This window comes from Thermophilibacter sp. ZX-H3, from assembly GCF_052599055.1.
Map to the genome: position 1 here is coordinate 1 of NZ_JBQXES010000015.1, position 51,844 is coordinate 51,844.

General features: G+C 69.6%; 39 protein-coding genes, 1 tRNA gene and 1 pseudogene. 35 read left to right on the plus strand and 6 right to left on the minus strand.

Annotation, left to right across the window (positions count from 1 at the left end; genetic code table 11):
* Positions 1-56: 56 nt before the first annotated feature.
* Complete coding sequence (locus ACULPM_RS07365) at positions 57-1,586, minus strand: L,D-transpeptidase family protein (protein ID WP_445331023.1); 1,530 nt, start codon at positions 1,584-1,586, stop codon at positions 57-59.
* Positions 1,587-1,709: 123 nt separating this feature from the next.
* Between ACULPM_RS07365 and ACULPM_RS07370 the strand changes: the two genes are divergently transcribed.
* Complete coding sequence (locus tag ACULPM_RS07370) at positions 1,710-2,525, plus strand: TrmH family RNA methyltransferase (protein ID WP_167929275.1); 816 nt, start codon at positions 1,710-1,712, stop codon at positions 2,523-2,525.
* A gap of 329 nt (positions 2,526-2,854) precedes the next feature.
* On the opposite strand, the gene ACULPM_RS07375 is transcribed toward ACULPM_RS07370, so the two are convergent.
* The 3 genes from ACULPM_RS07375 to ACULPM_RS07385 all read right to left on the minus strand — a co-directional run bounded on the left by ACULPM_RS07375 (position 2,855) and on the right by ACULPM_RS07385 (position 8,731).
* Positions 2,855-3,778, minus strand: a complete 924-nt coding sequence (locus tag ACULPM_RS07375; RefSeq protein WP_445331022.1) for a hypothetical protein — start codon at positions 3,776-3,778, stop codon at positions 2,855-2,857.
* Positions 3,779-4,742: 964 nt separating this feature from the next.
* Positions 4,743-6,644 carry an ATP-dependent zinc metalloprotease FtsH gene (gene ftsH, locus ACULPM_RS07380; RefSeq protein ID WP_445331021.1) on the minus strand — a complete coding sequence of 634 codons (1,902 nt, stop codon included), beginning with the start codon at positions 6,642-6,644 and terminating at the stop codon, positions 4,743-4,745.
* A gap of 194 nt (positions 6,645-6,838) precedes the next feature.
* Complete coding sequence (locus ACULPM_RS07385; protein ID WP_445331020.1) at positions 6,839-8,731, minus strand: fructose-1,6-bisphosphatase; 1,893 nt, start codon at positions 8,729-8,731, stop codon at positions 6,839-6,841.
* A gap of 509 nt (positions 8,732-9,240) precedes the next feature.
* On the opposite strand from ACULPM_RS07385, the gene ileS reads away from it, so the two are divergent.
* The 7 genes and pseudogenes from ileS to ACULPM_RS07420 all read left to right on the plus strand — a co-directional run bounded on the left by ileS (position 9,241) and on the right by ACULPM_RS07420 (position 18,510).
* On the plus strand, positions 9,241-12,018 hold the full coding sequence (gene ileS / locus ACULPM_RS07390; protein WP_445331027.1) for an isoleucine--tRNA ligase: 2,778 nt from the start codon (positions 9,241-9,243) through the stop codon (positions 12,016-12,018).
* A gap of 3 nt (positions 12,019-12,021) precedes the next feature.
* Positions 12,022-12,537, plus strand: coding sequence for a signal peptidase II (gene lspA / locus ACULPM_RS07395; RefSeq protein ID WP_445331019.1), 516 nt, complete (start codon positions 12,022-12,024; stop codon positions 12,535-12,537).
* Between the two features lie 72 nt (positions 12,538-12,609).
* The gene (locus ACULPM_RS07400; protein WP_445331018.1) at positions 12,610-13,638 is read left to right on the plus strand and encodes an RluA family pseudouridine synthase; all 1,029 of its coding nucleotides are present in this window, start codon (positions 12,610-12,612) and stop codon (positions 13,636-13,638) included.
* A 51-nt stretch (positions 13,639-13,689) separates the two neighbouring features.
* Positions 13,690-14,982 carry a glycosyltransferase family 2 protein gene (locus ACULPM_RS07405; RefSeq protein ID WP_445331026.1) on the plus strand — a complete coding sequence of 431 codons (1,293 nt, stop codon included), beginning with the start codon at positions 13,690-13,692 and terminating at the stop codon, positions 14,980-14,982.
* Positions 14,983-15,233: 251 nt separating this feature from the next.
* Entirely contained in the window at positions 15,234-16,865 is a 1,632-nt protein-coding gene (locus ACULPM_RS07410; RefSeq protein WP_445331017.1) for an ABC transporter transmembrane domain-containing protein, read from the plus strand.
* 54 nt (positions 16,866-16,919) lie between these two features.
* A pseudogene (locus tag ACULPM_RS07415) lies at positions 16,920-17,762 on the plus strand (ABC transporter transmembrane domain-containing protein); the annotation flags it as partial.
* A gap of 451 nt (positions 17,763-18,213) precedes the next feature.
* Positions 18,214-18,510 (plus strand): ATP-binding cassette domain-containing protein, encoded by a 297-nt coding sequence (locus ACULPM_RS07420; RefSeq protein ID WP_445332330.1) that lies wholly within the window; start codon positions 18,214-18,216, stop codon positions 18,508-18,510.
* A 321-nt stretch (positions 18,511-18,831) separates the two neighbouring features.
* Here the strand turns inward: ACULPM_RS07420 and ACULPM_RS07425 are convergent, their stop codons facing one another.
* Positions 18,832-19,659 carry a helix-turn-helix domain-containing protein gene (locus ACULPM_RS07425; RefSeq protein ID WP_445331016.1) on the minus strand — a complete coding sequence of 276 codons (828 nt, stop codon included), beginning with the start codon at positions 19,657-19,659 and terminating at the stop codon, positions 18,832-18,834.
* A gap of 177 nt (positions 19,660-19,836) precedes the next feature.
* On the opposite strand from ACULPM_RS07425, the gene ACULPM_RS07430 reads away from it, so the two are divergent.
* The 10 genes from ACULPM_RS07430 (at position 19,837) to rpoD (ending at position 35,989) form a co-directional block, all read left to right on the plus strand.
* Entirely contained in the window at positions 19,837-21,348 is a 1,512-nt protein-coding gene (locus ACULPM_RS07430) for an IMP dehydrogenase (RefSeq protein WP_445331015.1), read from the plus strand.
* A gap of 233 nt (positions 21,349-21,581) precedes the next feature.
* Positions 21,582-24,143 (plus strand): leucine--tRNA ligase, encoded by a 2,562-nt coding sequence (gene leuS / locus ACULPM_RS07435; protein WP_445331014.1) that lies wholly within the window; start codon positions 21,582-21,584, stop codon positions 24,141-24,143.
* Between the two features lie 354 nt (positions 24,144-24,497).
* Positions 24,498-25,004 (plus strand): ribosome maturation factor RimP, encoded by a 507-nt coding sequence (gene rimP, locus ACULPM_RS07440; protein ID WP_167929285.1) that lies wholly within the window; start codon positions 24,498-24,500, stop codon positions 25,002-25,004.
* Positions 25,005-25,014: 10 nt separating this feature from the next.
* Positions 25,015-26,259, plus strand: coding sequence for a transcription termination factor NusA (gene nusA, locus ACULPM_RS07445; protein WP_167929286.1), 1,245 nt, complete (start codon positions 25,015-25,017; stop codon positions 26,257-26,259).
* Between the two features lie 58 nt (positions 26,260-26,317).
* Positions 26,318-28,948 (plus strand): translation initiation factor IF-2, encoded by a 2,631-nt coding sequence (infB, locus tag ACULPM_RS07450; RefSeq protein WP_445332328.1) that lies wholly within the window; start codon positions 26,318-26,320, stop codon positions 28,946-28,948.
* A 51-nt stretch (positions 28,949-28,999) separates the two neighbouring features.
* On the plus strand, positions 29,000-29,431 hold the full coding sequence (gene rbfA, locus ACULPM_RS07455) for a 30S ribosome-binding factor RbfA (protein WP_445331012.1): 432 nt from the start codon (positions 29,000-29,002) through the stop codon (positions 29,429-29,431).
* 9 nt (positions 29,432-29,440) lie between these two features.
* Positions 29,441-30,487 carry a DHH family phosphoesterase gene (locus ACULPM_RS07460; RefSeq protein ID WP_445331011.1) on the plus strand — a complete coding sequence of 349 codons (1,047 nt, stop codon included), beginning with the start codon at positions 29,441-29,443 and terminating at the stop codon, positions 30,485-30,487.
* 2 nt (positions 30,488-30,489) lie between these two features.
* Entirely contained in the window at positions 30,490-32,631 is a 2,142-nt protein-coding gene (truB, locus tag ACULPM_RS07465) for a tRNA pseudouridine(55) synthase TruB (RefSeq protein WP_445331010.1), read from the plus strand.
* The gene (dnaG, locus tag ACULPM_RS07470) at positions 32,628-34,589 is read left to right on the plus strand and encodes a DNA primase (protein ID WP_445332329.1); all 1,962 of its coding nucleotides are present in this window, start codon (positions 32,628-32,630) and stop codon (positions 34,587-34,589) included. The genes truB and dnaG overlap by 4 nt, the downstream gene beginning before the upstream one ends.
* A 44-nt stretch (positions 34,590-34,633) precedes the next feature.
* Positions 34,634-35,989 carry an RNA polymerase sigma factor RpoD gene (rpoD, locus tag ACULPM_RS07475; RefSeq protein ID WP_167929291.1) on the plus strand — a complete coding sequence of 452 codons (1,356 nt, stop codon included), beginning with the start codon at positions 34,634-34,636 and terminating at the stop codon, positions 35,987-35,989.
* A gap of 480 nt (positions 35,990-36,469) precedes the next feature.
* Here the strand turns inward: rpoD and ACULPM_RS07480 are convergent.
* Positions 36,470-36,544: transfer RNA gene (locus tag ACULPM_RS07480), tRNA-Asn, on the minus strand.
* Positions 36,545-36,987: 443 nt separating this feature from the next.
* Between ACULPM_RS07480 and ACULPM_RS07485 the strand changes: the two genes are divergently transcribed.
* The 17 genes from ACULPM_RS07485 (at position 36,988) to holA (ending at position 51,449) form a co-directional block, all read left to right on the plus strand.
* Positions 36,988-37,812, plus strand: a complete 825-nt coding sequence (locus ACULPM_RS07485; protein ID WP_445331009.1) for an ABC transporter permease — start codon at positions 36,988-36,990, stop codon at positions 37,810-37,812.
* Positions 37,813-37,824: 12 nt separating this feature from the next.
* On the plus strand, positions 37,825-38,580 hold the full coding sequence (locus tag ACULPM_RS07490; RefSeq protein ID WP_445331008.1) for an ABC transporter ATP-binding protein: 756 nt from the start codon (positions 37,825-37,827) through the stop codon (positions 38,578-38,580).
* Between the two features lie 173 nt (positions 38,581-38,753).
* On the plus strand, positions 38,754-39,305 hold the full coding sequence (pyrR, locus tag ACULPM_RS07495) for a bifunctional pyr operon transcriptional regulator/uracil phosphoribosyltransferase PyrR (protein WP_445331007.1): 552 nt from the start codon (positions 38,754-38,756) through the stop codon (positions 39,303-39,305).
* A 19-nt stretch (positions 39,306-39,324) separates the two neighbouring features.
* Positions 39,325-40,260 (plus strand): aspartate carbamoyltransferase catalytic subunit, encoded by a 936-nt coding sequence (locus tag ACULPM_RS07500; protein WP_167929295.1) that lies wholly within the window; start codon positions 39,325-39,327, stop codon positions 40,258-40,260.
* Positions 40,244-41,557 (plus strand): dihydroorotase, encoded by a 1,314-nt coding sequence (locus tag ACULPM_RS07505; protein WP_445331006.1) that lies wholly within the window; start codon positions 40,244-40,246, stop codon positions 41,555-41,557. Before ACULPM_RS07500 ends, ACULPM_RS07505 begins: the two co-directional genes overlap by 17 nt.
* Positions 41,554-42,342: a dihydroorotate dehydrogenase electron transfer subunit gene (locus ACULPM_RS07510; protein WP_445331005.1), complete on the plus strand. Its 789-nt coding sequence runs from the start codon at positions 41,554-41,556 to the stop codon at positions 42,340-42,342. The genes ACULPM_RS07505 and ACULPM_RS07510 overlap by 4 nt, the downstream gene beginning before the upstream one ends.
* Positions 42,342-43,286, plus strand: coding sequence for a dihydroorotate dehydrogenase (locus ACULPM_RS07515; protein ID WP_445331004.1), 945 nt, complete (start codon positions 42,342-42,344; stop codon positions 43,284-43,286). The genes ACULPM_RS07510 and ACULPM_RS07515 overlap by 1 nt, the downstream gene beginning before the upstream one ends.
* On the plus strand, positions 43,280-44,002 hold the full coding sequence (gene pyrF / locus ACULPM_RS07520; RefSeq protein ID WP_445331003.1) for an orotidine-5'-phosphate decarboxylase: 723 nt from the start codon (positions 43,280-43,282) through the stop codon (positions 44,000-44,002). Before ACULPM_RS07515 ends, pyrF begins: the two co-directional genes overlap by 7 nt.
* Before the next feature lie 197 nt (positions 44,003-44,199).
* The gene (gene mihF / locus ACULPM_RS07525) at positions 44,200-44,508 is read left to right on the plus strand and encodes an integration host factor, actinobacterial type (RefSeq protein WP_075280074.1); all 309 of its coding nucleotides are present in this window, start codon (positions 44,200-44,202) and stop codon (positions 44,506-44,508) included.
* Positions 44,509-45,114 (plus strand): guanylate kinase, encoded by a 606-nt coding sequence (gene gmk / locus ACULPM_RS07530; protein ID WP_075280075.1) that lies wholly within the window; start codon positions 44,509-44,511, stop codon positions 45,112-45,114.
* Complete coding sequence (locus ACULPM_RS07535) at positions 45,089-45,373, plus strand: DNA-directed RNA polymerase subunit omega (RefSeq protein ID WP_075280076.1); 285 nt, start codon at positions 45,089-45,091, stop codon at positions 45,371-45,373. The genes gmk and ACULPM_RS07535 overlap by 26 nt, the downstream gene beginning before the upstream one ends.
* 7 nt (positions 45,374-45,380) lie before the next feature.
* Entirely contained in the window at positions 45,381-46,628 is a 1,248-nt protein-coding gene (thiI, locus tag ACULPM_RS07540) for a tRNA uracil 4-sulfurtransferase ThiI (protein ID WP_445331002.1), read from the plus strand.
* 197 nt (positions 46,629-46,825) lie between these two features.
* Positions 46,826-47,524, plus strand: coding sequence for a ComEA family DNA-binding protein (locus ACULPM_RS07545; protein WP_445331001.1), 699 nt, complete (start codon positions 46,826-46,828; stop codon positions 47,522-47,524).
* Positions 47,517-49,853, plus strand: coding sequence for a ComEC/Rec2 family competence protein (locus tag ACULPM_RS07550; protein ID WP_445331000.1), 2,337 nt, complete (start codon positions 47,517-47,519; stop codon positions 49,851-49,853). The genes ACULPM_RS07545 and ACULPM_RS07550 overlap by 8 nt, the downstream gene beginning before the upstream one ends.
* A gap of 44 nt (positions 49,854-49,897) precedes the next feature.
* Entirely contained in the window at positions 49,898-50,167 is a 270-nt protein-coding gene (locus tag ACULPM_RS07555) for a type II toxin-antitoxin system Phd/YefM family antitoxin (protein ID WP_167929301.1), read from the plus strand.
* Positions 50,157-50,468, plus strand: coding sequence for a type II toxin-antitoxin system RelE/ParE family toxin (locus tag ACULPM_RS07560; protein WP_445330999.1), 312 nt, complete (start codon positions 50,157-50,159; stop codon positions 50,466-50,468). Before ACULPM_RS07555 ends, ACULPM_RS07560 begins: the two co-directional genes overlap by 11 nt.
* Positions 50,469-50,486: 18 nt before the next feature.
* Positions 50,487-51,449 carry a DNA polymerase III subunit delta gene (gene holA, locus ACULPM_RS07565; RefSeq protein WP_445330998.1) on the plus strand — a complete coding sequence of 321 codons (963 nt, stop codon included), beginning with the start codon at positions 50,487-50,489 and terminating at the stop codon, positions 51,447-51,449.
* Positions 51,450-51,844 lie beyond the last annotated feature (395 nt).

Below are 51,844 nucleotides of genomic sequence, written 5' to 3' on the forward strand. Positions count from 1 at the left end.
GTCAGGTTCGCTTGGCATGCCAAACGAACCTGACGCCAGCGGCACGGTGACACTCTCTAGTAGTGGACCACCACGACGTCGCCGACTTTGGTGAGGTCGTAGAGCTCGGCCGCCTTGCCGAGGGGCAGGTTCACGCAGCCGTGGCTGCCGTTGCCCTGGTAGATGGTCCCGCCGAAGTTGCTGCGCCAGTCGGCGTCGTGGAGCGCCACGAGGTTGCCCACGAAGGGGATCCAGTAGTTGACGTGGCTCTCGTAGTCGGGCTCGCCGTCCTCGTCGTAGTCAAGCCCCTTGAGCGTCTGGTCGAGCGCCTTGTAGGAGTTGATGGGGTTGACGCCCGTGGGCGTGTCGTAGCCCTGGGTGGGGTCGCCCGTGACGCAGGCGGACTCAAAGATGAGCGAGCCGTCATCGCCGTACATGCGCACGTACTGCTCGGAGATGTCGATGTCGATGTAGCGGTTGCCCCAGTCGCGCCCTCCCTGGTCGGGGGCGAAGCCCGTGCTCTGCTTGAGGGGAATCTCGATGGCCTGGGGCGAGCCGCCCTTGATCGCGGAGATGAGGGCCGTCGTGGTCTCCGCCTCGTTGGTGACGATGCCCCACGACCCGCCGGAGACGCTCACCTGCTTGCCGTCGGGGCGGGTGTAGGTGCGGGTCTTGCCCACGGTGTCGAGCGCGCCGACGTTCTCGTGCACCCACTCGCCGATGGCCTCCTCGTTGAGCGAGACCGAGAGGTCCTCGCCGATCGCCACCCAGCTGGAGACGAGGTCGGGGCTCACGTCGAGCACGAGCTGGCCGCTGATGAGCAGGGTCGTTCCCGCGGAGGCGAGGTAGGTGTTCGCGGCGTCCGCGGCGGCCTGGAGCGCGCTCGCGTCGGAGAGGCACTCGTCGCCGATCTCGACGGTGGGGGAGAGCTCGGAGACGGCCTGCTTCACGCGCTCGCACACGGCCGTCGCGTCGAGCAGGCTCGCTGCGGCGTGCTCGTCGACGACGTAGGCGCCCGCCTCGGCGCTGTAGGAGACCCCAAGCCCGGTGGTCTCCTCGGCGGCGCGGACCCGCTCCTCGACGGCAGGCGTCACGATCTGCGCGAGCTTGTCGGCATCGAAGACGGGGTCGGCCTCGAGCGTGAGGTCGCGCGTGCCGGCGACCTCGAGGGGCCAGGCCCAGGGGTTCACCTGCTCGAGCGCGGCCTGCGCGTACGCGGTCCCGTCGTAGGAGAGGCCGATCTCGGGGGCGGAGACGGTGAGGTCGAGCCCCTGCCCCGTGATGTGGAGGGCATATCCGTCGAGCGACGCGGTCTTCTCGGCCGCGACCTCCTCGACGGAGCGCAGGGAGACGTCGGCCCCGTCGAGCGTGGTTCCCGGCATGAAGTTCGACTGAAAGTAGACGCCCCCCGCCACGTAGGCGCCGGCGAGAAGGACGACGATGACGGCGGGTATGGCCCACAGGAGCCGGCGGCGCGGGCGCTGGGGCGTCGGGCCGTCGGAGACGGGGCTAACGAAGGCGCTCTCGGGGCCGGGGATAAAGCTCGCGCCGGGGGCGGCCCCCTCGGCAGGGCGCGAGTCGGTCTGCTTCTTCATATGGCTAGGCATGCGATGATCCACCCTAGGTAGCTCGTGTGCGGTTCCTGGCGGCCGGCGGCCGTCTCGGCTATCGTACCCTACAGGCGCGACAGATTCCGCTCAGATCGCGTCCCGTCATCAAAAGGGGGAGGAATGGCACACACCGTCCGGCTCGAGGGGCTCGAGGACCCGAGGCTCGACGTCTTCGCCCGGCTCACCGACCATCAGCTCCGCGCGGGGGTCGAGGCGGGGCGCGGGCTCCTCGTCGCAGAGTCGCCGCTCGTCGTCGAGGTGGCGCTGGAAGAGGGGGTGGAGCCGGTCTCGTTCCTCGTCGACGAGCGGCATCTCTCGACCTGCTCGGCACTGCTCGAGCGCGCGGGGGACGTGCCGGCCTTCGTGCTGCCCGGCGAGCAGATGGAGCGGCTCTGCGGGTACCGCGTGACGCGCGGCTTCCTCTGCGCGATGCGCCGCCCGCGCCCACTTTCGGTTGAGGCCGCCCTCGAGGGGGCCCGCAGGGTCGTCGTGCTCGAGGACCTCGTGGACGTGACCAACGTGGGAGCGCTCTTCCGCTCCGCCGCCGCGCTCGGGGCGGACGCCGCGATCCTCTCGCCGCGCTGCGCCGACCCCTACGTGCGCCGGGCCGTCCGCGTCTCGATGGGGTGCGTCTTCAAGCTTCCGTGGGCGCGCGCCGACGAGGCCTCCTGGCCCGAGGCCACGCTCGAGGGGCTGCGCGGGCGGGGCTTCTCGGTTCTGGCGCTCGCGCTGGAGGAGGGCGCGCTGCCCCTCGACGACCCGGCGCTTCTCGCGGGCGACCGGCGCGCCCTGCTCTTCGGCAGCGAGGGCTACGGGCTCTCACGCCGGGCGCTTGCCGCCTGCGACCGATCGGTCATCATCCCCATGTCGCACGGCGTCGACTCACTGAACGTGGCCGCGAGCTCAGCCGTCGCCTTCTGGCAGCTCTTCCGGTAGGGTGTCGGCGCCGCGTCCTTCTCGCCGCGGTACCGCGGGCACTCACTTTCGGAACTGCGTACGACCCCGTACTCACTTCCGCATCTGAGTCCGTCCGGCCTCCCCGGCCTGTACTCATTTCCGGATCTGCGTATCCGCCCGGAGTCCCGCGGGCACTCAGTTCCGGAACTGCGCACGACCCCGTACTCACTTCCGCATCTGAGTCCGCTGGGGGCCTTGGTCGGCGCTCAGTTCCGGATTTGCGTATCCACCTGCGGCCCGGATGACGCTCACTTCCGCATCTGAGTGCCAGGCCGTACGCAGATGTGGAACTGAGCATCCGAGAACCGTCAGGATTCCGTTCCCCGCGCGAGCGCCCTTGAGCCCTCCATGAGAAGCGGCTCCGCGCGCCCGGTCCACGTGAGCCCGTCCGCGCGGTCGAGCTCGAGGCGAAGTCGCTCCCGCCGCGCCCTTCTCGCCTCGCGGGCCAGCTCGCCGAGGGACGGCTCCTCGATTCCAAGGTCGCGACGTATGCGCGAGACGAGCCAGTCGAGGTAGCCGGGGTCGTCATAGTGGTCCTTCTCGATCTCGTACGGCTTGATGCCGCAGGCGAGAAGCTCGTTTCGGCGGTTGGTGTCCTTCTCCTTCTGCGCCTCGTCGCGATGGTACTCGCCCTGGTAGTCGAGGGCGCACCCGCGAAAGGGGATTGAGCCGAGGGGCGCGTCGGCAGGTGCGAGCAGCATGATGTCCGGCTTCCTGATGCGCTCCTGGGCCTCCCCGAGCGCCGCGCCGGCCCGCTCCACGAGGACGGGATCGTTGAGCCCCACGACCTCGAGACCGTAGCCCCCGAGCCGCGGGCTGAACTCGAGGCGATGGACGGTCTTGCTCTCGCGCGGGGATCCGGATCGCTCCCGCGCCCGCGCGAGCGCCCGTCGAAGCTTCGAGCCTCCGCGGCAGGGACCCATGAGGTCGAGGTACGCGATGATTCCATCCACACTCGTGATCGGGTCGCGGCGTCTGACGAGCCCCTTTGCCGCGCGGGGTTGGATGCCGTAGTGCCCGCAGAGCTCGTCGACGAGCAGGAGTAGCTCCAGGTCGCTGGCGTACTCCGCCATCTGGAGCGCGACGAGCTCCGGGGTCGCACAGAGGACGTCGGGCGCGAGCGAGAAGAACGAGCCCGGTGGATATCTGCGACGTGCTTGGTGCGCAACGAGCAGCTCCGAGCGGTGGCGGGCCGTCTCCCCGGAGACGATCACGTGGTGGGGAGTGCTCACCGCAGAGAGGGGCTCCAGGCGTGCCAGGGTAGCCGCGGCCCACGAGGGGTCCGGCATGCGCTCCGGGGCGGGGAGGCTCTCGCGGCGTCGGCCCCGTTCCAGGAGCCTTGGCGCGTTCCAGCAGCGGAGCACCTCGAGTGCGGTGGTATGTGAGAGGCAGATAGTCATCATGGGACGAGCGTAGCGCGAGACCGGATGGCAACCGGCGCGATTGCGAGATTTCTCGCCGGTTTGCTGCCGCGAAGCGGACGCCCCGCTGACCATCTGACGCTTCCGCGCAGGTCAACGTGGTTGACATAAGTTTCGGCCGATGAAAAATCGTCGCTGATGACGACCGCTCGAGGTCCCGTTCGCGACCGTCCGCCGCGACCGGCGGCCACTGCACTTTGGGGGCCTCAGGATTCGTCGCGGATCGCGGCGCTTCGCGCTTCCACCCGCGGTGCTCAGATGCGGAACTGAGCATCAGGGGGTGCTCACTTCCGCATCTGAGTAGGGAACGGCACTCAAATCCGGATTTGAGCGCGGGATTGCGGCCCGGATGGTACTCACTTCCGCATCTGAGTCCCGGGCTGTACGCAGATGCGGAACTGAGCACGGCGCCGTGCGCACATCAGGAACTGCGTACGAGCCCGTACTCACTTCCACATCTGAGTCCGCCCGGACCTCCGGATGGCACTCACTTCCGGATTTGCGCATCCGCCCGCGGCCCGGATGGCACTCACTTCCGCATCTGAGTCCCGGGCCGTACGCAGATGCAGAAGTGAGTACGGGCTTGTACGCAGATGCGGAACTGAGCACGGCGCCGTGCGCACATCAGGAACTGAGTGCGGGCTTGGTGCGCACATCCTGAAGTGAGCGCCGCCGTGCCCGGCTTAGCGCCGAAACAGAGACCGACCCTCACGCGACTTCTGCGAAGCAGTGAGCGGTGAGGGTCGGTCTCTCCGTTTTGGCGGCTTGCGGCGAGCTACTCGGCCGGCTTCGGCATCTTGGGGGCGAAGCCGTCGTCGCGGGTGAGGATGTTCATGAACTCCTCGCCCGTGATGGTCTCCTTCTTCTGGAGGTAGTGGGCGATCTCGTGGAGCTTGAAGCGGTTCTCGCGCAGCGTGCGCAGCGCGGTCTGGTGCCCCTCCTCGACGAGGCGCTGCACCTCGGCGTCGATCTCCTGCGCGGTGCCCTCGGAGCAGGTGAGCTGAGAGCCCCCGCCGAGGTAGCGGCTCGCGGGCTGGCCGAGCTGCACCATGCCGAACTTCTCGGACATGCCGTACTGCGTGACCATGGCGCGCGCGAGCTGCGTGGCCTTCTCGATGTCGTTGGAGGCGCCGGTGGTCATCTCGTTGAAGATGAGCTCCTCGGCGGCGCGCCCGCCGCAGAGCACGGCAATCTTGTCCTTGGCCTCCTGGCGCGTGGTGAGGAAGTGCTCGTCCTCCTCGACCTGCATGGTGAAGCCGAGCGCGCCCGAGGTGCGCGGCACGATCGTGATCTTGGAGACGGGCGCCGAGCCCTTCTGCATCGCCGCCACGATGGCGTGTCCGGTCTCGTGGTAGGAGACGACCTCCTTCTCGTGCTGAGAGAGCACCGTGGACTTCTTCTTCTCGCCGGCGATGACCACGTCGACGGACTCGAGCAGGTCCTCCTGCGTGACGCGGTTCCGGCCGAAGCGCACGGCGCGCAGCGCGGCCTCGTTGATGATGTTGGCGAGGTCGGCGCCGGACGCGCCGGGCGTGGAGCGGGCGACGACGCCGAGGTCGATCCCGCGCTCCATCTTCACGTCGTCGGCGTGGATCTTGAGGATCGCCTCGCGGCCGGCGAGGTCGGGCAGCTCCACCGGGATGCGGCGGTCGAAGCGGCCCGGGCGCAGCAGTGCCTGGTCGAGCGTCTCTGGCCGGTTGGTGGCGGCCAAGACGACGATGCCCTTGTGGTTGTCGAAGCCGTCCATCTCGGAGAGGAGCTGGTTCAGGGTCTGCTCGCGCTCGTCGTTGGAGCTGAGGGAGGAGTCGCGCCGCTTGCCCACGGCGTCGATCTCGTCGATGAAGACGATGCAGGGCGCCTTCTCGCTCGCCTGCTTGAAGAGGTCGCGCACCTTGGCGGCGCCGCGGCCGACGAACATCTCGACGAAGGCCGAGCCCGCGATCTGGAAGAACGTGACGCCGGCCTCGCCGGCGACGGCCTTGGCCAGGAGCGTCTTGCCCGTGCCCGGAGGGCCCACGAGCAGCGCGCCGCGGGGGCAGCGCGCGCCGATCTCGTTGTACTTCTCGGGGTTCTTGAGGAAGCTCACGATCTCCTGGAGGGACTCCTTGGCCTCGTCCTGGCCTGCCACGTCCTTGAACGTGACCCCGGTCTCCTCGCCCTTGATCTCCTTGGCGTTGGACTTGCCGAGGCCGCCGCCCATGCCGAAGCCGCCCCCGCCGAAGTTCATCGAGGGGCCGTCGTCGCCCATGGCCTTCTTCATGCGGCGGTTGAGCCACCAGCCGATGCCGAGGAAGATGAGGATCGGCAGGCCGTAGGAGATGAGCAGCATGAGCCACATGTCCCCGGAGGTGTCCGGGATGTTGGCGTCGGCGTCGACGTTGTGCTCGTCGAGCCGCTCGATGAGCGTGCTGTCGCCCGGCCACATCGTGGTCTCGTAGATCTTCTCGCTCTCGCCCTCGCCGGTCGTGAAGGTGAGGGTGTTGTCGCCGGTGTTGAGGTCGACCTTCTTGACCTGGTCCTGGTCGACCATCGTGAGGAACTCGGTGTAGCTCACGTCCTGCACCTGACGCGCGGTGAGGTTGGTCCCGAGCGTCTGGCTGATCGCGAGGTACGCGATGAGCGCGATCAGGATGTAGAGCAGCATCGAGCGCCGACGCTTGTTCTCGTTCATGTCCATGAGTTGCGGTTACCCTTCATGCGTGTCCATACCTGGGTTCTTTGATACCCAGATTACCAGCCCTTAGTTTCGGAACAGACAATCTCCCGGTTTGCGTCATGTCGCGCCAGCGGCGTCAGGTTCGTTTGGCACGCCGCGCCAGCGTGCCAAACGAACCTGACGCCGCTGGCGCGGGTCGCCCATCGACGGCGTGCTCAGGCCCGCGCGCCGGCGTGCTCGGGCAGCTCTCCCGTGCGGTACCCGTCGAGAAGGGCGCGCAGATCGGAGATCTGCTCGCGGATGTCGGCGCCCGTGTCGGTGTCGTTGATCGTGAGCGGGCGCGGGTTCACCTCGAAGCGATCGTCGTCGCTCATGATGTCCGTGTTGAGGTCGAGGACGTCGGCGATCGAGCCGAAGGGGCGGTGCGCCTTGATGCGCATGCCGTGCGGGTCGGAGATGAGCGTGTAGCCCGCGATGCCCGTCGTCTTGTGGTAGGCCTGGCAGAAGCCGCCGTCGATGACGATGAGGTGGCCGCCGGCCCGCACGGCCTTCTCGCCCTCCGAGGCGTGGACCGGCGTGTGGCCGTTGATGATGTGGCCGCGGTCGGGGTTGACGCCGAACTCCTCGAGGATGCGCCGGCAGACCCCGGGGTTGTCCGTGAGGGCGTAGTAGGGGTCGCGCGGCTCGGCCCAGGTGGAGCGGTCCTTGAAGTAGGTCCGCTCGAAGGTCTTGACCACGCGGCCCGACAGCGGCGAGTAGCGCCCGCACCACAGGTACCACATCCAGTCGAGCGATATCTCGTCGTGCTCGTGCCAGGCGCGCCGGGCGAGGCGGTCGGCGTAGTCGTAGTAGGCCTTGCCGGCGAGGAGCTGCCCCTGGTGGTTCACGGGGTGGAAGGTCCCGTCCTCGTTCATGGGGACGCACGCGTGGAAGAGCACGTCGTCGTTGTGGACGAGGTAGGCGCTGCCGCGCTCGTAGAGGAAGTTCACGTGCGCCTGCAGCTTGTACGAGGTGCGCACTGCCTCGAGGAGGTTGTCCATGACGCGGATCTCGTCCTCGGAGAGCGCGTAGGGGTCGCTCGGGTCGAGGGTGGGGAAGTCGCTCGAGACGAGCTCGTACTCGCGGCCGCCCACCGCGCACACGCCGCGCGCGGGGTCCACGTGGCCCAGCAGCAGGCGGTCCTCCATGTGCCAGTTGGGGTGGCGCGCGATGGTCTGCCCCTCGAGCTTGAAGAGAATGACCGAGATGGCCTTCTCGAGCGGCGTCATGGCGTCGTCGGCCGCGTAGGTGGCCTCGGCGAACAGGGCGAGCTCGCGCAGCGAGACGCCGTAGGCGCTCTCGAGGATCTTGAGCGAGTCGTAGCGGATGTTGTTGCGGATCACGGCCGCGAGGCACGTGGCCGAGCCCGCCGCGGCGCCCATCCACACGATGTCGTGGTTGCCCCACTGCAGGTCGACGGAGTGGTACTCCATCAGGCGGTCGAGGATCTTGTCGGCGTGCGCGCCGCGGTCGAAGACGTCGCCCACGAGGTGGAGGTGGTCCACGGCGAGCCGCTTGATGAGCGAGGCGAGGCTCACGATGAAGTCGTCCGCCGAGCCCGTGTCCACGATCGTGTCGATGATGCGCTGGTGGTAGCGCTGGCGCTGCTCGCCCTCGCCGGGGGCGGCGTGGAGGAGCTCGTCGATGATGTAGGCGTACTCCACCGGCATGGCCTTTCGGACCTTCGAGCGCGTGTAGGAGTCGGAGAGGTAGCGCGCCAGGCGCACGAGCCGCATGAGCGTGATGGCGTACCACTCCGCGCTCACGACGCCCGAGGCCTTGAGGCGGCGGAGCTTCCGGTGCGGGTAGTAGATGAGCGTGCAGAGGTCTGCCTGCTCGTCGTGGGTGAGCTCGAAGCGGAACGTGGCCTGCACGCGCTCGCGGATGACGCCCGAGCAGTTGTTGAGGATGTGCTTGAAGGCGTCGTACTCGCCGTGGACGTCGGACACGAAGTGCTCGGTGCCCTTGGGCAGGTTGAGGATGGCCTCGAGGTTGATGATCTCCGTGTAGGCCGACTGCGCGGTGGGGAACTTCTCGGAGAGCAGCTCGAGGTACTTGCGGTCTGGCATGCGGGGTCCCTTCTCGTCGCGTATCCGTTCCATGGTGTGCCGTCGGTATCGATTCCGCACCCCACAATTCGGCGAGTAGAACAAGCTTGTAACGCGTGCGCGCCAAACGTGCTACCATGCTGCAACAGGCGTTGACGGGGAGAGTACCCGGGGGCGCGCGGCCAAGAGAGAGCGGGGACGGTGGGAGCCCGCGGCCGCGTCCCGGCGAAGATCACCCCCGAGCCGCGGCCCCAAAGCCTGGCGAGAAGAGCGTTCTTCTCGCCGCGCGAGTAGGCGTCGCCGGAGTGGCCGCCGACACAGGCCAGCCGAGTACGGCGGATATCCGCTCGCTGGGTGGTTCACAAGCGAAGTCGCGTGCGCGCTTCGTCCCAGCAGGAGGGGCGGGCGCGTTTTTTTCGTGTCCGGGAAGAGCGTGCAAAAGTGCCTGTCACTTTTGCACACAGAAGGAGGAGAGCGTGGCGAAGAACGAGTACAAGAAGACCACCAACCTGCCGAGCACGGGCTTTCCCATGCGCGCCGGCCTGGCTCAGAACGAGCCCAAGCGCCTGGCCATGTGGGAGGAGAACCACGTCTACGAGCAGATGATCGCCAAGAACGAGGGGCATGAGAAGTTCGTCCTGCACGACGGCCCCCCGTACGCCAACGGCCCCATCCACCTCGGCCACGCGCAGAACAAGATCTCCAAGGACATCATCAACCGCTACTGGTCCATGCGCGGCTACCAGACGCCGTACGTCCCCGGCTGGGACTGCCACGGCCAGCCCATCGAGCACAAGGTCGAGACCATGCTCGGCACGGAGAAGTTCAACCAGCTCCCCACCGAGAAGATCCGCGAGCTCTGCCGCAAGATGGCCGTCGAGCAGGTCGACACCCAGCGCCAGGGCTTCAAGCGCCTGGGCGTCCTCGGCGAGTGGGACAACCCCTACCTCACCTACGTGAACGACTACGACGCCACGGACGTGGAGATCTTCAAGGCCATCTTCGACGCCGGCGCCATCACGCAGGGCTCCAAGCCCGTGCACTGGTGCTCGCACTGCCACACGGCCCTCGCCGAGGCGGAGATCGAGTACGGCGACGAGGTCAGCCCCGCCATCTTCGTCCGCTTTGAGATGACCACGGTGCCGGAGGGCCTGGAGGCCTGGGCCGGCAGGCTCTTCGTGGACATCTGGACCACCACGCCCTGGACGCTTCCCGCCGACGACGCCGTGATCTGCCACCCCGAGGCCACCTACGTGGCGCTCGTGCACGACGGCCGCGCCGAGATCGTGGCCGAGGCGCTGGCCGAGCGCTGCGCCGAGAAGTTCGGCTACGGCGAGGTCGAGCTCGTGCGCGGCGAGGACGGGCAGGTCTGGCGCGCCACGGGCGAGCAGCTCGCGCACAACCGCTACAAGCAGCCGATCTTTGGCGACCAGGGCGAGACGGGCGAGTTCATCTACGCCGACTACGTCACCCTGGACGACGGCACGGGCATCGTCCACTGCGCGCCCGGCCACGGCGTGGACGACTACCTCGCCGGCCAGAAGTTCGGCATCCCCACGGTCATGCCGGTCGACGACGACGGCCGCTTCTTCGTGGGCGACGGCATGGGCACGGGCGGCCCGTGGTCCGGCATGGAGGTCAACGAGGCCAACCCCAAGATCATCGAGTGGCTGCGCGAGCGCGGCACGCTGATCCTTCACGAGGACATCAACCACAGCTACCCGCACTGCTGGCGCTGCAAGGAGCCCGTCATCTTCCGTGCCACGAGCCAGTGGTTTGTCTCGATGGACAAGCCCCTGCGCGGCGGCAAGAGCCTTCGCGAGCAGGCGCTCGAGGAGCTCTCCCACGTGCAGTTCTACCCCGGCCACGCCATCAAGCGCATCGGCTCGATGGTCGAGGGCCGCCCGGACTGGTGCATCAGCCGCCAGCGCAACTGGGGCGTTCCCATCCCGGCCTTCACCTGCCAGGACTGCGGCGAGACCGTCATGAACGACGACACGCTCGACGCCGTGATCAAGCTCTTCCGGAGCAAGGGCTCCGACGCCTGGTTCACCGACGACCCCGCGAGCTACCTTGGGCAGTCGTGCGTCTGCACCAAGTGCGGCGGGCACCATCTCAAGGCCAACAGGGACATCCTCGACGTGTGGTGGGACTCCGGCGTCTCCCACACCGCCGTCTGCCGCCACCGCGACAACCTCACGTTCCCGGCCGACATGTACCTCGAGGGCTCCGACCAGCACCGCGGCTGGTTCATGAGCTCGCTCATGACCTCCGTGGGCGCCTACGGCGTGGCGCCGTACAAGTCCGTGGTCTCCCAGGGCTTCACGCTCGACGGCCAGGGCCGCAAGATGTCCAAGTCGCTCGGCAACGTCATTGACCCCAACGCCGAGTGCGACACCCGCGGCGCCGACATCCTGCGCCTGTGGGTCACCTCCGTCGACACCTCCAACGACATCCCCTGCGACGGCACGATCCTCGACCACGTGGGCGAGGCCTACCGCCGCTTCCGCAACACCCTGCGCTTCCTGCTTGGTGAGATCGAGGGCCAGTTCGACCCGGCGGCAGACGCCGTGCCCTACGACGAGCTCCTCCCGTACGACAAGCTCACGCTCGCGCGCCTCTGCCAGGTCCACGACCAGGTGAGCGCCGCCTACGAGTCCTATCGCTTCAACGTGGTCTACCGCACGCTCTACGACTACGTGATCACGGAGCTCTCCAACGGCTACCTCAACGCCACCAAGGACCGCGTCTACTGCGGCGAGAAGAACGGCTTCGAGCGCCGCTCCGCGCTCACCGTCTGGGCGCAGATCCTCTCGATGCTTGTCCACGACCTGCAGCCCATCCTCGTCTACACCACCGACGAGGCCATGAGCTACCTCCCGGAGTCGCTGCGCGACGGCCAGGAGTACGCCGCCCTTCTCGACTGGTACCAGGCGCCCTGGTCCGCCGAGGAGTACGAGCCCTACCTCGCCGCCTACGACGCCGTCGTGGAGGCCCGCGCCGCCTTCACCAAGGCCTACGAGACCGCCATCGCCGACGGCACGCTCACCGAGAAGACCACGCAGGCCGCCCGCGCCACGCTGACGGCGCCCGCGGAGCTGCACGCGCTTCTGGCCGGCGAGCTTGGCTGCGACCTCGCCGAGCCGTTCGTCTGCTCCGAGGTCCTTCTCGCCCAGGGCGACGAGCTCGCCTGCTCCGTGGAGCCGGCGCGCGGCGAGAAGTGCCCGCGCTGCTGGAACTTCCGCGAGCTCGGCGAGGACGGCCTCTGCCCGCGCTGCCACGACGCCGTGGCAGCGCTCGGGGAGTAGGGCTTGGCCGGCGCGTACGCCACGAATCCCGCCCGCGCGCGGCGGCTGGCTCTCTTCGCGCTGGTCGCCGTCGCGGTCGTCGCGCTCGACCAGGCGAGCAAGGCTGCCGCGCGCGCCGCGCTCGTCCCGGGCGAGCCCGTGACGCTCATCCCGGGCGTGATGGACCTGAGCCTCGTCTACAACACGGGGGCCGCCTTCTCGCTCGGCGAGGGCGGCGGCCCCGTCTTCGTCCTGCTGGCCGCCGCGATCCTCGTCGCGGGGGTCGTGGTCGCGTGGCGGCGCGTCGACGTGCCGCTGCCGCTCGTGCTCACCGCCGCCGCCGTCGCGGGGGGCGGCGTGGGCAACGCGATCGACCGCGTGGCGCTCGGCGCCGTCACGGACTTCTTCAAGACGACGTTCGTCGACTTCGCCGTCTTCAACGTCGCCGACGTCTTCGTCACCTGCGGCGTGTTTCTCGCCGTCGTGCTCTGGTGGCGCTGGGACCTCGCCCGCGAGCGCGCCGCGGCGGCGGGGGAGTAGCGCCCGCCCGCGCCTCCGCCCGTGATACGATAGCCAGCCGAGAGGAGCCGCCCGCCGACGAGAGGAGCCCGCATGGCGCAGCGCATCGTGAACCTGCTCGTGGACCCCGCGGCCGACGGCATGCGGCTCGACGCGTTTCTCGCCACGGGCGACGGCATGCCCTCGCGCTCGGCGTGCGCCCGCCTCGTGGAGGAGGGCGCCGTCACGATCAACGAGACGCCCGCCACCTCAAAGTCCGAGAGGGTCCTTCTCGGCGACCGCGTCCGCGCGACCCTCGACGAGCCCGAGCCCGAGCTCGCGGGCGGCCTGCTCGCCCCCAACCCCTACATCCCGCTCGACATCCGCTTCGAGGACGAGTACCTCATCGTGCTCTCCAAGCAGGCGGGGCTCGTCTGCCACCCGAGCCCCGGACACGTCGACGACACGCTCGCCAACGCGCTCGTGGCGCACTGCGGCTACGCGCACCTCGGCATGCTCCAGGGCGAGGAGCGGCCCGGCATCGTCCATCGCCTTGACATGGACACCTCGGGCCTCATGGTCGCCGCCAAGGACGACGCCACGCAGAGGGCCCTTCAGGACCTCATCCGCCTGCGCGTGCTCGACCGCCGCTACGTCACGCTCACGCACGGGTACGTGGCGCATGACGAGGGGACCGTCGTCACCGGCATCGCCCGCTCCACGCGCGACCGCATCCGCATGGCCGTCTCCGACGCCCCCGGCGCGCGCGAGGCCATCACCACCTTCCGCGTGCTCGAGCGCTTCGAGGCGGGGCGGCGCGACGAGGGCTACACGCTTATGGAGTGCCACCTCTACACCGGGCGCACGCACCAGATCCGCGTGCACATGCGCCACGTGGGCCACGCCCTCGTGGGCGACCCGCTCTACGGCCGCGGTGACGCCCGGCTGAACCTCGGGCTCTCGCGGCAGTTCCTCCACTCGTGGCGCATCGCCTTCGACCACCCGGCGACGGGGGAGCGCATCACGATCGCCGACCGCCTGCCGGACGACCTTCTCGCTATACTAGAGGGACTGAGAGAGCGCTCGATGGGCCGGACCGCGGCGGGCGAGGAGATCTGCCCCGCGCTTGGCGCCGGGGCGTAAGGAAGCGAGAAGGACCGCGAGCAGACCGCGAGGGGTGTCGCCATGCCCATGATGGAGTTCAACAGACTCGGCCTCACGCCGATCGTCATCTTCAACCTGATCATCTGGCTCTTCTTCACGCTCGCGTACTTCTATCAGATCGTCTACGTGGTCCGCGTCATGTTCCGCGGGACGGTGACGCTGCCCAAGGCCAAGAAGCAGCACCGCTACGCGTTCTTCATCTCGGCGCACAATGAGGAGCTCGTCATCGGCAACCTCGTGCGCTCCATCCTCGCTCAGGACTACCCGCGCGAGCTCATGGACGTCTTCGTGGTCTGCGACGCCTGCACGGACAACACGCACGAGGAGGCCGAGAAGGCCGGCGCCATCGTCTGGGACAGAAACGACCTCGCGCGGCGCGGCAAGAGCTGGGCGCTCGACTACGGCTTCGACCGGATCCTCAACGAGTACGGCGACAAGTACGAGGCCTTCGTGGTCCTGGACGCGGACAACCTCGTGTCCAAGGACTTCATCTCGGTGATGAACCAGGCCTTCGACGCCGGCTACCTCGTCTGCACCGGGTACCGCAACTCCAAGAACTTCGACTCCTCCTGGGTGAGCGCCGCCTATGCGCTCTGGTTCATGCGCGAGGCCAAGTTCCTCAACAACGCCCGCATGATGGTCGGCACGAGCTGCGCCATCTCCGGCTCCGGCTGGATGGTCTCCGAGCGCATCGTGCGCGGCATGCACGGCTGGGACTTCCACACGCTCACCGAGGACATCCAGTTCTCCACCTTCTGCTGCGCCAACAACGTGCAGATCGGCTACGCGCCGGCCGAGTTCTTCGACGAGCAGCCCGTCACCTTCAAGGCCTCCTGGACGCAGCGCATGCGCTGGACCAAGGGCTTCTACCAGGTGTTCTTCTCGTACGCGCGCGACCTCGTGAAGGGCATCTCCAAGGGCCGCTTCGCAAGCTACGACATGCTCATGACGGTGGCGCCGGGCATGATTCTGACGCTGCTCTCGTTCTTCGTGAACGCCACGTACCTCATCGTGGGCTCGCTCTCCCACGGCTTCATCGCCACCCAGGGGGAGCTCAACATGTGCGTGGGCTCGCTCATCATGACCTTCGCGTCCATGTACGTCGTGTTCTTCATCCTTGCGATCATCACCACGGTCTCCGAGCGCAAGAAGATCCACGCCAAGAAGAAGTGGCGCGTGGTGGCCAACCTCTTCACGTTCCCGCTCTTCATGATGACCTACATCCCCATCACGGTGGCCGCGCTCTTCAAGAAGGTCGAGTGGGTGCCCACCAAGCACGACATCGCCGTCAACGTGGACGACATCGTGAGCGGCAACGCGTAGGCAAAAGGGGACGTGTTTTTTCGCGCGGGGCTTCTGGGACAGGCCTGCCCACGCTTGGCGGGCAGGCCTGTCCCAGAAGCCCCGCGCGAAAAAACACGTCCCATTTTGCCCCGAAGATCCGGCGCGCTCTCTTGGCGGGGTGCGCCGGATCTTCGGGTTGTGGGTGATGCCCCTTCGGCCGTGGTGCGTTTCTGACCTGCGGCGTCCTTCTCGTTCCTACGATGGTCCCAGCATCGAGGAAGGAGAGGGACATGGAGAGAAGAACCTCGGGTGGGAAGGCGTACCCGCTCTTCAGGCCGAGCGCGCGCAACCTCGCGCTGGCGCTCGGCGTGGCGTCCGGGACCGTGCTCTCGGCGGCAGCGGCGTACCTGCTGGGAGCGATCGTGGACGCCCTGGCGTCCGGCGCGCTCACGCTCGGTGAGATTGCGGCGCGGCTTGCGGCGTTTCTCGGCGTGTCGCTCGCGGCCGCGCTTGCGAAGTTCGCCCTCGATGACTGGCTTCCGCTCAGGGCCAACCTCCGCGCGGAGGTGGACGCCTCGGACGAGGCGATCGACCAGCTGCTCGCCATGCCGCAGCGCGCCTTCGAGCGCCACGACGCCGGCCACTTCCTGAACGTGGTGAACGGCGCGGCGTTTGGCTACGGCGCCATGGCGGTCTACCTGAACGTGAACGCTGTGGAGTACGCGATCGCGGTCGCGGCGCTGCTGGGGTGCGCCGCGGCGATCGACCTCGTGCTCGTGCCGGTCTTTCTCTGCGGGCTGGTCGCGTACTTTGCGGTCAACTGGGTTCCCATGCACTCCGCAGGGCGCCTGCTCATGGAGATGATGCCCGCGCGCGAGGCCTGGCAGGAGGAGGCCCGTCGCCTCGTGGAGGAGAAGCGCGCGGCCAACGCCTGCGGCGCCGAGGGGTTCTACGAGCGGCGCTTCGAGGGCTGCACGAACGAGTACCGCGCGTTCCTCCGCCGGCACCGCCTCGCCGACACCGCGCAGACGACGCTTCCCGCCGCCGTCTCGCCGGCGCTCCAGGTCGTGGTGCTCGCCGTGTGCGTGGCGCTCTGGGTGGCGGGGCAGGTGAGCCTCGGGGCGGTCGTCGCGGCGTGGCAGCTCTTCTCGCTGCTGCAGACCCCCATGGCGGGCATCTGCTCGTTCGTGAGCTTCTACGTTGCAAACCGAGCGAACCTCGCGCTGCTGCGCGAGCACGCCGGTGAGGCCGGGGAGCCCTCCGGCTTCGAGGCGCTCGCGACGGATGAGAGGGGCCTGGCGGCGCACGTGGAGGGCGCCCTCTGGGCGACGCCCGCGCGCGGCGAGGACGGCAAGTGCCTCTTTGCGGGCGAGGTCGAAGTCGGCCGCGGCGAGCTCGTTGTGATCAAGGGCGCCAACGGCACGGGCAAGTCGCGCCTGCTGGACTTCCTGCGCGGGCTCTCCGACCCGGCCGACCTCGACGGGCGGGCCGAGCTTTCGCCGGAGGTGCTCCGTGCGGCCTACCTCACCTACCCGGTGCCCGTCTTTGCGGGGGACCTCGCCTACAACCTCCTCGGCGGCGCGGCGGACCCGGAGGTCGCGCGCGTGCTCGACCTGGGCGACCTGCCGGGGCGCGCCATCACGGACCAGCCGCTCAACCTCTCGCTCGGCGAGCGCCAGAAGCTGGGGCTCCTGCGCGCCCTCTCGCGCCCCGAGCCGGCGGTCCTTCTCGACGAGCCGCTCGCCAACCTCGACGCCGCCACGAGCGCGCGGCTCTGCAACTACCTCGCCCACCTGCGCGGCCGCCGCACCGTCGTGGCAATCATGCACTCGGGCGAGCTCGACGTGGCGGCGGACCGCATCTACGAGATCCGCGACGGCCGCCTGGACCGCGTCTGTCAATTGGGGACAGTCCCCAATTGACAGGTCACGGCTGGAGTCATCCCTAGGGCGCGAGCGCGCCAGATTGGTGGAATCATGATTAAGAAGAGCACATACCCGATTGTGGACACAAGCATTCGCAATGTCGCTCGCTCCGTGGGCGTCGCGGCGTCCACGCTGCTCGCCGCGGCGACGAGCGTCGTCGTTGGCCGTGTCGTCGACGGGCTCGCGAACGGGGCATCGGGCGTCGGGGCGCTGCTCGCCCTCGCCCTCGTCCTCGCAGTGGCGTCCGCTGCCGCGACGGTCCTCCTCGGCGAGTGGGTGCCCACGTGGCTGGGGGTGCGTCGCTTCCTCGATAGCGCCGTGGCCTGCGCCAGGGACATCCTCGCCGCCCCGCAGCGCGCCTTCGCACGGCATGAGAAGGGTCACTTCGTGAACGTCCTCATGAACTCGACTGACACCTACGGCACGCTCTACGCCGCGGCCAGCGTGCGCGTCCCGGGAGCGGTGCTGGCGCTGGTGGGGACCGTGGCCATCGCGGCGCTGATCGACCCGCTGATGGCGGTGCTGGTCGTCGTCTACGCGCCCGTCCTCTGGCTCGCGCTGCGGCTCCCCGCGCGCTCGCTCGCAGAGCTCCAGCGCGACGTCCTCCCCGTGCAGGACGCCTGGCTCGGCGAGTCCAAGCGCATCGCCGAGAACAAGCGCGCCGTCAATGCGGCCGGCGCCGAGGGGTACTTCTCTGCGCGCTACCGCGAGCGCTCCGAGGCTTTCCTGCGCACCGTGACGCGCTACCGCTTCCTCGAGCTGCTCATCTCCAGCCTCCCCGCGCTGCTCTCCTGCGCGCTTGCGGCGGCGATGATGGGGGCCGCGGCGTGGCGCTGCGCGTCAGGCGCGGCGGGCGTGGGCCAGGTGCTCGTGGCGTACTCGCTCGCACAGCTCGTGCAGGCGCCGATTACTGCCATCGTGCAGCGCGTGGCGCAGGTGCGTGGCAACATGCCGCACGTCGAGCGCCTGCGCGAGGTGGCTGCGTCTGCGTCGGAGCCCTCCGGCTTCGAGGCGCTCGCGACGGGCGAGAAGGACCTGGCGGCACACGTGGACGGCACCCTCTGGGCCACGCCCGCGCGCGGCGAGGACGGCAAGTGCCTCTTTGCGGGCGAGGTCGAAGTCGGCCGCGGCGAGCTCGTCGTAATCAAGGGCGCCAACGGCACGGGAAAGTCCCGCCTGCTCGACTTCCTGCGCGGGCTCTCCGACCCTGCCGACCTCGACGGGCGGGCCGAGCTTTCGCCGGAGGTGCTCCGTGCGGCCTACCTCACCTACCCGGTGCCCGTCTTTGCGGGGGGACCTCGCCTACAACCTCCTCGGCGGCGCGGCGGACCCGGAGGTCGCGCGCGTGCTCGACCTGGGCGACCTGCCGGGGCGCGCCATCACCGACCAGCCGCTCAACCTCTCGCTCGGCGAGCGCCAGAAGCTGGGGCTCCTGCGCGCCCTCTCGCGCCCCGAGCCGGCGGTCCTTCTCGACGAGCCGCTCGCCAACCTCGACGCCGCCACGAGCGCGCGGCTCTGCGACTACCTCGCCCACCTGCGCGGCCGCCGCACCGTCGTGGCAATCATGCACTCGGGCGAGCTCGACGCGGCGGCGGACCGCATCTACGAGATCTGCGACGGGCGGCTCACGCGCGTCAAGTAGGCGCGTCACGCCGATTCTTATCGACCCAGCACCGCACTCCCCGCCGACACTCATGAGTGCCGGCAGGGAGTGCCGGCGTTCTCGAATGGTGGAAGAGGGGAGTGTCGGCACCCATTTGGCGTCTGTCGAGAAGTGCCGGCTTCGCGCTCCCGAGGAGCCGGCACTCATGGGTGTCGGCCCAGGGGCCGGAGCCCTCGCGTGCCGGAGCCCTCGCGCGTCTCCGTCCGCCTCTCGGGAGACCGTCCAAAATTAATCCGCCCTGTGGCGCTGAGAAAATGAAAAAGCCCAGTTGGGCGTTAGCTGACGGACCGTCAGGGCGGATTAATTTCGCGCCGCCTCGCGCCACTCCGCGGGACCGCACCCAAACTGAGCCCGGAACGCGCGGTAGAAGTTGCTCGTCCCGGCGTAGCCCACCTGCCGGGCCACCTCGCGCACCGGAAGGCTCGTCGCGCGCAGCAGCATCACCGCGCGCTCCATGCGTTGCTCGGCCACGAGCTCCGTGAACGTCTTCCCGCAGCGCTCGTGGATGAGCTCGGAGAGGTACGTGGTGCTGTAGGAATAGCGCCGTGCCAGCCCAGAGAGGCTCACGGACTCCGGGTGCGCGGAGATCTCCTGCAAGATCACGGCGAGCGCCTCGTCCGCCCCCTTCGGCCCCTCCTCGGGGATGGCGGGGGAGGCCAGGGCCACTATCGCGACGCCAAGCGCCTCCACCACCTGCTCCCAGCCGTCGCGCCGCTCCACGTAGGTCACCGCGGCGGCGGCAAAGAGGTCGATCATGAGCTCCTTGTTGGGGTCGGGCGCGCTGACGCGCCGCGCGGGATGGCGCTTCGTCGCGGTGGTCGTGAGCATGCGAAAGAGCGGCGAGTCCTCGTCCGCGATGGGCGTGAGGCTCTGAACGAAACGCTCTGTTGTGAAGTACAGGGCGAGAAATACCGTGCGGTCCGCGTCCGGGCGCGACGCGTCTCCGCAGAGCACGCCGAGTGGCGCCGACATCGAGATGATGTCGTGGTCGCCGGGGTTGGGCGGCATCGCGCCCATCTCGTCCTCGAGCCACGCGAGCATGAGAACGTTGCGCCCCGCCCGTGGCGCCCGCCCCGCCGTCTCGTCCATGATCTGCCGCACCGCCGCGGCCACGCGCGCGCTCTTCATGAGGCCCCCTCTCGACGCCTTGAGTATACGGCGCGCGCCTCCTGCGGCCGCCCTCCGCGTGTCCTTATCGTGAGCTGGTACTTCTCGGCAAACGGCAGCCGATAAACCCGTGAGCGGATGTTACAATGGCGTGAACTCAGCCAGTCATCCGCCGCGGGCGGGGAGAGGAGCCAGCACATGGCCACGTTCTTCGAGGGGGAGTCCCACACCTTTTCCGAGTACCTGCTCGTCCCCGGATACTCCTCGGCGGAGAACATCCCCGCCAACGTGTCGCTCAAGACCCCGCTCGTGAGGTTCCGCCGCGGCGAGGAGCCCGCGCTCAGCCTCAACATCCCGATGGTCTCCGCCATCATGCAGTCCGTCTCCGGCGTCGACATGGGCGTCGCGCTCGCCATCGAGGGCGGCCTCGCCTTCATCTACGGCAACCAGACGCCCGAGGCCGAGGCCGCCATGGTCAAGGCCGTCAAGGACCACAAGGCCGGCTTCGTCGAGTCCGACTCCACGCTCACGCCGGACATGACGATGGAGCAGGTCATGGAGCTCAAGGAGCGCACCGGCCACTCCACCATGCCCGTCACCGACGACGGCTCCTCCCGCGGCAAGCTCCTCGGCATCGTGACGAGCCGCGACTACCGTCCCAGCCGCGACGACCACCAGAAGAGGGTCCGCGAGTTCATGACCCCGCGCGAGCGCCTCATCGTGGGGGACAAGGACATCACGCTCAAGAAGGCCAACGACGTCATCTGGGACAACAAGCTCAACGCCCTGCCCGTCGTGGACGAGAACGACCACCTCGTGGGCATCGTCTTCCGCAAGGACTACGACCAGCACAAGTCCAACCCCAACGAGCTCCTGGACGCCAACAAGCGCTACATGGTGGGCGCGGGCATCAACACCCGCGACTACGCCGAGCGCGTGCCGCTGCTCGTGGAGGCCGGCGCCGACGTGCTCTGCATCGACTCCTCCGAGGGCTTCTCCGAGTGGCAGAAGCGCACGCTCGAGTGGGTGCGCGCCAACTACGGCGATGAGGTCAAGGTGGGCGCCGGCAACGTCGTCGACGAGGACGGCTTCCGCTTCCTCGCCGACTGCGGCGCCGACTTCGTGAAGGTCGGCATCGGCGGCGGCTCGATCTGCATCACGCGCGAGACCAAGGGCATCGGCCGCGGCCAGGCCTCCGCGGTCATCGACGTCTGCCGCGCGCGCGACAAGTACTACGAGGAGACCGGCATCTACGTGCCCGTCTGCTCCGACGGCGGCATCGTCTACGACTACCACATGACGCTCGCGCTCGCCATGGGCGCCGACTTCATGATGCTCGGCCGCTACTTCGCCCGCTTCGACGAGAGCCCCACCGAGCGCGTGAACGTCAACGGCCAGTACATGAAGGAGTACTGGGGCGAGGGCTCCGCGCGCGCCCGCAACTGGCAGCGCTACGACCAGGGCGGCGCCTCCAAGCTCGGCTTCGTCGAGGGCGTCGACTCCTACGTGCCCTACGCCGGCTCCCTCAAGGAGGGCGTGGGCCAGACGATCTACAAGATCAAGTCCACGATGTGCAACTGCGGTGCCAAGACCATCAAGGAGCTGCAGGAGAAGGCGCGCCTGACGCTCGTCTCGTCCACCTCGATCGTCGAGGGCGGTGCGCACGACGTCGTGGTCAAGGACTCCCAGCACTCCGTGAGCTACCGCTAGGCGAGAAGAACCTGCGACTGCCGGCCTCCCGGACGTCTCTTTGAGAAGTGCGCTGCGCGGAACTTCTCTCCGAGACGTCCGGGAGGCCTTTCGTTGCTGGAACTTCCTCACGGCGGTCGGACGTTCCGTAGTGAGGTTTCGCGCAGCGCACTTCTCGGAGGAACACCCCGGCGGCCCTTTGAGTTGCTGCTACAATGGCACGGTTGACCATCACGCACGAAGGAGTCACGCAGATGAGCGACGCCGAGAAGAACTTCGAGGTCCCGGCCTACGACGCCGAGGAGATCGAGACCCGCTGGCAGGCCGAGTGGGACGCCGAGGAGCTCTACAAGACCGAGGAGAGCCCCGAGAAGCCCAAGAAGTACGTGCTGGAGATGTTCCCGTACCCCTCGGGCGACCTGCACATGGGCCACGCGCGCAACTACACGATCGGCGACGCCATGGCGCGCCAGGCGCGTATGCGCGGCTTCGACGTGCTGCACCCGATGGGCTACGACGCCTTTGGCCTGCCCGCCGAGAACGCCGCCATCAAGCACAACACGCAGGCGAGCGTCTGGACGCACCAGAACATCGCGCAGGCCACCAAGACCATGCGCCGCATGGGCTTCTCCTACGACTACGACCGCATGTTCAACACCTGCGACCCCGAGTACTACAAGTGGGGCCAGTGGATCTTCCTCAAGATGTGGGAGAAGGGCCTCGTCTACCGCGACAACTCGCCGGTGAACTGGTGCCCCGGCTGCCAGACGGTGCTTGCCAACGAGCAGGTCGTCGACGGCAAGTGCTGGCGCTGCGGCTCGGTGCCCGAGAAGCGCGCTCTCTCCCAGTGGTACTTCAAGATCACCGACTACGCCCAGGAGCTGCTCGATGACCTGGGGAAGCTCGAGGGCAAGTGGCCCGAGCGCGTCCGCGCGATGCAGGCCAACTGGATCGGCCGCTCCGAGGGCGCCGAGATCGACTTCACGCTGGCCGATAAGGACGGCGTGACGCCCACCGACACCAAGATCACCGTCTTCACCACGCGCCCGGACACGCTCTTTGGCGTGAGCTTCTTCCTGCTGCCGCCCGAGAGCCCGCTCGCCGCGGAGCTCGTGGCCGGCACCGAGCACGAGGCCGCCTTCCTCGAGCTCAAGGCCGCCGCGGAGAAGGTCTCCTCGGTCGACCGCCAGGGCTCCGAGCGCGAGAAGCACGGCGTCTTCACCGGCCGCTACGTCATCAACCCGGTGAACGGCCGCCCGGCCCCGATCTGGGTCGCCGACTACGTCCTCATGGACTACGGCACCGGCGCCGTCATGGGCGTGCCCTGCGGCGACCAGCGCGACTTCGACTTCGCCAAGAAGTACGGCCTCGAGATCGCCCCGATCATCTGCGAGAAGGACGACCCGCTGTACGAGCAGCTCAAGGACGAGCGCGAGCTCGTGGTGACCTCCGTCGACTGGGACCACGCGATGGAGGCAGAGGGCTACCTCGTGCAGTCCGGCCAGTTCACCGGCATGAAGGGCGGCAAGCACTCCGAGGCCGTGGACGCCATCATCGACTGGCTTGGGCAGCAGGGCCTCGGACGTAAGACCGTTCAGTTCCGCCTGCGCGACTGGCTCATCTCCCGCCAGCGCTACTGGGGCAACCCGATCCCGATGATCCACTGTGACGACTGCGGCGACGTGCCGGTGCCCTACGAGGACCTGCCCGTCACGCTGCCTGACGCGCTCGACCTCGGCGCCGGCGAGACGCTCGCCGCCTACGCGCCGTTCTACGAGACCACGTGCCCCAAGTGCGGCAAGCCCGCCAAGCGCATCACCGACACCATGGACACCTTCACGTGCTCCAGCTGGTACTACCTGCGCTACTGCGACCCGCACAACGAGGAGCTGCCCTTCTCGCGCGAGTCCGTGGACCGCTGGATGCCGGTGGACAACTACATCGGCGGCATCGAGCACGCCATCCTGCACCTGCTCTACAGCCGCTTCTTCACCAAGGTCCTGCGCGACCTCGGCATGATCGGCATCGACGAGCCCTTCGAGAACCTGCTCTGCCAGGGCATGGTCAAGGACGCCAACGGCGACACCATGTCCAAGTCCAAGGGCAACGTCGTGCCGCCGTCCTCGGTCATCGAGCCCTACGGCGCGGACACCATGCGCCTGGCCATCCTCTTCATCGCCCCGCCCGAGAAGGACTTCAACTGGGACGAGGAGGCCGTCGCCGGCGCCAACCGCTTCATCAAGCGCGCGTGGCGCGTGGTCTGGCTGCTTAGCCAGGGCGCGGCCGCCGGCGCCGTGAGCGCGGGCACCCTCGACGCGGCGGGCAAGGAGCTCTGGCGCACGCTCAACGGCATGGGCATCAAGTGCACCACCGACTTCGACCGAGGCCAGTTCAACACCGCCATCTCCGCCGTCATGGAGATCACCAACGCGGCGTCCAAGTACGTGAACGACGTGGCGCCCGAGCAGCGCGACCCGGCGCTCAGCTTTGCCGTGGCGCACGCGATCGTGACGATGCTCGCGCCGATCTGCCCGCACTGGGCCGAGGAGCTCTGGCACAAGGCGCTGGCCCAGGAGGGCTCGGTCTACAACGCCGCCTGGCCCGAGTTCGACGCCGAGGCCGCCAAGGCCGACGAGGTGGAGATCGCGGTCCAGATCAAGGGCAAGGTCCGCGGCCGCGTGACCGTCGCCGCCGACGCCTCCGACGACGAGGTCGCCGAGGCCGCAAAGGCCGCCGTGGCCGAGCAGCTTGCCGGCAAGGACATCAAGAAGGTCATCGTCATCAAGGGCCGCCTGGTCAACATCGTGGCGGTGTAGGCCCTCACGTGTGGGGCGGGCCCCTCCGTCCTGTCCGCGAGAAGTGCGCTGCGCGGAACTTCTCGCGGACAGGACGGAGGGGCCCGCGCGTCTCGGCTTGCACGCGCTGCCGCCAGGGAAGTGCGCTGCGCGGAACTTCTCGCGGACAGGACGGAGGGGTCCGCGCGTCTCGGCCTGCACGCGCTGCCGCCAGGGGATGCCGCCCGCCGATGACCGATGTGGGGTTCTCGTGGAGCCGCGGTTGACGCAAGGCGAGAAACACCGTAGACTAGCAGCGTATTCGAAGCTGTAACCGTAGGAAGTGGGGTGGATCTTCTCGCCCCGCTTCCTTTCTGTATGAAGACGGGAGGGGCGATGCCCAAGCAAGGTCTCGAGCAGACGATCATCGACGCGCTGGAGCCCACGGCCGCCGAGCGCGGCATCGACGTCGTCGACGTCGAGGTCGTCGGCGCGAGCAAGGCGCCGTGCGTGCGCGTCCGGATCGACCACGCGGACGAGTCCGCGCCCACCATCACGCTCGACGAGGTGACGGAGGAGACCGAGTGGATCTCGGCCGCGCTCGACGAGCTCGACCCCATTCCGTCGAGCTTCACGCTCGAGGTCTCGAGCCCCGGCATGGCGCGCCCGCTTCGCAAGCCGCGCGACTTCGCGCGCTTCGCCGGCCAGACGGTGGCGGCGAGCCTCGTCCCGGGCGAGGGGAGGCGCCGCTACACCGGCACCCTCCTCGGCATCGAGGGGGAGACGGTGGCCCTCGAGGTCGACGGCGAGCGCGTGGAGCTCGCGCTCGGCGATATCAGGAAGTGCACGATCAAGCCCGACTTCGGCGAGGCCGACGCCTCCGCCCCGGGCAGGAGGAAGTAAGGAGAAACCCATGGCCTCTCAGATGATGGAAGCCCTCGAGCTGCTCTGCCAGGAGCGTCACATCGACCAGCTCTACCTGCTCGACCGCCTCGAGCAGTCGCTCGCGAAGAGCTACGCGGACGTCCTGCACCTGCCCTTCGGCGCCCGTGTCACGATTGACCGCCAGACTGGCAAGGTCTACGTCTACGAGCTCGTCCCCAAGGGCGAGGAGGACCCGGAGACCGGCGAGTACACCGAGTTCGACGAGGTCGACGTGACCCCCGCCGACACGAGCCGCATCGCCGCCCAGCACGCCAAGGCCGAGATCAAGGCCATCGTGCGCAACGCCGCGCGCGTCCAGATCTACGAGGAGTTCTCGCAGCGCGTGGGCGACATCATCACCGGAACGGTCCTGCAGACCACCTCGGACTTCACGATCATCAAGATCCGCGAGGGCGTCGAGGCGGAGCTGCCGCACTTCGACCAGCGCCGCTTCCCCGAGGAGCGCAACGAGCGCCCCGCAGGCGAGCGCTACGCCCACAACCAGCGCATCCGCGCGATCATCATCGACGTGCGCGACCCCAACTCCACGCAGCCCGTGGTCCGCGGCGAGCGCCAGCGCCCGCCCATCGTGGTCTCCCGCACCCACCCGGACCTGCTTCGCCGCCTCTTCGAGCTCGAGGTGCCCGAGGTCTACGACGGCGTCGTCGAGGTCAGGAGCATCGCCCGCGAGCCCGGCGTGCGCTCCAAGGTGGCCGTCTCGTCAAACGACCCGCGCCTCGACCCGGTGGGCGCCTGCGTCGGCCCCAAGGGCAGCCGCGTGCGCACCGTGGTCTCCGAGCTTCGCGGCGAGCGCGTCGACGTGGTCCTCTGGAGCGACGACCCCGCCCGCCGCGTGGCCTCCGCGCTCTCGCCGGCGCGCGTCTCCCGCGTGATCATCGACGAGGAGACCGACTACGCGACCGTCATCGTCCCCGACGACCAGCTCTCGCTCGCCATCGGCAAGGAGGGCCAGAACGCCCGCCTCGCCGCGCGCCTCACGGGCATGCACATCGACATCAAGAACGAGTCCCTCGCCGCCGGCGTCCTGCGCGACCTGCCGCATGCCGTCGCGGAGGACGACCTGCTCGACGACGGCGAGTCGCACCGCTGCGAGTTCGTCGGCGCCAACGGCGTCCAGTGCCGCAACATGGCCCGTCCGGGCTCGCGCTTCTGCGGCATCCACGAGGCGATCGCCAGCGCCGAGGTCAGCTCCGACCCCGACTCGCTCATCTAGGGCGCCCGCTACGAATTGACAGACGGGCGCGTGCCCGAAGGTTTGGAAGGTAGGTCACATGGCAAAGACGCGCGTACATGACCTCGCGAAGGAATACGGGATGTCGAGCAAGGAGATGCTCGGACACCTCGCCGACATGAAGATACCGGCCAAGTCGGCCTCCTCGACGCTCGAGGACGCCTACGTCTCCATCGTGCGCAAGAAGCTCAAGCCCATCCTCGAGGCCCGCGCCGCGGAGATCGAGGCGGCCAAGCGCGCCGAGGAGGAGGCCAAGGCCGAGGAGGCCCGCATCGCCGCCGAGCAGGCCGAGGCGGAGCGCATCGCCGCCGAGGAGCGCCGCGAGCGCGAGCGCGCCGAGGAGGAGCGCCGCCGCGCCGCCGCCGAGGCGGAGCGCAAGGCCAAGGAGGCCGCCAAGGCCGAGGCCGAGCGCAAGGCCCGCGAGGAGGCCGAGAAGAACCGCGTGCGCGACAACGCGCCGAAGTCCGTCCCGTCCTTCTCGTCCCTGCTCGACCAGATCGCGCAGCAGGAGCAGGTCCTGAAGCAGCAGGCCGAGGAGGCCGCGCAGAAGAAGGCCGCCGAGAAGGGCGGGCGCGCCCGCCGCGCCGACGGCTCCCGGCCGGCCGGGCGGCGCGGCTCCGGCCCCGCCCCCGCGGCGCAGCCCGGCCCGAGCGCCCCGGCGTCAGACGACGGACGTCGTCGCGGCAAGAAGGGCCGTCGCGGCGGGGAGGGCGGCGAGGACCGCTACAGCCGCATGGCGCGCGAGGCCGAGGCCTACAACCGCAGCCGCGTCCTCGAGGAGGCCCGCGTGGCCGTCGAGGAGGCGTCGCGCGAGTCCACCGGGCGGCGCAAGCGCCGCAAGGAGCGCCGCCAGAAGCAGGCCGAGCAGGCCGCCGAGCAGCACCGCATCGAGGAGGCCATCGCCAACGACCAGGACCTCTCGCAGCTCGACACCGTGAGGGTCCCGCAGGGCTCCACCGTGGGCGAGCTCGCCGAGCTCCTCGGCGTGCCGGCCAACGACATCATCAAGCGCCTCTTCCTGCTGGGCACCCCGCTCACGCTCACCGAGTCCATGTCCGACGAGCTCATCGAGCTCGTGGCCGACGACCTTGGCCGCGACGTCAAGGTCATGACCAAGGAGGAGGAGAACTCCTTCACGTTCTACGACGACCCCGCCGACCTCAAGCCGCGCCCGCCCGTGGTTACGGTCATGGGCCACGTCGACCACGGCAAGACGTCGCTGCTCGACGCCATCCGCCACACGGGCGTGGCCGAGGGCGAGGCCGGCGGCATCACGCAGGCCATCGGCGCCTCGCAGGTCAAGATCAACGGCCGCACGATCACCTTCATCGACACGCCGGGCCACGAGACCTTCACGGCCATGCGCGCCCGCGGCGCCAAGGTGACCGACATCGTCATCCTGATCGTCGCCGCCGACGACGGCGTCATGCCGCAGACCGTCGAGTCGATCAACCACGCCAAGGCCGCGGGCGTCCCCATCATCGTGGCCGTCAACAAGATCGACAAGCCCGGCGCCAACCCCGACAAGGTGCGCCAGGAGCTCACCGAGTACGGCGTCATCCCCGAGGAGTGGGGCGGGCAGAACATGTTCGTCAACATCTCCGCCAAGCAGAAGATCGGCATCGACGAGCTGCTCGAGACCGTCATCCTCCAGGCCGACGTCCTCGAGCTCAAGGCCAACCCGGACACCTTCGCCTCCGGCAACGTCCTCGAGGCCAAGCTCGACCGCGGCCGCGGCTCCGTGGCCACGGTCCTCGTGACGCGCGGCACCCTGCACATCGGCGACGCGCTCGTGGCGGGCATGGCCTACGGCCGCGTCCGCGCCATGCTCGACCCCAAGGGCAACTCCGTCACCGAGGCGGGCCCCTCCGACGCCGTCGAGATCCTCGGCCTCCAGAGCGTTCCGATGGCCGGCGACGAGTTCCGCGTCTTCCAGGACGACCGCGACGCCCGCGACCTCGCCGACCAGCGCGCCCTCAAGGCCCGCATCGAGGAGCAGAACCGCGTCAAGCACGTCACGCTCGAGAACCTCTTCGACACCATGGCCGACGCCGAGGTCAAGGAGCTCAACCTCATCATCAAGGCGGACGTCCAGGGCTCGATCGAGGCGCTCCAGGACTCGCTCGACAAGATGGACCAATCCGAGGTCCGCATCAACACGATCCACTCCGCCGTCGGTGCCATCACGGAGACCGACGTCGTCCTCGCGGACGCCTCCAACGCCATCATCATCGGCTTCGGCGTGCGCCCGGAGGCGAAGGCCCGCGCGGCCGCGGAGCGCGACGGCGTGGAGATCCGCACCTACAGCGTCATCTACAAGGCCATCGAGGACATCGACGCCGCCCGCATCGGCATGCTCAAGCCCACCGAGGTCGAGGTCCAGACCGGCACCGCCGAGGTCCGCGACACCTTCAAGGTGCCCAAGGTCGGCATCGCCGCGGGCTGCATGGTCCAGGACGGCGAGATCTCCCGCGACGACCAGGTCAGGCTCGTCCGCGACGGCATCGTCGTCTACGACGGCAAGATCGCGTCGCTGCGCCGCTACAAGGACGACGTCAAGAGCGTGAAGGCCGGCTTCGAGTGCGGCATCGGCCTGGAGAACTTCCAGGACGTCAATCCCGGCGACATCATCGAGGGCTACCGTAGCGACCAGGTCGCGCGCACCGAGTAGTCACGGACGGGGCGGGGCCGCGCGGCCCCGCCCCGCTTGGGGGCATAACCAATGAAGCAGAACCAGTACTCGAGAAGGACCAACGCGCTCGCGAGGGAGAAGCTCGCGAGCATCCTGCTCTTCGAGGTGTCCGACCCCGACCTCGCGCTCGTGACCGTCACGGGCGTCGAGGTGTCGGTCGACAAGTCGCTCCTGCGGGCGTTCGTGAGCTGCGACGCCGATCGCTACGACGAGGTCACCGCCGCGCTCGCGCGCGCCAAGGGCCGCATCCGCTCGCTGCTGGGCCGCTCGCTCGGCTGGCGCGTGACCCCGGAGCTCGACTTCCGCATCGACACCACGACCGACGAGGCCGAGCGCATCGCGCGCGCTCTCGAGGACGTGCCGCCCACCATCGGCGTCGAGAAGGACGAGTTCGGCTATCCGATCGCCGGCGAGCCCGCGGGCGCGGGCGAGCCGACTGGCGAGAAGAGCGACGGGGAATAGGGGGTCCGCATGCTGGGGGGATCCATGCCCGCCGAACAGGCCGCGCAGTTCGACGCGATTGCCCGCCTGATCGAGGGGGCGCGCACGGTCGTCGTCTGCGCGCACACCTCGCCTGACGGCGACGCGCTCGGCTCGGGCCTCGCCCTGGCCGAGATCATCGAGCGCACCTGGCCGGGCCGCGAGGTCACGAGCCTGCTCGCAGACGACGACGTCGTCCCGCGCACCTACGAGTTCCTCCCGGGCGCCGACGGCTTCGTGCGCGCCTGCGCCTACGAGGGCTCGCCCGACCTCTTCGTCTGCGTGGACCTCTCGCAGCCGGGCCGGCTCGCCGACGCCCGCGCCGTGCTCGAGCGCTCGGCCCGCGTGGCGGTGCTCGACCACCATCCCGGGGGAGAGCCGAGCTGGGACGCCGGGGTCGTGCGCACGGACGCCGCGGCCGCCGGCATCATCGTCGCCGAGTTCGCGCGTCACGTGGGCTGCGAGCTCACGCCCACGATCGCGCAGAACCTGCTCTGCGCCCTCATGACGGACACGGGCTGCTTCCAGTACCAGAACGCCAACGGCGAGGCGTTCTGCGTCGCGAGCTCGCTCGTCGAGGCCGGCGCCTCGCCGTCCGAGGTGTCGCTCCACGTCTACCAGAGCGACCGGCTCGCCTACATTCACCTCTCCGCCACCGTGATGAGCCGCATCACCACCTTCGAGCAGGGCAAGATCGCCTACAGCTACGCCACGTCTGCCGACTTCGCCGCGACGGGCGTGCCCGTCGCTGAGTGCGACGGCCTCGTCGACCTCGTCCGCCGCGTCGACGGCTGCGAGGTGGCCCTCTTCCTGAAGGAGGTCCCCGGCGGAAAGGTCCGCGGCAACCTGCGCGCCAAGTCCGACCGCGACATCTCCTCGATCGCCCGCGAGATGGGCGGCGGCGGGCACCCCGCCGCGGCGGGCTTCACCGTGGACGGCGACATCGACGAGGCGCTCGCCGTCGTCCTGCCCAAGCTCCGCGCCCTGTACGCATGTGCAAAAGGGACAGGCACTTTTGCACGCTCCGCGGAGAGCTGACGTTGGCCCGCCGTCCGAGCGCGTTCTCGGCGCTCATCGCCATAGACAAGCCCGCCGGCATGACGAGCCACGACGTCGTCTCCCGCGTCCGCCGCGCGGTGGGCGAGAAGCGCGTGGGCCACGCCGGCACGCTCGACCCGGCCGCCACGGGCGTCCTCGTGGTGGGGATCGGCCAGGCGACGAAGCTCCTTGGGCTGCTCACGCTCGACCGCAAGGGCTACGACGCCACGTTCCAGCTCGGCGCCGAGACCACGACCGACGACGCCGAGGGCGAGGCCACACGCACGGCCCCGGTGCCGGACGAGCTTCTCGACTACATGCGCGCCAAGGCCGAGGTCCTGAGCCTCAGGGGCGAGCAGGACCAGGTGCCCCCGTCCTTCTCGGCCGTGTCCGTGGGAGGGCGACGCGCCTACGACGCCGCCCGGGCGGGGGAGGAGCTCGAGCTTTCCGCCCGGCGCATCCGCGTCTATGACGCGCGCCTCCTCTCCGTGGACGCCGAGGCCGGGAGCTGGGAGCTCTCGCTCGACGTGTCCAAGGGCACCTACGTGCGCAGCCTCGCTCGCGACCTTGGCCGCCGCCTCGGGTGCTGCGCGCACGTCTCGGCGCTTCGGCGCACCTTCTCCGGGCCCGTGGCGCTCGCCGACTGCATGACGCTCGAGGAGCTCGAGGCCCGTGGCGTGGGGCTCGTCCACGAGCGCTGCCTCGACCCCGTTCGCGTCCTCGGCCTTCCCGAGCGCGCCCTTGGGCTCGACGAGGTCGTCGACGTCATGAACGGCCGCAGGATCGGGCTCGGGTCCGTCCGGGATGGCGGCGACCTCCGCGTGCCCGCCCCCGGCGAGCGCGTTGCCCTCACCCTGGGCGGCGGGCTGGCGGGCATCTGGCGCCGCGACGGCCGCCATCTCGTCTGCGATACAAACTTCCCGCAGGCCGTCGAGGGCGTGCGCGGGCCGGTCGACGTCCGCTCGCTGGGCCCCGAGTCGCCGCTTGGCCCCCGCGACGTTCGCGAGCTCGTGCGGGCCTCCGTTCCCGCGGGCCGCGCGTTTCGCGGCGGCTTTGGCATGCGTCTGCTCGAGGGCTCCGTCGAGTGCGTGCTCGACGTTCCCTACTGCGAGCCGTTCTTCGCCGCCGTCGACGAGAACGGCGCCCGGGTCGATGACCCGCTCTGTTCCGAGAAGGCCGCGCTTGGCGAGGACCGCCGCTTCGTCTGCGCGGTCGGCGCCTTCGACGGCCTGCACCGCGGGCACCGCGCCCTTCTGCGCCGGGCCCGCGCGGAGGCCGACCGCCGCGGCTGCCGCCTGGCCGTCGTGACCTTCTCGCCCGATCCCGCGCGCGTGCTCTCGCCGGACGCCGCCCCCGATGACCTGCTCTCCGTTGACGACCGAGAGCATGCGCTCATAGACTCCGGAGCCGACGCGCTCCTCGTGTTCTCGTTCACGCCCGAGCTTGCGGCCGTGCCCTACGAGCGCTTCGTGCGCGAGGGGCTCGGCCCTTTGCTCGACGTGCGCGCCATCGTGGTCGGCGAGGACTTCCGACTGGGCGTCCGTGGCGCGGGCACCGTGGACGCCCTGCGCGAGCTTGGCAGGACCGACGGCTTTGACGTCATCGGCGTCGAGCTCTCCCGCGAGGGCGACGAGCCCATCACCTCCACGCGCATCCGCGGCCTCATCGAGCGGGGGAGCGTCGAGGAGGCGTCCGCCCTTCTCGGCCGCTGCCACTACGCCGCGGGCGAGGTCGAGCACGGGCGCGGCGAGGGCACGGGCTTCGGCTTCCCCACGGCGAACGTGCGCGTGAGCGAGGACGCCTGCCTTCCCGCGGAGGGGGTCTACGCCGGCTTCGTCGTCGTGGGCGACGGCCTCGGCACCGACCACGTGGGCGAGGTCGCCTACCCCTCCGCGATCAACGTGGGCAAGCCGAGGTCCTTCTCGCCGGGCGAGGAGGGCGAGGCCTTCCTCGAGGCGACGCTCCTTGGCTTTGAGGGGGACCTCTACGGGGAGCGCGTCCGCGTGGTCTTCGTGCGCTGGCTTCGCGAGCCGCGCGCCTTTGGCTCCGTGGAGGAGCTGGAGCGCGTGGTTCTGGGCAACGTCGACTGGGTGCGCAGGACCCTGGGCGAGCGGGGCGTCGAGCTCTCGGGGAGGTGCGCGTGATCACCGACGAGGACAAGGAGCGGGTCCGCCAGGCGACGGACTTCGTGCAGCTCGTGGCCGAGACCGTGGAGCTGCGCCAGCGCGGGCAGGAGTTCTGGGGCTGCTGCCCCTTCCACGGCGAGAAGAGCCCGTCCTTCAAGGTGAACCCGGCGACGGGCCTCTGGCACTGCTTCGGCTGCGGCGACGGCGGCGACGTCTTCTCCTACGTGCAGCGCCGCGAGAACCTCGACTTCCCCGACGCCATCCGCTACCTCGCGGACCGCGCCGGGATCGAGCTCGCCGAGGAGCGAGGCGGCCGGCGCGGCCCCAAGAAGACCCGCCTCATGGAGGCGCTCGGCGCGGCCGAGGAGTACTACCACACCATGCTCATGCGGGGGAGGGGCGCGGGCCCGGACGAGGCCAGGCGCTACTTCGCGGGCCGCGGCTTCGGCTCGGCCGTCTGCCGGCGCTGGGGGCTCGGCTTCGCCCCGGGCCGCGGGCAGCTCGTGGCGCAGCTGCGTGCCAAGGGCTTCACGCCCGCCGAGCTGATCGCGGCCGACCTCGCGCAGGAGCGCTCGGGACGCGTCATGGACCGCTTCTACGACCGTGTGATGTTCCCCATCCACGACGAGCAGGGGCGCACCATCGCCTTCGGCGGGCGCGTGATCGGGCCCAAGCGCGACAACGTGGCCAAGTACGTCAACACGCGCGACACGGCCGCCTTCAACAAGGGCAAGCACCTCTTCGCCTACGACCGGGCCAAGGAGACGATGGCGGCCACCGGCGAGGCCATCGTCTGCGAGGGCTACACCGACGTCATCGCCATGCACGAGGCCGGCTTCACCAACGCGGTGGCCGCGCTCGGCACGGCCTTCCGCCTGGACCACGTGCGGCTCATGGAGCGCCAGCGCGTGAGCAGGATCGTCTGCATGTTCGACGGGGACGCCGCGGGGCAGCGCGCCGCCGAGCGCGCGGTTCGCTACATCGACAAGACGTCGGCGGCGCTGCTGTGCGTGGTGCTGCCGGACAACCAGGACCCGATGGAGTTCCTCTCCGCCCACGGCGCCGACGCGCTGCGCCCCATCCTCGCCGGCGCCCGCCCGCTCATGGACTTCGTCTTCGAGAAGCGCCTGGCGGGCCTCGACCTCTCCGCCCCGGGGCTGCGCGTCCGCGCCCTCGCCGACATGGCCCAGCTCCTGGCGCCGCTCAAGCACTCCGTCCTTCTCGACGAGTACGCCACGCGGCTCGCGGACACCCTCGGCATGGACGTCTCCGAGACCAAGCGCGCGATCCGCGAGGCCAAGGTCGTGGAGGCCGAGGAGGACCGCGCCCCGGCGCGCGCGGCGAGAAGGACCTCCCGCCCTGTGTCTGCGGCCGCCCGACAGGCGCACCCCGAGGCGCCCCTCGCCGACGAGGCGGACTACGTGCCCGATGACTACGTGCCCTCCAACGCCTACGAGGACGCCCCGTCCCCGACGCCGGCCCGCCCCGCCGGCGGGGCGGGGTATCGCGCCCTCTCCGCCGACGACCGCATGCAGGTCGCGGCGGAGCGCGAGCTGCTCGGCGCCATGGCGCAGCGCCCGGACGCCCTCAGGCCCTACGCCGAGCGCATCGCCGGGCTCTCCTGGTCGGACGCCCGCCACGAGGCGATGGCGTGGGCGATCCTCTCCACGCCGGAGGGCACGACCCCGGCCGCGGCGGTCGCGGCGGCGAGCTCCGTCGTCCCCGAGGCCCCCTCGATCCTCTCGGGCGGGCGCGTTATGGGCGACGACGAGCTCTCGGACGCCGAGAAGCTCGACTTCATCGTGGACACCGCCGAGCTCTGCTCGTGCCGGAGGCGGATCCGCCAGATACGCGCGGCGCTCAGCTCCTCGTCGCGCCCCGACGAGGAGTCCCAGGCGCTCTTCCGCGAGGCGACCGAGCTTCAGCGCCGGGTGAACGAGTTGGTCAGGGCACTTTCCTCGGTATCGTCCGAGTAGGTTTCGGGTATAATCTCGAAGTTCATGCGTCGAAGGGGAGATACGTGGCAGGAAGCAAGAAGAAGTCAGACAGCAAGCTCTCCGAGGAGCTGACCCGCGTCCTCGACGAGCTCGCCGGCGGCGCCAAGGCGTCCGCGAGCGTCTCCGAGGACGACATCCAGCTCGCCATCAGGGACATCGACGTCGACTCGGAGGAGCTCTCCGACCTGTACGACGCGCTCCGCGCGAAGGGGGTCGAGATCACGAGCAACGAGTCCTCGAGCCAGGAGTTCTCCTCGGGGGACGACTCGGAGGACGACTTCGACGACGATGACGTCTCGAGCGACGAGTTCGACGACGAGGAGGGCGAGTCGGAGAGCGCGGCCGAGGCGAAGGCCGTCAAGGAGGCCCTGCGCTCCGTGCCCAAGGCCAAGACCGCCAAGCCCAAGCGCTCTTCTCGCGCCCGCGCCCGCCGTCAGGACACCTCCACGGTCATGCTCACCGGCGACCCGGTGCGCATGTACCTCAAGGAGATCGGCAAGGTCGACCTGCTCACGGCCTCCGAGGAGGTCCACCTCGCCATGAAGATCGAGGCGGGCACCGAGGCCACCGACAAGCTCGAGGCCGCCGAGGCGGGCGAGCTCGAGCTCACCCGCGCCGAGCAGCGCCGCCTCATGCGCATCGAGCAGGTGGGCCTCGACGCCAAGCAGCAGCTTATCTCCGCGAACCTGCGCCTCGTGGTCTCCATCGCCAAGCGCTACGTCGGCCGCGGCATGCTCTTCCTCGACCTCATCCAGGAGGGCAACCTCGGCCTCATCCGCGCCGTGGAGAAGTTCGACTACACCAAGGGCTTCAAGTTCTCCACCTATGCGACGTGGTGGATCCGCCAGGCCATCACCCGCGCCATCGCCGACCAGGCGCGCACCATCCGCATCCCGGTGCACATGGTCGAGACCATCAACAAGCTCATCCGCGTGCAGCGCCAGCTCCTGCAGGACCTCGGGCGCGACCCCACCCCCGAGGAGATCGGCGCCGAGATGGGCATGAGCCCGGACCGGGTGCGCGAGATCCAGAAGATCTCCCAGGAGCCCGTCTCCCTGGAGACCCCGATCGGCGAGGAGGAGGACTCCCAGCTCGGCGACTTCATCGAGGACTCCTCGGCCGTGGCGCCCCCTGAGGCCGCCTCCGACTCCATGCTGCGCGAGCAGCTCGACCAGGTCCTCGACGGCCTCGCCGACCGCGAGCGCAAGGTCATCAAGTTCCGCTTCGGCCTCGAGGACGGGCACCCCCGCACGCTCGAGGAGGTCGGGCGCGAGTTCGGCGTGACGCGCGAGCGCATCCGCCAGATCGAGTCCAAGACCCTCGCCAAGCTGCGCCACCCGAGCCGCTCCGGCCGTCTCAAGGACTACATGGAAGACTAGACCGTCCCTCTGGCCCTGCCCGCGGTCCCGCGCCCCTCACGGTGCGGGGCCGCTTCTCGTGCGGGGGCGAGAGCGCCGAGCATGCCCCCGTGCACGGTTTTTGCCCACTCGACCCCGATCCGTGCGCGGTGGCATGCTCAAGCACGTCTTGCGAGAAGAACGTGCGCCCCTCACGCCTCATCGAGCATGCCTCCACTCACGGAAGCCCCGTCGAGCCCGCAGCACGCGGTCCTTCTCGTCTCGCAAGCCATTTCGTGCACGGGGGCATGCTCGGGTCCGTCTGCCAACAAGAAGAACCCGCTCCCAAGCCCCGTCGAGCATGCCTCCATTCACACAGTCGTCGAGCATGCCCCCGCGCACGGAACCGGCCGTCTCAGGCCCGGAAACCGTGCGTCAAGGCATGCTCGAGGGACATCGTGGGTTTCGTCTGCGGATAACAAAAAAGGGACCGAAGCTCGAACTTCGGTCCCTCGCATCTCCTGGCTCCCCGGGTAGGATTCGAACCTACGACACGCTGATTAACAGTCAGCTGCGCTACCACTGCGCCACCGGGGAATGTGGTGTGCGCGTTCGCACAAGAGAAGAGTATACAGATTCCTCTGAGGCGCGCAAGGGAAAATCGCAGATTTCTTTTGGGACGGGGCTGGGGAGGGTGGCTCTTCTCGCCCGCGCCGGCGGACCTCCTTCACTGACGTTGTCGATATGTGGGTTGTGGCAGCCCTGCGGGTGAAGGCGTTGCTGAATCTGGGGTCGTGGCAGTATCTGGCCTGCCATGACCCCAGATTCAGCAACGGGGCGAGAAGAACGTCCAGCTGGCTCTTTCCTGCGGTTGCCACAACCCCAGAAGCGGCAACACAGCAGCTCCGAGAATTGCCATGACCCCCTTTTCTGCAGCGGCGACGGCAGGAGCCCTGCCCCCGGCCTCTGCCGTTTCTATGACTCCCGACGCCCTGTGTTAGGATTTCAACGCAACAGCCATCCGCATGCCGGGAGGAACCGTGAGCCACACCATAGAGGCGGCCGGCAGGGCCGCGCACGTCACCGGCGCGCTCGCCAAGGACCGCTTCATCCTTCAGCAGCTCGTGACCAAGGACTTCAAGCTGAGGTACCGCCGCTCGGTCCTCGGCGTCATCTGGAGCGTCCTCAACCCGCTGCTCATGATGATGATCATGAGCTTCGTCTTCTCGTACTTCCTGCGCGGCTCCAACGTGGAGAACTACCCGCTCTACCTCATCGTGGGCAACATCACGTTCTCGCTCATGAGCGAGGCCACCAACGGCGGCCTGACGTCCATCATCAGCGCGGCCCCGCTGCTCAAGAAGGTCAAGGTCGACCGCTGGGTGTTCCCGGTCCAGAAGGTCTTCTCCGCGATGATGAACTTCGGGTTCTCGCTCATCGCCGTCGTCGTGGTCATGCTGTTCTTCCAGGTCATGCCCACCTGGCACATCGTCTGGATGATCCCGGCGCTCTTCCTGCTCATGCTCTTCTGCATCGGCATCAGCCTGCTGATCGGCGCCGCCGCGGTCTTCTTCCGCGACATGATCCACCTCTGGAGCGTCGCCCTCACGGCCTGGACCTACCTCACGCCCATCTTCTGGGACCTCTCCCTGCTCACCAACGCCGGCGCCCCCCAGTTCGTGGTGTGGGTCGTCAAGGCGAACCCCATGTACAACTACCTCGAGATGATGCGCTGCGCCATCGTGTACCAGTCGAGCCCCACCACGACGGTGCTCCTGCTCGCGGCCTTCTGGGCGCTGCTCATGCTCGTCATCGGCTACCTCGTCTTCCGCAAGACCGAGCACAAGTTCATCCTCTTCATCTAGGGCGGTATCTCCATGGCTGACACCACCGGCTCCGAGTACGCGATCGAGGTCAACGACGTCTCGATGATCTTCAACATCGCGAGCGAGCAGCTCAACAACCTCAAGGAGTACTTCATCAAGATCATGAGGCACGAGCTCTTCTTCAAGGAGTTCCGCGCGCTCGACCACGTGAGCTTCAAGGTGCGCCGCGGCGAGGTCGTCGGCCTCGTGGGCACCAACGGCTCCGGCAAGTCCACGATGCTCAAGTGCATCGCCGGCGTGCTCGAGCCCTCCGAGGGCTCGATCGTCGTGCGCGGCAACATCGCCCCGCTCATCGAGCTCGGCGCGGGCTTCGACCCCGAGCTCACCGCCCGGGAGAACATCTACCTCAACGGGTCGCTGCTCGGCTACTCCCGCGAGTTCGTCGACGAGCACCTCCAGGACATCATCGACTTCGCCGAGCTCCATGACTTCATGGACATGCCGCTCAAGAACTACTCCTCCGGCATGGTGGCGCGCATCGCCTTCGCCATCGCCACGGTGACCGAGCCTGACGTCCTCATCGTCGACGAGACGCTCTCCGTCGGCGACGTCTTCTTCCAGGAGAAGTGCGAGGCGCGCATCAAGAGCTTCATCGACTCGGGCAACGTCACGGTGCTCTTCGTGTCCCACTCCATGAAGCAGGTGGAGCGCATCTGCGAGCGCGCGATTTGGATCGAGAAGGGCGTCCAGCGGATGGACGGCCCCGTCGATGAGGTCGTCGAGGCATACGAGCGGCAGTTCGGGTAGGGGCCCGCGCGGCCGCGTCCCGGCGCGCCCGAATGGTGTACACTGTGGGGGATTCTTTAAGCCGGTGCGAGACGCCAGCAAGGTCAGGTCCTCCCATGGGGACGCTCTCATAGCCTTATCTCGACGCTCGTGCCGGCATACGGCAGGGCGTCTTTTTGTGAGAAGGGAGTCCCATGGAACAGCCACAGCTCAAGGCCCAGATTATGGACGAGCAGGCCATGAGCCGCGCGCTCACCCGCATCGCCCACGAGATCATCGAGAAGAACGAGGGGGCCGAGGGCATCGCGCTCGTGGGCATCGTGCGCCGCGGCGCCGCGCTCGCGCCGCTGCTCGCCGACGAGATCGAGAAGATCGAGGGCACCCGCCCGCCCGTGGGCACGCTCGACGTGAGCTTCTACCGCGACGACGTCCGCCGCAAGATCGCGCCCGTGGAGTTTGGCACGGACATCCCCTTCGGCGTGGACGAGCGCGACATCATCCTCGTCGACGACGTCCTCTACACCGGCCGCACGATCCGCGCCGCGCTCGACGCGCTCATCGACCTCGGCCGCCCGAGGACCGTCCAGCTGGCCGTCATGATCGACCGCGGGCACCGCGAGCTTCCCATCCGCGCCGACTACGTGGGCAAGAACGTCCCCTCCTCGCACGAGGAGGACGTCCGCGTGACCATCGCCCCGTACGACGAGACCAACTCGGTCTCCATCTGGACCAAGCCCACCGAGTAGCACAGGAGGTGCCAACCACATGCTGTCCGTCAAGCACCTGATCGACACGACGAGCCTCACCGCGGACGACATCACGCAGATCCTCGACACGGCCCGCTCGTTCTCCGAGGTCAACAAGCGCGCGATCAAGAAGGTCCCGGCGCTGCGCGGCCGCACGATCGTGAACCTCTTCCTCGAGCCGTCCACGCGCACCAAGAGTTCCTTCGAGCTCGCCGAGAAGCGCCTCTCCGCTGACTCCCTCTCCATGGGCGGCGCCACGAGCTCCGTCGTGAAGGGCGAGAGCCTCGCCGACACCATCGAGACCATCGACGCCATGAACGTCGACATGTTCATCTGCCGCGCCAAGCTCGCCGGCACGCCGCAGAAGATCACCGAGCACACCGACGCCATCGTCATCAACGCCGGCGACGGCAAGCACCAGCATCCCACGCAGGCGATGCTCGACCTCTACACCATCCGCGAGAACTTCGGCCACCTCGACGGCCTCAAGGTGGCCATCGTGGGCGACCTCTCCCACAGCCGCGTGTGCGGCAGCCTCGTGCCCGCGCTCAAGACCATGGGCGCCGAGGTCACGCTCGTGGGCCCGCCCACCTTCCAGGTGGACGACCCCGACTACTACGGCGTCCCGCAGACGGCCGACCTCGACGCCGTCATCCCCGAGATGGACGTCGTCTACATGCTCCGCGTCCAGCTCGAGCGCATGGAGGGCGCCGCGATCCCGTCCCGCCGCGAGTACAACCGCCTCTGGGGCCTCGACATGGCCCGCGTCAACAGGATGAAGCCCGAGGCCATCATCTGCCACCCCGGCCCCATGAACCGCGGCATGGAGATCAACGCCGACGTGGCCGACTGCGCGCGCTCGCGCATCCTCGACCAGGTGAACGCCGGCGTCCTCACGCGCATGGCCGAGATGTACCTGCTTCTGGGAGGAGAGAACAATGGCGTATCTGCTTAAGGGAGCCCACGTCGTCGACCCCCAGGTGGGCCTTGACGACGTTCGTGACGTGCTCATCGACGGCGACAAGATCGCCGCGGTGGGGGAGGGCCTGGACGCCCCGGAGGGGGCGTGCGTCATCGACGCCGCCGGCAAGTACCTCGTGCCCGGCCTCGTGGACATGCACGTGCACTTCCGCGACCCCGGCTTCGAGTACAAGGAGACCATCGAGACTGGAGCCCGCGCGGCCACCCACGGCGGCTTCACCGACGTGGCCACGATGCCCAACACCGACCCGGTGACCGACAACGGCGCCGAGGTCCGCTACCAGATCGACCGCTCCCGCCACGCAGGCCTCTGCCACATCCGCCCGATCGGCGCGCTCACGGTGGGCGAGAGGGGCGAGACGCTCGCGGAGATTGGCGACATGGTCATGGAGGGCGCGGTCGCCTTCTCCGACGACGGCCACGGCGTCCAGAGCGCCGGCATGATGCGCACCTGCATGGAGTACGTCTCCCAGTTCGACAAGGTCGTCTCCGCGCACTGCGAGGTGGAGTCGCTCACCACGCACGGCGTCATCAACGAGGGCCGCGCCTCCACGCGCCTTGGCATGTTCGGCTGGCCCGCGCTCGGCGAGGAGCTGGAGATCTACCGCGACATCGAGCTCTGCCGCATGACCGGCTGCGCCCTGCACATCGCCCACATCTCCACCGAGAAGGGCCTCGAGCTCGTGCGCGCCGCCAAGGCCGAGGGCCTGCCCGTCACCTGCGAGGTCACCCCGCACCACCTATTCCTCTCCGAGGACGACATCACCGACGCCTACGACACCAACCTCAAGATGAACCCGCCGCTGCGCACCGCCGCGGACGCGGCGGCTCTCCGCGAGGGCATCCTCGACGGCTCGATCGACTGCATCGTGACCGACCACGCCCCGCATGCCCCGCACGAGAAGGACTGCGAGTGGGAGATCGCCTTCTTCGGCATCGTGGGCCTGGAGACGTCGCTGCCGCTCATGCTCACCAACCTCGTGCTTCCGGGCACGATGAGCTGGTCTCGCCTCGTCGAGGTCATGGCCGTGAACCCGCGCCGCTGCCTGCGCCTGCCGGAGGTCCGCGTGGAGGCCGGAAGCACCGCCGACCTCACCCTCATCGACCCCGCGGCCAAGGTCACGGTCAGCGAGGACTGGCTCCAGAGCCGCTCCAAGAACTCCGCGTGGCTCGGGCAGACCCTCACGGGCGCCGCGTGCGACGTCTTCGTCGCCGGCCGTCACACGCTCACGGACGGCGAGGTCACCCCGGTGAGAAGGGTCCTGCGATGACGGCAGGGCTTGGCGTCCACGACTTCACCGTCGTCTCCAACGAGCCGGTCGCCGACGGGCTCGCACGCATCGTGCTCCGCGCGCCCGAGCTCGCCGCCGCGCTCGCCCCGGGCCAGTTCGTGAACGTCCACGTGCCCGGCGACGCGAGCCAGATCCTGCGGATTCCGCTGTCCTTCTCGCATGCGGACGCGGCGTCGGGCACCGTGGAGATCGTCTATGCCGTCGTGGGCGACGGAACGCGCCGCCTCTCCGAGATGGCGGCGGGGGAGGCCTCCACGGCCGTCGGGCCCTGCGGCAGCCCCTGGCCCGCCGTCGAGGGCGCCGGCCGCGCCTGCGTCGTGGCCGGCGGCGTGGGTGTGACCCCCATCGTCGCGTGCGCCCGCATGCTCGCTGCCTCGGGCGTGGCCTTCGACGCCGTCGTGGGCGCGCAGACCGCCGGCAGGCTCTGGGGCACGGACGTGCTCGAGGGCCTTGGCGCCGGCACCGTCGCCGTGACCACCGACGATGGTACCGCCGGACGCCGCGGATTTACCACCGACGCCCTCGCCGACCTTCTCGCCGCGGGCGACTACGACGTCGTCTACGCCTGCGGCCCCGAGGTCATGATGGCGGGCGTCGCGCGCCTCTGCCACGATGCCGGGGTCGCCTGCCGCGTCTCCATGGAGCGGATGATGTGCTGCGGCTTCGGCGCGTGCGGCACCTGCAACGTGGCCATGGCCGACGGCACCTACAAGTCCTGCTGCAAGGACGGTCCGGTCTTCGACGCCGAGGAGGTGGCGTGGTAATGGGCGAGAAGAACCTGGTCGAGAAGGGCGTGAGCATGGCCGTCGACCTCGGCGGCGTGCGCATGCAGAACCCCGTCAACACCGCCTCGGGCACCTTCGCCTTCGGCTCGGTCTTCGAGGACTTCTTCGACGTCTCGCGCCTCGGCGCGATCACCCTCAAGGGCTGCTCGGCCGAGCCGTGGAGCGGCAACCCGGCGCCGCGCATGTGCGAGGTGCCGAGCGGCATGATGAACACCGTGGGCCTTGCCAACCCGGGCGTCGCCGGAATGGTGGAGCAGTACGGCGAGTATCTTGCCGGCCTTGAGGGGCGCGGCTGTCGCGTCATCGTGCAGGCGGCCGGACACTCCGTCGAGGAGTACGTGGCCGCCGTCGAGCTCATCGAGGAGCTCTGCCCGTGGGCGAGCGGCGTCGAGATGAACATCTCCTGCCCCAACATCGCCCGCGGCGGCGTCCTCGTGGGCGGCACGCCCGAGAGCGCGGCCGAGGTCGTGCGCGCGGTGCGCCCGCGCGTGCACCGTCCGCTCCTCGTCAAGATGGCGCCCGTCCGCGTGCCCGAGATCGCGCGCGCCTGCGAGGCCGAGGGCGCGGACGCCCTCTCGCTCATCAACACGATCAACGGCATGTCCATCGACGTGCGCACCCGCAAGAGCCGCCTCTCCAAGCCCACGGGCGGCGTCTCCGGCCCCGCCATCCACGCCATCGCCGTGCGCATGGTCTGGGAGGCGGCGCAGGCCGTCAAGATCCCCATCAACGGCATGGGCGGCATCGCCACGTGGAGGGACGCCGCCGAGATGATCCTCGCCGGCGCCACCTCGGTCACGGTGGGCACCGCCAACTTCTACGACCCCACCTGTGCGGCGGACATCGTGGACGGCCTCGCCTCCTGGGCCGCCGAGCAGGGCGTCACGGACATCAACGAGCTGATTGGAGCCTTCGAATGCTGACGTACGAAGAGGCAAGCGACAAGATCATCATCGCGCTGGACTGCTCCCGCGAGCGCGCCTTCGAGCTGGCGGACCTGCTCGCCGGCAAGGCCACCTGGGTCAAGGTGGGCATGACGCTCTTCTACGCGGAGGGTCCCGCCATCGTCGACGCCATGCGCGAGCGCGGGCTGCGCGTCTTCCTCGACCTCAAGGTCCACGACATCCCGTTCCAGGTGCAGGGCGCCGTCCGCGCGGCGTCCCTCACGGGCGCGGACATCCTCTCCATCCACGGCCTCGGCAGCTCCGCGATGATCGCGGCGGCGCGCAAGGGCGCCGAGGAGGCGGCCGAGCAGCGCGGCGGGGACCGCACGCGCCTCGTGGCCATCTCCGTGCTCACGAGCATGGACCAGGCGGCGCTTTCCGAGATCGGCGTGGAGTCGTCGGTCGCCGAGGAGGTCGCGCGCCTCGCGAGCCTCGCCTACGGCTCCGGCGCCGACGGCATCGTCTGCTCGCCGCAGGAGGCCGCCGAGATGCGCGCCCTTCTCGGCCCCGACGCCCTGATCGTCACCCCGGGCGTGCGCCCCGCGGGCGCCGAGGTCGGTGACCAGAAGCGCATCGCCACGCCGTCGGCCGCCATCGAGGCCGGCGCGTCCAAGCTGGTCATCGGCCGGCCCATCACGGGCGCCGAGGACCCCGTGGCCGCCTTCGACGCCATCTGCGCGGAGCTGATGGCGTAAGCGGCCTCGATGGCCCTGAGCTGCGCTTTTGTCGCACCTGGCCCAGGCGGCGCATGGCGTCGACGTGGGGGTTTGCCCCTTGACCTGCACCTTTGGTGAAGAAGGGTTGCAAAAGCGGAGCTAAATGGGCACACTAGTTTCTTGCGAAGCCGTCGGGCAGGGTCCTGCGGCTCACCGGATTGAAATGGAGGAACACCATGGCTCTACCCCAGCTTACCGACGAGCAGCGCAAGGCCGCTCTCGAGAAGGCCGCCCAGGCTCGTCACGAGCGCGCGGAGCTCCGCGAGAAGATCAAGAGCGGCAAGGTCGCCCTCGAGGACGTCCTCGACTCCGACGACCCCATCGCCAGCCGCATGAAGGTCTCCACCCTCATCGAGTCGCTCCCCGGCTACGGCAAGGCCAAGGCCTCCAAGATCATGGACGAGCTCGGCATCTCCGCCACCCGTCGCGTCAAGGGCCTCGGCGCCCGCCAGCGCGAGCAGCTCGTCGAGGCTCTCTCCAAGTAAGTGGCGAGAAGAGCCAGGCTCTTCGTCGTATCCGGACCGTCAGGCGTGGGCAAGGGAACGCTCGTCTCGCTCCTTCGCGAGAGGCTCCCGCGCCTGGGCCTGACGGTCTCTGCAACGACGAGGGAGCCACGACCGGGCGAGAAGGACGGCGTCTCCTACCACTTCCTCGATGACGACGAGTTCGAGCGTCGCGTCGAGGCGGGGGAGTTCCTCGAGTGGGCGTGGGTGCACGGGCACCGCTACGGCACGCTGAGGAGCGAGGCCGACCGGCTGCTCTCCGAGGGCCGCTCGGTGGTCCTGGAGATCGACGTGCAGGGCGGCATGAGCGTGCGCGCGGCCCATCCCGACGCCGTGCTCGTCTTCATCGAGCCCCCCAGCATGGAGGAGCTCGAGCGGCGCCTGCGCGGCCGCGGGACCGAGGACGAGGCGTCCGTCGAGCGCCGCCTCGCCAACGCCCGCAGCGAGATGGAGCGCGCCGGCGAGTACGACGCCCGCGTCGTCAACGACGACCTCGAGCGCGCCGTGCGCGAGCTCGCCAGTGTTATTGAACGCTTTGAGACTAACGGAGGTCCCACGAACGATGTCTGTGACCAAGCCCGAGATTGACGCCCTGCTCGACAAGACCGAGCACAACCCCTTCCTGCTCTGCTCGATTGCGTCCAAGCGCGCCTGCGACATCAACAACATGGTGCGCGGCCAGCACCTGCGCGTGACCGCCATCCAGGACTTCGACGACATCACGACCGTCGTCTCGGGCAAGGACCCCGTGTCCGTTGCCATGAAGGAGATCGAGGACGGCACCCTGAGCTTCGTCAAGGAGGACTTCGACGAGGACATCAGGGGCGCCAACACGATCGCTCTGTAGGCGCTCCATGACGGAGAGACTCTGCCTCGTCCACTATCACGAGATCGGCCTCAAGGGAAAGAACCGCTCGACCTTCGAGAACCAGCTCGTCACGAACCTCCACCGCGCGCTCAGGGCCTTCGAGCCCTCCAAGATAGCGCGCGTGTCCGGGCACCTCGTGGTCGAGGTGGCGGACGGCCGCGCGAGCGAGGAGCTGGCCGCCGCCATCCGGCGCGTGCCGGGCGTCGCGCGCGTCTCGCTCGCCTACAAGTGCGGCCTCGACGAGGGCGAGTACGTCGCCGCCGCCATCCGCGCCCTCGGCGAGGCGGGGGAGTTCGGGAGCTTCAAGGTCCATGCTCGTAGGTCGTCGACGACCTACGAGCTGCACAGCCTCGACATGAACCGCCTCGTCGGGGCCGCCCTCTGCGAGGCTTTCCCCGACAAGAAGGTCGACGTCCACAACCCCGACGTCACGGTCGTCGTCCATGTGGTCCAGGGCAGCACCTATGTCTACGCCGCGTCGGCGCCGGGCGTGGGCGGCCTTCCCGTGGGCACCGCCGGCAAGGTCGTCACGCTGCTCTCGAGCGGGTTCGACTCGCCCGTGGCCACCTGGATGGTGGGGCGGCGCGGCGCCACCTGCATCCCCGTGCACTTCTCCGGGCGCCCCATGACCTCGGACACGAGCGAGTGGCTCTGCCAGGACGTCGTCGACGCGCTCGCGCCCTCCGGCATCGTCGGCCGCCTCTACGTGGTCCCGTTCGGCGAGCGCCAGCGTGAGATCTCGCTCGCCGTGCCCCAGGGCCTCAGGATCATCATGTACCGTCGCGTCATGATGCAGGTCGCCGAGCGCATCGCGCGCCTCGAGGGCGCCAAGGCGCTCGTCACCGGCGAGTCCCTCGGCCAGGTCGCATCCCAGACGCTCGACAACATCGCCGTCGTGAACGAGGCCGTCACCATGCCGGTGCTCCGCCCGCTCATCGGCTCCGACAAGCAGGAGATCATCGCCCGCTCGCACGAGATCGGCACCTACGACATCTCGTGCCAGACGGCGCCCGACTGCTGCACGCTCTTCATGCCGCGCCGGCCCGAGACGCACGCCCGCCTCGAGCAGGTCCTCGAGGCCTGGGAGTCCTTCGACCACGAGGCCATGGTCGACGACCTCGTGAGCAACGTCGAGTGGCGCGACTTCACCCAGTGCCCGTCGTATCACGCGCCCAGGGGAGGCCTTCGGGAGCACCATAACGAGCTCTCCCCCTGGATGGGCGGCGAGCGGTAGCGTCCGCCTCGCGAGCGGAGCCCCCGAGGGGGCACCCCATATCAAACCCTGTAGTGGCGCGCCCCGGCTGAGCTGGGGCGCGCCCTTTTCCGGTCAGCGTCGCGTCCGCCTCGTGGCAGCGAGCTGGCGAGAATCTCGCCGTTCCCGGGCCGAGGACGCCCCCGGGGGAGCACGCTGGGTGGGGGAGGCGATGTGGAATGGCTCAGCGAAGGTCATCGGCGCCGCTTGGGAGGTTGGCGCGCAGGTACGGGGTCGTGGGGCGGGGCGCGGTCGCAGCCGCGCTCGTGCTCGCGCTGCTCGTCGCTGGTGGTGCGGCCGCGGCCGCGATGGCGGCGACGGGCGGCGTCGAGGTCGTGCGGGGCGAGCCCTCCGCCGCCGGGGTGACAGAGGGCTCGCCCGAGCGGGAGGGCGAGGTGACGACGCGCGGCGACGAGACGTTGGGGGAGGGCGAGGAGGCCGACGAGGGGGTCGTGGTGGTGCATGTCGACGGCGCGGTCGGCTCGCCCGGGGTCTACGAGCTCGAGGGCGAGCCGCGCGTGAACGACGCCATCGCCGCCGCGGGAGGGCTCGCGGAGGGCGCGGACACCTCCGGGCTCAACCTCGCGGCCCGGCTCGCTGACGGGGAGAAGGTCCACGTGCCGCTCGTCGGGGAGGCGCCCCAGGCGAGCGCGGAGCCCGCGTCCGGCTCGGGGGGTGGGTCGGACGGCCCCGTGAACCTCAACACCGCCACCGTCGAGGAGCTCGACGAGCTCCCCGGCGTCGGCGAGGCCACGGCGCTCGCGATCGTCGAGGACCGCGAGACGAACGGGCCCTTCTCCTCGCCCGAGGACCTCATGCGGGTCTCGGGGATAGGTGAGAAGAAGTTCGCGAAGCTCGAGGGGCTCGTCTGTGTCTGAGCGCATCCCGCCGCCCCCGCGCCCGGCGCTCCCCCACGCGTTCTGGGCCCTGCTCGTCGCCCTCGGGGCCATGCGCGCCGCCCTCGCCCTCGCGCCGCCCGCCCTCGCCCTCGCGGCGGGGTCGGCGCTCGCCGGCGCCGCCGCCGCGCTCGCGGCCTTCGGGCCGCGACGCGGGCCGAGGCTGCTGCCGCTCGCCGCCGTGATCCTCGCCGCGCTCTCGGCTTCGGGCCTCGCCAGCGCGGCGGAGCTCTCCCGGCAGGGGGCGCTCGCGGCGGCGCTCTCCTCGAGCCCCGTCTCCGCTTGGGAGCTCAGGCTCGCGAGCGACATGTCCCGCGGCGCGGACGCGTGGCGCGGCAGGGCCGTCGCCTCGCGCGACGGGGCGGTCGCGGGCGAGGTCTGGCTGCTCTTCGACGATCCGATCGAGCAGGGGCTCACGGTTCGGTGCGTCGGGCGCTTCTCGGCGAACGGTGACGACGACTGGGGCACGTCCTCGCGCGCCCAGGGGATCGCGGGGACCGTGCGCGTGGTCCGCCTCTTGGGCGCCGAGCCGCCGGGCGGCATCGCCGGGGCGGTCCTCGGGCTTCGAGAGGCGGTGCTCTCGAGCTTCGACGCGGGCTCCTCGGACGCCCGGGCCCTCCTCGCGGGCAGCGTCTGCGGGTCGATGGCGGCGATCTCCGAGCGTGGGCTCGACGAGGCGTTCGCGCGCTGCGGCGTCTCGCACCTCGTCGCGGTCTCGGGCGGGCATCTCGTGCTCGTCTGCTCTCTCGTGGCCGCCCCGATCGAGCGCTCGCGCCTCGCTCCGCCCGCCCGCGCCGCGGCCCTTCTCGCCCTCACGGCGCTCTTCGTCGCGTTCTGCGGGTCGCCCGCCTCGGCCGTGCGGTCGTGGGCCATGTCGCTCGTGGCCTCGCTGTCGCGCCTCGCGGGAAGGCGCGGGCATCCCCTGTCGTCCGCGAGCCTGGTGTCGCTCTCCATGGCGCTCGCCGACCCCGGCGTGACGGGGCAGCTCGGGTACCTGCTCTCGGTCGCCTGCGTCTGCGGCATCTGCGCGCTCGGCGGCTACGCGCGCTATCTCGTGCGCGTCCTTCTCCCCGCGCCGCGCCCGCCCGCGGCGGCGCCCCCGCGCCTGGCGCGGGCGCTCTCGCGCCTCGCGGGCGACGCCGGGGACGCCCTTGCGCTCACGCTCGTCTCGCAGGCGGTCACGCTGCCGCTCACCTGCGCCGCGTTCTCCCAGCTCTCGCTCGTGGCACCGCTCGCCAACGTGCTGCTCGCATCGCTCTTCTCGCCGTTTCTGGGGGCGGGGCTCGTCGCCGCCTGCCTCGCCTGGGCGCCCCCGCTGCAGGCGCCCGCGCTCCTCGTGACCGACGCGCTCGGGGGCGTCGTGGCGTGGCTCGTCGCCGTGCTCGGGAGGATCCCGCTCGCGAGCGTGGCGGCGAGCGTCGACGAGGGCGTCGCGCTTGCCGTCATGCTCGGGGCGTCCGGGGCCCTGCTCGTCTGGTGGCCGCCCGTCTCGCGCCGCGCGCTCGCCGCCGGGCTCGGGCTCGCCTCGGCCGTCGGCCTCGCCTGGCTGCTGCGCTGGCGCCTGCTCGCCCCGGCGCGCGTCGTGGTCATGGACGTGGGGCAGGGCGACGCCATCCTCGTCACGGACGGCGCCTCGTCGCTGCTCGTGGACACCGGGCCCGGCGACGCCGTCGTGGCGGCGCTCGCGCGGGCCAACGTCACGCACCTCGACGCCGTCCTGCTCACGCACCTGCACGACGACCACGCGGGGGGACTCGGGGACGTCATCGGGGCGGTGTCGGTGGGCCGCGTCATCGTGGGCGAGGGCGTGGACCCGGGCGATGCCGCGGCGGGCCTGCCGGTGGGGCGGGTCGGATACGGCGACGCCCTCTCCGTCGGGCGCTTCTCGCTCGAGGTGGTCTCGCCCCTCGAGCCGGCCGACGGGTCCGGCAACGAGGGCTCGCTCGAGCTCCTGCTCACCTTCGACGGCGGCGCGAGGAGCCTCACGGCGCTCCTCGCCGCCGACGCCGAGGAGCCGGAGACGTCGGCGGCCGTCGCGCGCGGGGACGTGGGCGACGTCGACCTCCTCAAGGTGGGCCACCACGGGTCTGCCGCGTCCGTCGGGGCCGGGACCGCCGCGGCGCTTGACCCCGAGGTGAGCGTCGCGAGCGCGGGGGAGGGCAACTCCTACGGCCATCCCGACCCGGCCTGCGTCGAGATCCTCGAGGGGGCGGGGTCGCTCTTCCTGTGCACCATCGAATGCGGGGACGTGACGGTCGAGCCGGGGGAGTCCGGGCCGGTCGTCACCTGCCAGAAGGGGGTCGTGCCATGAGTGCTACACTAGGGGCCACGATTGTGGCCCAAAGGGGGTGTGAAATGCCGAGGTGCGTGCCCATCAAAGAGATCAAGAACACCGTCGAGTTCGCGCGGATCGTCGAGGAGTCGCCGGAGCCCGTCATCGTGACCCGCAACGGGCGTGAGGCCTTCGCGGCCATGTCCATGGAGGTGCTCGACGCGATGCGCATGGAGCGCGCCCGCGCCGAGCTCTACCGCCTCGTCGACGAGGCGGAGGAGGACTTCCGCGAGGGCAGAGTCGTGGACGCCCGCGAGTCGATACAAAGGACACGTGAGCGCTATGGCCTATGACGTCTTTTTTGCCAACGCCGCCCAGAGAGACAAGGAGCGGATTGCTTCCTACCTGCTGCACGAGGCTCGGAGTCAGACGGCCGCGCGGGGCTTCCTGGACGGTCTCGAGCGCGTGACGGGCAATCTCGCCCAGTTTCCCGAGATGTACCCGCGCGTCGCCGAGGGCAGACTCGCCGCGGGCGGCTACCGCAGGGCGCGCTTCGGGAGCTACGTCGCGCTCTACCGGGTCAATGACGACGAGCGCGCGGTCGAGGTCGCCCGCGTCTTTCACGCGCTTCAGGACTACGCGCGGCTGCTCTAGCCGCGAGGGGAGGAGAAAATGGCAGACAAGCCCGCGCTTCTGGCGGCCTATCTCATCGTGGGGCCGGACGAGCTCAAGCGCAAGCAGGCGCTCGCCCGCCTCAAGGCGCGCGTCGACGGCCCCTTCGCGGCCTTCAACCTGGAGGAGCTCGTCGCCTCGGGGGACCTCGAGCCGGTGGGCGTGCTCGCCTCGCTCAACACGCTGCCGATGGGCGGCGACCGTCGCGTCGTCGTCATCGAGAACGCCGAGAAGCTCCCCAAGCCCGTCTCCGAGGCCCTCGTGGGGTACCTCGACAACCCAAACCCGAGCTGCACGCTCGCGCTCGTGGCAACGACGCTCGCCAAGACCACGCGCCTCTACAAGGCCGTTGCGAAGGTGGGCCCCCGCACGGTGATCGACTGCGCGGCCAAGAAGGGGCGCGACCTGCCGCCCTACGTGCAGAAGCTCGCGGCCGCCCACGGCGTCTCCATCGCGGCCGACGCGGCGCGCGAGCTCGTGGCGCGCGTCGGCGGGTCAACGACGATGCTCGACACGCAGGTCGCGACCCTCGCGGCGCTGCTCGGCGGCTCGGGGACGATCACCGCCCCCTTCGTCGAGGCCAACGTCGCGCGCGTGGCCGAGGTCAAGCCCTGGGAGTTCCTCGACCGGCTCTCCGCGCGGGACGCCCATCGCGCCCTCGCGCTCTACCGCCTGCTGGACGGCTCGGCGCTCGGGCTGCTCTCGCTCGTGGCGGGGCGCCTGCGCGAGCTCGTCTGCGCCCGCTCGCTCGCGGCGCGCGGTCAGGCCCACGCGCTGGCCTCGGAGCTGAAGAAGCAGGACTGGCAGGTGAGAAACCATGGCCGCTGGGCGCGCGCCTTCTCCGAGGGCGAGCTGGAGCGCCTGCTCGGCGCCTGTGCCGAGGCCGAGCGCGCGCTCAAGAGCGGCGCGGAGGCGGACGAGGTCATGCCCGCCCTCATCGCCCGCGTCTGCGGCGTGGCCTGATCCCGCGGGCTGCGACAGACCGCCGCCCCGGACCGTCGCGAAACCCCCGCGCACCCGCCCTGCGGGGCCTTCGCGACAATCCGTCGCCCCAGACCGTCGCGAAACCCCCGCGCACCCGCCCTGCGGGGCCTTCGCGACAATCCGTCATCCCAAACCGTCGCCATGTCCCCGCACAGCCGCCGTGCGGGGACATGGCGACAGAACGTCGCCCAAGACTGTCGCGAAACCCCCGCGCACCTAGTCTGCGGGCGATTCGCGACATTTCGACGCCCGGAATCGTCGCGAAGCCCCCGCGCAACCGCCCTGCGGGGCCGAGGCGACGAACCCGCGCCCAGAGACGTGGCGGGGGGCCCCCCCCCGTTTTTCTCTGGGGTCTTTCCACCAGTCTTCTTTTC

Coding starts and splice junctions, on each gene's coding strand:
- ACULPM_RS07370 (WP_167929275.1), top strand. CDS start 1,710: ATGGCACACACCGTCCGGCTCGAGGGGCTCGAGGACCCGAGGCTCGAC.
- infB (WP_445332328.1), top strand. CDS start 26,318: ATGGCAAAGACGCGCGTACATGACCTCGCGAAGGAATACGGGATGTCG.
- ACULPM_RS07400 (WP_445331018.1), top strand. CDS start 12,610: ATGGCGCAGCGCATCGTGAACCTGCTCGTGGACCCCGCGGCCGACGGC.
- ACULPM_RS07425 (WP_445331016.1), bottom strand. CDS start 19,659: ATGAAGAGCGCGCGCGTGGCCGCGGCGGTGCGGCAGATCATGGACGAG.
- ACULPM_RS07500 (WP_167929295.1), top strand. CDS start 39,325: ATGCTGTCCGTCAAGCACCTGATCGACACGACGAGCCTCACCGCGGAC.
- ACULPM_RS07545 (WP_445331001.1), top strand. CDS start 46,826: ATGGCTCAGCGAAGGTCATCGGCGCCGCTTGGGAGGTTGGCGCGCAGG.
- ACULPM_RS07410 (WP_445331017.1), top strand. CDS start 15,234: ATGGAGAGAAGAACCTCGGGTGGGAAGGCGTACCCGCTCTTCAGGCCG.
- ACULPM_RS07365 (WP_445331023.1), bottom strand. CDS start 1,586: ATGCCTAGCCATATGAAGAAGCAGACCGACTCGCGCCCTGCCGAGGGG.
- mihF (WP_075280074.1), top strand. CDS start 44,200: ATGGCTCTACCCCAGCTTACCGACGAGCAGCGCAAGGCCGCTCTCGAG.
- pyrF (WP_445331003.1), top strand. CDS start 43,280: ATGCTGACGTACGAAGAGGCAAGCGACAAGATCATCATCGCGCTGGAC.
- leuS (WP_445331014.1), top strand. CDS start 21,582: ATGAGCGACGCCGAGAAGAACTTCGAGGTCCCGGCCTACGACGCCGAG.
- thiI (WP_445331002.1), top strand. CDS start 45,381: ATGACGGAGAGACTCTGCCTCGTCCACTATCACGAGATCGGCCTCAAG.
- rbfA (WP_445331012.1), top strand. CDS start 29,000: ATGAAGCAGAACCAGTACTCGAGAAGGACCAACGCGCTCGCGAGGGAG.
- holA (WP_445330998.1), top strand. CDS start 50,487: ATGGCAGACAAGCCCGCGCTTCTGGCGGCCTATCTCATCGTGGGGCCG.
- ACULPM_RS07490 (WP_445331008.1), top strand. CDS start 37,825: ATGGCTGACACCACCGGCTCCGAGTACGCGATCGAGGTCAACGACGTC.
- ACULPM_RS07555 (WP_167929301.1), top strand. CDS start 49,898: ATGCCGAGGTGCGTGCCCATCAAAGAGATCAAGAACACCGTCGAGTTC.
- ftsH (WP_445331021.1), bottom strand. CDS start 6,644: ATGGACATGAACGAGAACAAGCGTCGGCGCTCGATGCTGCTCTACATC.
- ileS (WP_445331027.1), top strand. CDS start 9,241: ATGCGCGCCGGCCTGGCTCAGAACGAGCCCAAGCGCCTGGCCATGTGG.
- ACULPM_RS07560 (WP_445330999.1), top strand. CDS start 50,157: ATGGCCTATGACGTCTTTTTTGCCAACGCCGCCCAGAGAGACAAGGAG.
- ACULPM_RS07430 (WP_445331015.1), top strand. CDS start 19,837: ATGGCCACGTTCTTCGAGGGGGAGTCCCACACCTTTTCCGAGTACCTG.
- ACULPM_RS07510 (WP_445331005.1), top strand. CDS start 41,554: ATGACGGCAGGGCTTGGCGTCCACGACTTCACCGTCGTCTCCAACGAG.
- ACULPM_RS07385 (WP_445331020.1), bottom strand. CDS start 8,731: ATGCCAGACCGCAAGTACCTCGAGCTGCTCTCCGAGAAGTTCCCCACC.
- ACULPM_RS07535 (WP_075280076.1), top strand. CDS start 45,089: ATGTCTGTGACCAAGCCCGAGATTGACGCCCTGCTCGACAAGACCGAG.
- pyrR (WP_445331007.1), top strand. CDS start 38,754: ATGGAACAGCCACAGCTCAAGGCCCAGATTATGGACGAGCAGGCCATG.
- ACULPM_RS07460 (WP_445331011.1), top strand. CDS start 29,441: ATGCTGGGGGGATCCATGCCCGCCGAACAGGCCGCGCAGTTCGACGCG.
- rimP (WP_167929285.1), top strand. CDS start 24,498: ATGCCCAAGCAAGGTCTCGAGCAGACGATCATCGACGCGCTGGAGCCC.
- ACULPM_RS07405 (WP_445331026.1), top strand. CDS start 13,690: ATGGAGTTCAACAGACTCGGCCTCACGCCGATCGTCATCTTCAACCTG.
- nusA (WP_167929286.1), top strand. CDS start 25,015: ATGGCCTCTCAGATGATGGAAGCCCTCGAGCTGCTCTGCCAGGAGCGT.
- ACULPM_RS07505 (WP_445331006.1), top strand. CDS start 40,244: ATGGCGTATCTGCTTAAGGGAGCCCACGTCGTCGACCCCCAGGTGGGC.
- ACULPM_RS07515 (WP_445331004.1), top strand. CDS start 42,342: ATGGGCGAGAAGAACCTGGTCGAGAAGGGCGTGAGCATGGCCGTCGAC.